Raw genomic sequence first — 57,671 nt, forward strand, 5'->3', positions numbered from 1 at the left:
ATTTGAAGATGCGAACATGGATGCAGCTGTCGACGGCTCCCTATTCGGTATTTTCTATAACACAGGACAATCCTGTGAAGCACGATCTCGTCTTTTCGTTCACGAAAACGTATATGACGAGTTCATGGAAAAGTTCATTGAAAAGACGAAGAAGCTTACGCTCGGCAATCCGCTTGATCAAGGAACACACATCGGGTCAATCATCAGCGAGAGCCAGGTTGAAGTGATCGATGGCTATGTGAAAGAGGCTGAAAAGCAAGGCGCCAAAGTACTTGTTGGTGGAGGCCGTGCAAAGGTCGAAGAATTTGAAAACGGACATTGGTACTTGCCGACAGTCATCACGAATGTGACGAATGACATGAAAATTGCACAAGAAGAAATCTTCGGACCAGTCGTTGTCGTCATGAAGTACAGCGATGAAAAAGAAGTGCTGAAGCTTGCGAACGATACGATTTTCGGTCTTGCAGCTGCAATCTGGACGACGGATCATGCTCGAGCAAACCGTGTCGCTTCTAAGTTGAAGGCTGGTACGGTAATGGTCAACTCTCCATTCTCAGCATTCCCTGGTACACCGTTCGGGGGTTACAAGCAATCTGGATTCGGAAGAGAGCTTTGTATCGAAACGCTTGATTTGTATACTGAAACGAAGAGTGTCATCTCTTATGTTGGAGGCAAGCCGTTGAATCCGTTCGGAGTGTAACCTAAGTGAATTAGTGGGCGAGCACCTTTCCAGGCTGCTCGCCTTCAACTGTATTGCATTTAATTGTTGAACTGTAAAGGAAATTCACGACACTCCAGCGGGAAAAGCGAGCCAGGGCGAGACCCCGCGCTTTAAAAGGATCTTCGACTAAAAAACACCACGTCCTATTGGTAAACGTCGAAGCCAGCATAAGGAAAGCTTCTAAGAATTCTCATCGCAGACACGAAAATGATTTCATTTTTGTGTTGAGATCCATGTGCAAGTGAGGGAGCTTGCGGATCGCCCACGGAAAGGGAGTGAATTTCGTGAAAAATCAACAGGAATGGTTAGCAAAGCATAAAAAAATCACGACAATCAGCAAAAACATACCCATTTTACAAGGGAGTGGAAGAGAGACATGATCAAACATATTACCGTCATAGGTTCTGGTGTCATGGGCAGAGGGATCGCTTATGTTGCCGCTGTAGGCGGGCATAAGACGACACTTGTTGATATTTCTGAAAAGGCATTGGAGAGTGCAAAGAATGAAATCAATGCGATTTTTGCCAAAGGGGTCCAACGGAACAAGCTAACTGAAGAAGCAGCGAATGAAGGCATGGAACGTATGTTTTACTCATCGGATCTTGAAGGAACAGTATCCGAAACAGATATGGTGATTGAGGCTGTTCCCGAGAATATTGAGATCAAGCGAAATGTGTTCGAGACGATTGATCAGCATGCACCTGAGCATTGCTATTTTGCGACCAATACATCCACGATGAGTCCTACCGAAATTGCTTCTTTTACAAGCCGACCTGGAAAAGTGATCGCGATGCATTTCTTCAACCCGGTTCATAAAATGCCTTTGATTGAAATCATCAAAGGACTTGATACTGCTGAGGATACAGTCAAAATTGCGAATGAAGTGGCTGTAAAAATGGGAAAAGAAACGGTTACAGTCAATGAATTCCCTGGTTTTGTGACAAGCCGGATCAGTGCGCTTGTCGGAAATGAAGCGTTCTATATGCTCCAAGAAGGCGTCGGATCTCCTGAAGAGATCGATAAGGCGATCAAACTCGGACTTAACTATCCGATGGGACCATTCGAACTAGGTGATCTCGTGGGTTTGGATACACGTCTTAATAATTTGAAGTACTTACATGAGACATTAGGCGAAAAATATCGCCCTTGCCCGCTGTTAGTCAAATACGTTAAAGCAGGCCGTATCGGAAGAAAAGCAGGCGTAGGTGTCTATGATTATCGTGAACAAGGAGGTGCTGACAATGCGTGAAGTCGTCATTGTGGATGCTGTGAGAACGCCGATTGGGCGCTATAAAGGGGCATTGAAGAATATCCGTCCGGATGACCTTGGTGCGGTTGTCATCAAATCGTTACTTGAACGGAACCCGGACATGCCGAAGGATCAGATTGAAGAAGTCGTATTCGGGAATGCGAACGGGGCCGGAGAGGAAAACCGTAATGTTGCGAGAATGTCGGCTTTGCTAGCTGATCTTCCGGTTGAGGTTGGCGGGACGACGATCAACCGATTATGCGGATCTGGTTTGGATGCAGTCTCCTATGCTGCGCGAGCGATCATGGCTGATGAAGGGGGTATCTTCATTGCAGGTGGAACGGAAAGCATGACTCGTGCACCGTATGTAATGGGGAAACCTGAGGTGGACTTCCCTCGTGGTAACAGGGAAATGTTCGATACGACCATCGGCTGGAGATTCGTGAACCCGGCATTGGAAGAAAAGTACGGAACCGACAGCATGCCTGAAACGGCAGAAAATGTTGCAAAAGACTATAACGTTGGACGTGAAGAGCAAGACCAGTTCGCGTTTGAAAGTCAAATGAAGGCGAAACGTGCCATGGAAGAAGGTCGATTGAAAGACGAAATCGTACCTGTCATTTATAAAGACCGTAAAGGGAACGAGATTGTCGTCGATACGGATGAACATCCCCGTCCGAACAGTTCACTCGAAAAACTCTCCACATTGAAACCGCTCTTTAAGGATGGCACGATAACTGCTGGGAACGCATCCGGGATCAATGATGGGGCATCTGCCGTATTGCTCATGAGTAAGGAAAAGGCTGATGAGCTTGGTCTTAAACCATTAGCACGGTACATCACATCTGCCACTGCCGGTCTGGAGCCTCGAGTTATGGGACTTGGACCGATCCATGCTTCACGAAAAGCAATGAAACGAGCAGGATTATCTGCTAATGACCTTGGCCTGATAGAGTTGAACGAAGCGTTTGCTTCCCAATCATTGGAATGTATCCGTCAGCTTGAATTGGATCCTTCACGCGTCAATGTGAATGGTGGAGCGATTGCTTATGGACATCCTCTCGGGGCGAGCGGAGCAAGGATTTTGACGACATTAGTCCATGAAATGCGTAAACAAAAGACACGTTATGGCCTTGCGACGATGTGTATCGGAGTCGGCCAAGGAATCGCTGCAATCGTCGAAGGTTACGATTACTAATTTTATATGGAGGAATCAGACATGTCATCGATCTTATACGAAGTAAAGAATCATATTGCCTACGTGACCCTGAACCGCCCGGATGTCCTGAATTGCTTTAATTATGATACATTGAAAAAGTTAGGAGAAGTCGTCGAAGAGATCCATCATAATCCTGAAGCGCGTGTGGTTATTTTCACTGGTGCAGGAGAGAAAGCGTTTAGTGCTGGAGCGGATCTGAAAGAGCGTAAAAACCTCACAGAAAATGAAGTGCGACGTAACGTCACGAAGATCAGAGACGTTTTTACTGCTGTCGATAAGCTGCCTCAGCCTACGATTGCTGCAATGAACGGGTATGCCTTCGGAGGCGGATTCGAACTTGCGCTGGCGTGTGACTTCCGGATTGCCGTTGATACGAAGATGGGCTTGACGGAGCTTGGCTGGGCGATTATCCCTGGTGCTGGCGGAACCCAGCGGCTTCCACGTCTAATTGGACAAGCGAAAGCGATGGAATTGATTTTAACCGCTAAAAAGCTATCTTCTGATGAAGCATTACAATACGGAATCGTTAATGAAGTGGTTTCTTCGGATAAATTGATTGAAACGGCTGAACAATGGGCAGAAAGAATGCTGAAGAATGGTCCAATTGCTTTGAAACAAGCGAAATATGCAATCAAGCAAGGCATGAATGTCGATTTGGAAACGGGCATTAATTTAGAAGCGAAAGCCTATGAAGTGACGATTCCGACTAAGGATCGTGTAGAAGCACTCGTTGCTTTCAGTGAAAAACGTCCCCCAGAGTTTAAAGGAGAATGACGAATAGAAGGCTGTCCATCCTTTTTACGGCATATTTAAAAAGAAATGCATTGAGTGCATAAATGCTTTTTAATATTTAAGAAAAATAGGCTTAATTTACGGCTTACGCTTGATTTCGCCAAGTTTTCTATATACCTCATGGCATAAGGGCAACTATGGCTCAATCTGCATTAAGTCTTGATTTCGCCAAGTTTTCTATATATGATTGGGAGTACTTTGAAAGATAGAATCGGAAAAGGATGAACACCATGCAAAACAGTCTTAATACAAGGTCAATGATTTTTACGTTATACGGAGATTATATCCGTCACTACGGTAACGATATATGGATTGGAAGCCTTATTCGCCTGTTGAAGGAGTTTGGACATAATGAACAATCAGTCCGTGCGGCTATTTCCAGGATGAACAAGCAGGGCTGGGTCACCGCAGAACGGAAAGGTAACAAAAGCTATTACCGGTTGACAGAGCAAGGCGTCGAACGGATTGAAGAAGCCGCAAACCGGATTTTCAAGCTTCAACCTGAAACGTGGGATGGAAAATGGAGAATGTTCACGTACACCATTCCGGAAGAAAAAAGGAGCATCCGTGATGAGCTGCGGAAAGAACTTGTGTGGAGCGGCTTCGGTCTGCTTTCCAACAGCTTCTGGATTTCACCGAATCAACAAGAAAAACAAGTGAATCAGATGATTGAGAAATACGGAATCCGCGATTATGTACATTTCTTCGTGTCTGAACATAGAGGGCCTCATAAGAATGAAAAACTTGTTGAGGAATGCTGGGATTTACAAGAAATCAACATGAGATACGAGGAATTCATCAAAACTTACAGCCAAAAATATGTAATCGATAAAAGCAAGATTGAAAAGGGCGAAAAGTCCGATGGTGAATGTTTTGTGGAACGGACGAAACTTGTTCATGAATATCGGAAGTTTCTATTTGTCGATCCTGGATTGCCTCAAGAATTGTTACCGAAAAAGTGGCTCGGTGACTATGCCGCAGATCTTTTCAGTGACTATTATAAAGCGTTGGCACAACCAGCCAGCCGTTTCTTCGAGGATGTGTTCAGCGAAGGAAATGAAGTGAAGAACCGGGATAAGAAATATGACGCTTTGAACCACCCGCTGATCATCGAATCGAATAATTAAGGGATGAAAGTGGATTTAGTGGACACGAGAGACCTTATTTGTACGAAAATGCGATGTTTTTACAAAAATAGAGGACAATAGAGGCCAAAATCATTGTACATCAGATGTTTTTTTCCAAAATAACGGAACACATGTCCTCTAAATTCTGGTACATTTCGGGTTTTCATAACGAATGATTCTTGATAGACCAATAATAAAATGGGGCTGTCCAAAGGCAAGTCTCAGACCCCTTCAACAATGCTCAAAGTGTTGTTAAATCGGAGAGAGACAGGTACTTATTGGACGGCCCAATGTTTGTTGCTATTTAACCATTGGTTAATCTACGCTGACGCTTGATTTCGCCAAGTTTTCTTTAAACTCTTTGGCTTTTTGCTCATAAGTGTTGATAGTCAATTGGATCAATTCAAGATCTTTCTCAGTGAGTTCGCGGACCACTTTACCAGGAGAGCCCATCACCATTGTCCGGGGTGGAATCTTTTTTCCAGGCGGGATCAGGGTATTTGCGCCGATAAAGGCAGATTCACCGATTTCTGCTCCATCGAGGATTGTGGTACCCATCCCGACCAAAGCCCTCTTACGGATCGTACAGCCGTGGAGGATGACATTATGGCCGATTGACACTTCGTCCTCGAGGATCAATGGGAACTCTTCATATAGGTGACATGTACAGTTATCCTGGATATTTGTACGTTCGCCTATACGGATTGGAGCTTCATCCCCACGAACGACAGTGTTGAACCAGACACTTGAATTTTTACCTATCGTAACGTCACCGATGATATGTACACCTGGTGCGATAAAAACAGACTCATCCACCTTAGGAGTTTTACCGTTGTATGGATATAGCATGCAAAAAACCTCCTTGAAAGCGTTTCCTAGAGTATATCATATTAGGAAAAGAAGAGCGCATTAAGAAGGTCTTTGGGAATTCCGGTGAGGCATCTGTAGCTTTCACAAGTGGATAGAAAAAGCCCAATGAGCTGGGGGCTAGTAAAGTTGCACGGCTCGCTCTAAAAGTTGCGCGACTCGGCCTAAAAGTTGCACGATCCAGCAGATCACTAGGATTAGTAAAAATTCTTACCTTCAAGAGAAAGGATCATCAATATGAACCCGTTATACCAATTACTCGACATCAAATACCCGATTATCCAGGGAGGAATGGGGAATGTCTCCAATGCTCCTTTGACGGTTGCCATTTCTGAAGCCGGGGGTTTGGGAACAATCGGGATCGGAACCTTTCAATCAGATAAAATCGAAGAACTGATCAAACAAACCAAAGAACTGACGGACAAACCATTTGCAGTCAATATTCCTCTAAGTGTATCGCCGGCCGTAAAAGAAGCAGCGATGTTCATGTTTCAGTATGAAGTTCCTGTAGCGGTGTTGTCTGCTGGGAATCCCGCACCATTCATCCCTAAATTCAAAGAACGAGGCGTAACGGTGATTTGCGTCGTCGCTTCAGTCAAACATGCCCGAAAGGCTGAAGAAGCTGGAGCGGATATCATCGTGGCAGAAGGTTATGAAGCAGCAGGAATCAATGCAACCGATGAATCGACGACAATGACGCTTATTCCACAGGTTGTGGATGCCGTCAATATCCCTGTCGTCGCCGCCGGAGGTATTGGGGATGGACGAGGACTTGCTGCTGCTATGGCTCTAGGTGCGTCCGGTGTTCAGATGGGTACGCGTTTCATCGCCACGCAAGAGGGCGTTTTCCATGAGAACTATAAGAAAAAGATGATTGAGGCTGGCGATACGGAAACCGTAATTGTTGGTAGAAGCTATGGTAAAATCCGCCGATTGATGAAAACGCCTTATGCCAAACAACTGCTTGAGGACGAAGCAGGAGGGGAAGACCTTCAGTCATTCATGGACAAAACGACGGAAGATTATCACCGTAAAGGGGCTGTAGAAGGGAATTTGGAAGAAGGCTTCATCAATTCCGGCCAGATCGCAGGATTGATCCATGACATACCGACGGTCTCAGAGTTAGTGGAACGGATGGTGACCGAAGCAAGGGATGTATTCAACACTCTTCCTGGCCGTTTTTAAGTTTTAGTATATGTGCCACACGTCAGTTGTTAGAATTGTTTGACTATTTATTGACAATTAAATACCCCCTTGATACTATTACGATAAATTCACGGATTGTAAGAAATATGAAATCTTCATCATGATACCCGCTTCATCCCTTGCTATTCGTGACAATGCCTACATTAAGGGGGAATAAGGTTGAAAAAGTTCTGGAAGTCAGTAGTTGGTGTCTCATTGGCAAGTGTCATGTTGATCAGTGGGTGTGGAACTACAGATGATGCTACAGGGAATGAGGGATCAGGGGAAAAGAAGGTGACTGTAGCGATCAATCAGTTTGTTGAACATCCTTCCCTTGATGAAGCTACCGAAGGGCTTAAGAAAGCTCTTGAAGAAAAAGGCTTTGTAGAAGGCGAAAATATCACGTATATCATGGACAGTGCACAAGCTGACATGAATAACATCCATACAATCGCCAAGAAACATGTTTCAGAAGGTGTAGATCTCATATTTGCAAATGCAACCCCAAGCGCACAAGCAAGTGTGCAAGCAATAACTAAAGAAAATGCTGAAATACCTGTCATCTTCACTTCGGTGACTGATCCTGTCGGGGCTGGACTGGTTGAAGCGATGGATAAGCCTTCTGAATGGGTGACTGGAACGAGTGATACTCACCCTGATGCGATCCCGAACACGGTCAAATTCATTGATGAGCAAACGGATGCAAAAAAAGTGGGCGTATTATATAACCCAGGAGAACAGAATTCGGTCGCCCAGCTTGAAACCGTGAAAAAAGCGATTGAAGGTACGGATTTACAGGTTGTCGAAAAGAGTGTTTCGACAACGGCTGATGTAAAGCAAGCGGCAGAAAGCCTTGTAGGTGAAGCGGATGTATTTTACATCAATACAGATAACACAGTCGTATCTGCTTTAGAGACTGTAATCAAGATCGCACAAGATGAAGGGATTCCTTTATTTTCAGGAGATTTGGACTCCGTTGAACGAGGCACCTTGGCCGCCTACGGATTCGATTATAGTGATCTTGGCTATGAAACAGGGCTTATTGCAGCTGAAATTTTAAAAGGTGACAAAAAACCTTCTGATTTTGAAGTGCAATACCCGCAAAACCTGAAATTGGTCATCAACAAAAAAGCAGCTGAAGCAATGGGTGTCGAATTGAAATCAGAATGGGAAGCAATGGCAGAATATATCGAATAATAATCAAATAGGAAGGAGATGGTTAAATGTTCTCGATTATGTTCCCAGCTGTGGAATCTGGTGTCATTTACGCAATCATGGCGCTAGGCGTTTACCTCTCCTTTCGTATTCTTGACTTCCCCGATCTAACAGTAGATGGGAGCTTCGTAACCGGAGCTGGTGTCGCTGCCATTATGCTTTTCAATGGGCAATCTCCTATTCTTGCAACGTTGGCGGGAATGGGTTCAGGCTTTATTGCTGGCTGTATCACAGGGGTTTTGCATACGAAAGGAAAAATCAATCCATTACTATCAGGAATTTTGATGATGATCGCCTTATATTCTATTAACCTACGGATCATGCAGGATCGTCCTAACATTCCCTTACTGAACCAGGGGACGATTTTTTCTCAATTCGAAGGGTATTGGGACAAGCTCGGGATTGATGAAGCACTGAGTTCTATGTTTGCTGGAATCGGTCTTAAGCCTTCCACATGGTCGATCATGTTTTTAATGATCATCATCACTTTGACTATAAAATTTTTCACGGACTGGTTCTTGAAGACAGAGATCGGTCTTGCCTTGCGGGCAACTGGTGATAACCAACAGATGATCCGAAGCTTCTCCGCAGATACGAATACATTGACAGTACTAGGATTAGGTGTTTCGAACGCATTCGTAGCCCTATCCGGTGCTTTGATTGCACAATATAATTCGTTTGCCGATATTGGAATGGGACTTGGAATGATCATCATTGGCTTAGCATCTGTTATCATTGGAGAGGCGTTGTTCGGAACGAAGACGATCATGAGGACTACCCTAGCTGTTATCGGTGGAGCGATCATTTATCGGATTGTCATTTCCATCGCCTTGAAATTCGGTTTCAACCCAGGAGATATGAAATTGATCACAGCTTCTCTAGTGGTGATCGCATTGATACTCCCTAAAATACTCGATAATCAAAAAGAGCGGAATCGAAAGAAAAGGAAGCGTCTTGACTTCGAAAAGATATATGCCATGGGACAGGAAAAGGAGGGGGAAAACGTTGCTTCGACTAAATCGGATTCACAAAGTTTTTAATGAAGGGACACTGGATGAGAAAATCGCCCTCTCCCACATAAACCTTTCCCTTGAGCCCGGTGATTTCGTAACTGTAATAGGAAGTAATGGTGCTGGAAAGTCCACATTGATGAACGTCATCGCAGGTGTATTGGACCCCGATGTGGGTGAAGTGATCATTAAAAATAAAGAAGTCACGAATCTTCCAGAACATAAACGGGCTGCTTATATAGGAAGAGTTTTCCAAAACCCTCTTGCCGGAACTGCTCCGTCTATGACGATAGAAGAAAACATGTCGATGGCATATGCGCGGAATAAAAAAAGAAGCTTTCGCATCGCAGTTTCGAAAAAATTACGAGGGTTCTTCCAAGAATCCCTAGAAACACTTCATTTGGGGTTGGAAAATCGTCTGACTGCAAAAGTAGGGCTTCTTTCAGGTGGAGAGCGTCAGGCGTTATCGCTATTGATGGCTACGTTCACTGAACCGAAGATTTTACTACTGGATGAACATACTGCTGCTCTTGATCCTTCAAGGGCAGAGCTCATCACTAAATTGACTAAAGAAATCGTCAAACAGCATCAATTGACGACATTGATGGTCACCCATAATATGCAGCAAGCATTGGATCTCGGAAATCGCTTGATCATGATGGACAAAGGACAGATCATCCTTGAAGTGAGTGGAGAAGACAAACAAAATCTCACAATCGAACAGCTTTTACAAGAGTTCCAACGTATACGTGGTACCAAAATGACAAGTGATCGTACATTGTTAAGTTGAATTTCGATGGATAGGTTCAACTGTCAGATATTAACGGTTGTCTATCGGTTTTATTTTTGTTACAACTAGTGAAAATAACAGAGAGAAAAGTGGAGGTATTTATGGCGCAGCAAGAGCAATGGGCATCAAAACTAACATTTATATTAGCAGCAGCTGGTTCTGCAATCGGGCTTGGCGCGATCTGGAAGTTTCCATACGTAGCCGGGAATAGCGGTGGCGGAGCATTTTTTCTTGTATTCCTGCTATTTACATTACTAGTAGGCTTACCGTTATTATTAGCTGAATTCGTTATTGGACGCAGTACCCAAAAAGAAGCTATTTCAGCCTATAGGTCGATCGCTCCAGGATGGGAATTCATCGGTCGGATCGGGGTATTCAGCGCCTTTGTTCTTTTATCTTTTTATAGTGTAATCGGTGGGTGGATCCTTCTATATTTCGGAGCAAGCATAACCGGGTACATGACTGGTATTGATAATTATGAACAGTTGTTTGGAACGATCATTTCCAATCCATGGACTGCGGTAGGCTCTCAGCTTGCCTTCATCTTGTTGACGATTATCGTGGTTGCACGTGGGATTAAGGAAGGAATTGAGAAGGCAAGTAAATGGATGATGCCTGCGTTATTCATCTTGTTTTTAATCTTGATCGCGCGTTCATTGACGTTGGACGGAGCGATGGAAGGGGTACGATTCTTCCTGGAGCCGGATTTCAGCAGATTGACATCTGAAGGTATCCTTTTTGCATTAGGACAGTCGTTCTTCTCCCTGAGCCTCGGTGTTTCCGTCATGGTAACGTACAGCTCTTATTTATCAAAAACAGAAAGCTTGACCAGATCGGCTGGTTCAATCGTAGTAATGAACATCTTCATTACGATCCTTTCAGGGTTGGCGATTTTCCCAGCAGTCTTCTCATTAGGCTTTGAGCCGACGGCAGGTCCAGGATTGTTGTTCATCGTTTTACCGTCCGTCTTTGCTCAAATGCCTGCAGGAACGTTCTTTTTCATCGCTTTCTTAGCGTTATTCCTGTTCGCAACATTGACATCAGCGTTCTCGATGCTCGAAATCATCGTCGCTTCTGTAGCTAAAAATTCCCGTCAGCGACGTTCCAAGGCTGCTTGGTGGATCGGAATCGCAATCTTTGTGGTAGGTGTTCCATCAGCTTTGTCATACGGCATTTTAGGGAATATCACCTTCTTTGACAAAATCATTTTTGATGTGATGGATTACTTAGTCAGTAACATCATGCTTCCGTTAGGTGCATTGTTGATTTCCATCTTTGTACCATGGAAAATGAAACGAGAAGTGCTTGTAGCAGAATTGACGGATGGCAGTAACTTTGGAAAAAGGATATTGGCGTTGTGGCTCCTTGTATTAAAATATTTTGTACCAATCGTCATTATCGTCGTATTTCTTGATGCACTTGGAATTATATAAAACTAGATGAGAAGAGCAGCCGATCAGGTTGCTCTTTTTCCGTTTTTGAGAATTTTTTTTAGAGTTTTTAAGATAATTTCCGAGATGTAGATAAACTCAAAGTTGTAGCGATAAGACCTACTTTTGTTGAGATAAATGAGAGGAAGTAACCATAACCAGGGTATCCAGTCTCATAAATCATATCGTAAGTCTATAAAATTGGGGATAAGAATAAAAATTCTCACCGTATGTCTAAAAATTTAACCGTTAGGGATAAAAGGAAGATTCGATTATGCGGAAAGTAGACTGACGACCAACAGTCGAACATCTAATAAAGCCCGTGTGTGGTTTAAAACTCGAAAGATTGGCGGAATATATAGTACAATGAGGTACGGACAACCCAGAATGAAACCATTGAAAGGGGAATCATTCCTATGCTAAATGAAAAAGTCGCTGTCATTACGGGCGCATCAAGAGGTGCTGGTAAAGCGATCGCAGCTCGCTTAGCGGCAGAGTGTACAAAATTAGCGATCATCGGCTCTTCAGAGTAAATTCATGAAACAGCAAAAGAATTAGAGGAAAAAGGCAGTGAGGTCTTGGGTCTCAAGGCGGATGTCACTGATGAGCAGCAAGTGAAAAAAAGCATTTAAACAAACTTTCGACCATTACGGCAAGGTTGATATCTTAGTCAATAACGCTGGTATCGGATTTTTCAAGGCAGTAGAAGAAACAACTTGGAGGAATGGGAAAAAGCCTTCGCAGTCAATACTCGCGGCGTGTTTCTGACGACAAGGGAAGTCCTTCCATTCATGAAGGACAAAAAAGCCGGGACGATCATTACGATTTCCTCTGATGTAGGACGGAGGACGATTGCCAACGGATCAGCTTATACCGCAACAAAATATGAGGTCCAGGGCTTCATCGGTTCTGTCGCTCAAGAGGTCCAAGAATACGGCATCCGGGTGGGAACAATCAACCCGGGTGCTATCGACACGTACTTTGCAGATTCCCAACAGGGTGAAAGAGCATAAAGAGGATTGGTTGAAGGTAGATGATATTGCAGAGGCGGTTTGCTATATGGCTTCCGCACCAAACTACATGGTCATTGATGAAATCATCCTCCACCCATTATCACAGGAATATCCAAGACATTGACCTAAAAACAAAAATACAAGTTGAAGATGACTCGGTAAGTATCGCTATTCACAAATTGACGTCTCCGTTAGTGAATACGGTATACGATTCGAGTCATCTTTTTTATGGTATAATTCGACGAAAAGAAAGTGGGGGAACCGGCACTTTAAAGCGTTAAAACCTTGATGTTTAGGGGAAAATTAAAGGTCCAGGAAGTGGTGATTCAAGGACATTCCATTGCTTTTTATTAAACAAAATGATATTATATCGTTAAATAAACGTCATATTTAATATGGATAATACCGTCCATTTACAAGAAAAGAACTCAGTTTTCTGTTGGAGGGACCAACGTGGTCAGTTCCATGTCGTTCCCCTATGGATGAATTTGTAAAGGCAAAGGAGGCAGAATTAATGAAGCCAGGTATGCAAGTTGGTCAACAGGCTACCATTACTGCAACAGTGACACCCGATATGTATGCACAATTCGAAGGGAATCTCGTACATCCAGCTTATTCGACTGTTTCAATGGTCTATCATATGGAATGGGCAGCACGACAAATCATTTTACCTTACCTTGAAGAGCATGAGGAAGGAATCGGCGGAGGAGTTTCAGCCAAACATCTGAATCCTACACCTGCTGGAAGTGAGATAACTGTAACAGCTACTCTTAGAGAGATAAAAGGAAAAGCTGTCATCTGTGATCTTGAAGTTCGGAATAGAAAAGAAAAAATAGGCGAGGGCGAAGTCACTCAATATATACTGCCGAAAGAGATGATCAAGCAAAAGATCGAGTCGATGAAGGCTTAATTTTTTGAATTTAAATGAAAGCGTTTACCTTTAATGGAATATTAGTTAATAAGATTAATAGAACTGGGGGATTACATCATGTTTGAACGCATCAATGGACACGAACAAGTTTTGTTTTGCAATGATCCAGATACAGGGTTGAAAGCAATTATAGCAATACATAATACGACTCTGGGACCAGCACTGGGCGGTTGTCGTATGAGACCATACAATTCTACGGAGGAAGCGATCGAGGATGTCCTTCGACTTTCCAAAGGCATGACATACAAATGTGCAGCTGCGGATGTAGACTTTGGCGGAGGGAAAGCGGTCATCATCGGAGATCCGCTGAAAGATCGTTCACCTGAATTGTTCCGTGCTTTCGGCCAATTCGTCGAGTCTTTAAGCGGCCGTTTCTACACAGGGACAGATATGGGGACGACACCGGAAGATTTCGTCCATGCCTTGAAAGAAACGAATTGCATTGTCGGTGTTCCTGAAGAATATGGCGGAAGCGGAGATTCATCGATTCCGACTGCAGAAGGAGTCCTTTATGGGCTGAAAGCGACGAACAACGTACTTTACGGTTCCGATGATTTAAGTGGAAAGACTTATTCGATCCAAGGTTTAGGGAAGGTCGGCTATAAGGTAGCTGAAAAACTTCTTGAGGAGGGTGCAGATCTTTACGTGACAGATATAAACCAATCCGCAATCCAAAGAATCATTGAGCAATCTGAGGATCTGAAAGGGAACGTCAAGGTTGTTGAGGGCCAAGAGATCTATAGTGTTCCAGCTGATGTATTCGTCCCATGTGCGCTTGGTGGGGTCATCAATGATGAAACGCTTGAGCAACTGAAGGTGAAGGCAGTCGTCGGATCGGCGAACAACCAGCTTTTAAGAGATGAACATGGCAAGTTCCTGCAGGAAAAAGGGATTTTATATGCGCCAGATTACATTGTGAACGCGGGCGGACTCATCCAGGTATCTGATGAGTTGTACAGCCCGAATAAAGCCCGTGTACTTGCTAAAACCAAAGCCATTTACGACACGTTGATGGAAATCTATCGAAAATCGAAAGAACAATCGATCTCGACAGCAGAGTCTGCAAATCAATTTTGTAATGATCGCTTGACGAAACGGATGAAGCGTAACAGCTTTTTCAGCCATAAAAAACGTCAAAAATGGAACGTACGTAACTAAGGAGGGTTCTTATGGCAGCGCAATTTCCAATGAAACAGATCTTGAATGAAGATGGTGTCGTCGTCAATCCGGAATATGAAAACGAGATGACCGAATCATTGACGAAAGAACTTTATATAAAAATGTTGAGAGCTCGCATGTTCGACCGTAAAAGCGTCAACCTACAGCGTCAAGGACGGATCGGTACGTATGTTCCATTTGAAGGGCAAGAAGCCGCCCAGGTTGGAAGTTCCCTGGTGCTTGAGGAAGGTGACTGGATGTTCCCGACATACCGGGATCATGCGGCCACTTTGACGTATGGCCACTCTGCACGGAACCTGTTTTTATATTGGAAGGGCTACCCGATGGGGTGTGTCCCGCCAGAAGGAAAGAACATTTTCCCTCCAGCAGTTCCGATTGCATCTCAGCTGTTACACGCGACAGGGACAGCATGGGCTGAAAAAATGAAAGGTACCGATCGCGGTTCCATCGCCTATTTCGGAGACGGTGCAACCTCAGAAGGCGATTTCCATGAAGGGCTTAATTTTGCAAGTGTATTCAATGCTCCTGTTGTCTTTTTTAATCAAAACAACGGGTTTGCCATCTCGGTGCCGATGGAAAAGCAAATGAAAACGAAGACGATCGCTCAGAAAGCGGTTGCTTATGATATTCCAGGCGTCCGTATTGACGGAAACGATATTTTCATCGTGTATTTTGAGACGAAGAAAGCCATGGAGCATGCACGTAGTGGAAACGGCCCGACATTGATCGAGGCTGTAACTTATCGATACGGTGCCCATACTACGGCAGACGACCCAAGCAAATACCGTGACCAGGAGGAAGCGAAACAACGCCGTGAAACGACCGATCCGCTATTGCGACTAGAACGTTATATGGCGAACCAGGGGTATTTCGAAGAATCTTGGAAAACCCAGGTCGAGGAAGAGATCACAAAGGAAATCGAGCAAGCTGTAGAAGATATGGAAGCATTCGGTGCCGCTGAAGCTACTGATATGTTTACGCATGTTTTCCAAACGCCAACATGGTCTGTACAAGAGCAGCTTGATGCATTCCAGTCACGTATGAAGGAGGGAGTATAAATGAGTACAGCAGTTAAAACCCAGAAACTGACGATGGTCCAAGCGATCACAGATGCAATGGACACAATGTTACGTGAACATGACGATGTACTCGTTTTAGGAGAAGACGTCGGGAAGAATGGTGGGGTATTCCGTGCAACCGACGGCCTCCAAGCTGAATTTGGCGAACAGCGTGTCATCGATACACCGTTGGCTGAATCAGGGATCATCGGTACATCGATCGGATTAGCGATGAACGGTTTCCGCCCCATTGCAGAAATGCAGTTTTTCGGTTTCATCTATCCAGCATTCAACCAGATCATGACGCATGCTTCCCGGATCCGTACACGTACCCTGGGCCATTTTACTGTACCGATTGTCATTCGAGCGCCATTTGGAGCTGGAGTGCGTGCACCGGAAATCCATTCCGACAGTGTAGAAGCCCTTTTTACACATATGCCTGGAATTAAGGTTGTTGTTCCGTCCAATGCTTATGATGCTAAAGGACTCTTGATCGCAAGCATCGAGGACCCTGATCCAGTGTTGTTTCTAGAGCCGATGCGCTGCTACCGGTCACATAAACTTGAAGTACCTGAAGAGAAATATACGGTCGAAATCGGAAAAGGAGCCCGCCTTCAAGAAGGTGAAGACATCACCCTCATTGCTTGGGGAGCGATGGTCGACGTTGTGAAGAAAGCTGCAAAGGAAATTGAACAAGCTGAAGGCATCACGTGTGACGTTCTCGACTTGCGTACTCTATACCCGCTTGATCGGGATCTGATTGCTGAATCTGTTCAGAAGACCGGGCGTGCGGTCATCGTGCATGAAGCCCCAGGAACAGGCGGGGTAGGGAACGATGTCGTTTCGTTGATCAATGATACATCATTCTTGCATTTGCGCTCACCGATCAAACGTGTGACTGGACATGATACACCGGTTCCGATGTTCGCAATCGAGGACCACTATCTGCCTGATGCTGAGCGTGTCAAGCAAGCTATTATCGATACAGTACGTTTCTAAAGGAGGAAGAAGATGATTGAAGTAAAGCTCCACGACATCGGTGAAGGAATTACAGAAGGGGAGATCACCCATTTTCATGTCTCTCCAGGAGACGTAGTCAAAATCGATCAACCACTTGTTGAAGTACAGACGGATAAGGTGACGGCTGAACTCCCATCCCCGGTTGCTGGTACTGTGAAAGAAATTAAAGCTTCAGAAGGTGAAGTCGTAACAGTCGGTACTACGATCATCCTGATTGAAAAAGAAGGCAGTGTCCCTACACAGGATAAACAGCCAGAAGAGACCGTACTGGAAAAGAAAAAAGAAACCCCATCAATAGCTCAAACAGGTCGGTCTACGAGTGCTGTCCAATCAATGACACGCTTGACGAGACGGGTGCTCGCTGCTCCATATACGCGGAAAATCGCTCGTGAAAACAATGTCGATATCGAGGAGGTCAACGGTTCTGGCCCAGGCGGTCGTGTCACAGAAGAGGATATCTATCGATTCATCAATGGCGGCCAGCAGGCAGAGACGCATCAGGAAGAGGTTGAGACACCAGAGGTTACAGTTATGAAACCCGCTGCAGAAGCAAAAGAAATCCCGTTCAAGGGCCGTCGAAAGCAGATCGCTCAAAAGATGACACAATCGCTTTATACCATCCCCCATGTATCCCATTTTGATGAAGTCGACCTTACGAATCTATTAGACTTGAAAAAATCCCTTAAAGCAGCTGATCCAGATGGGTCAAAAGGCATGAACGTTTCACTCGCAGCCTTTTTCGTAAAAGCATTACAGCTTGCACTTCGAGATTATCCGATCTTCAATGCGAAGCTTGATGAGGAAAATGAAGTGATCCGTCTAGAAGGTGAAGTGAACATGGGGATCGCAACGGATGCTGATGACGGATTGATCGTCCCTGTGGTGAAGAACGTCGAACAGAAGTCGATTTCAACGATTAACAGAGAAATGAAAGAGCTAATCAATAAAGCGAAAACGAATAAATTGAAGCCTTCAGAAATGAAGGGCGGCACGTTCACGATAAGTAATGTCGGGCCTTTAGGAAGCACTGGTGCGACCCCTATCATCAATCATCCTGAAGTCGGTTTGATGGCTTTCCATAAAACAAAGAAAATGCCGGTCGTCATCCATGATGAAATCGTCGTCCGTTCAATCATGAACGTATCGATGACATTTGATCATCGTGTAGCCGATGGAGCTACCGCAGTCGCATTTACAAATCGCTTCATGCACTATATCGAAAACCCGGCAGCAATGACATTGGAGCTGATATAACATGGTAGTAGGTGAAGTAATTCAAGAACGTGAACTGATCATCATCGGCGGCGGGCCGGGGGGATATAACGCAGCGATCCGGGCGGCACAGCTAGGAATCGAGGTCACCTTGATTGAAAAAGAAAAGCTAGGCGGCATCTGTCTGAGCAAAGGGTGCATTCCATCCAAGCTTTATGCGCACACAGCAGATAAATTAGGGGATTGGAAGCACCTACAGCAGCTAGGAATCGAAGCAGGTGAGCCGAAGTTCGACATTGAGCGGCACCACAACTACATGCAACAAACAGTTACCTCTTTACAAAAGGGTGTCGAAGTTTTATGTAAGGCAAATAAGATCGAGGTCATCACTGGGAGTGCCTCTTTCATGACAGGAAACCGGATCGGTGTCGAATCTGGTGACACATTCGAAATGTACAAATATGAAAAAGTGATTATCGCAACAGGAGCTTCTTCCTATATCCCTGAAGAAATCGATACTCGATTCAATCATGTATACAGCGCTCAAGACATTTATGGAATCCAGGAAGTACCTGAGCATCTTGTAATCTATGGATCTGACTATATTGCTCTTGAAGCGGCTACGAGCTTCAATGCAATGGGTTCGAAGGTTACGATTGTAATAGATGGAGGCACTGACTTCGGGTTTGACACAGATATCAACAAAGAATTGTCACGTGTTTTGAAAAAATCAAAGGTAAAAGTCATTAAGGATACTGTCATCGAAACAGTGGAGGAAAGTGATGAGCAAGTCACTCTGTACCTGATGAAACAGGATGAAAAACTGACGATTGAAGGATCTCATTTACTCGTATCCATAGGCTTCCGGCCGAATACGAAAGAACTTGGTCTTGAAGCATTATCAATCGAAACTGATGATAACGGATTTCTAGTAGTCAATGAATTCAGTGAAACGACTGAGAAGAACGTGTACGCAGTAGGCGATGTGACCATTGGACCTGTACTTGCGGTCAAAGCGATCAAGCAAGGAAAGGTTGCTGCTGACCACATCGCAGGGAAAACTCCTGAATTGAACCTTCGCTACATTCCGACGGTCGTCCATACATCGATACCGATTGCCTACGCTGGTCTTACTGAAGAGGAGGCGAGAGATGAAGGGTATCAAGTTACGACGGGTCAATTCGCAATGGCTGGAAATGGTTATGCAAGTATCGCTGGCAAAAAAGAAGGGCTTGTCAAACTCATCAAAGATGGTGAAACGGATCTATTGCTTGGTGTGCATATGATCGGGCAGGGCGCGATCGGTATGATTTCGTCAGGGATAACAGCTCTTGAAATGGCAGCAAGGGATGAAGATCTATCGTATCCCTTCTATCCTCATCCAAGCTTTAATGAGGGATGGCTGGAAGCGCTTGAATCAATGACAGGAGAAGCGATCCACGTCCCCCCGAACAAACAAAAGAAAGAAGCAGAACCAGTCGGATCTTAATAGGAAGAGGCTGACCCGAAGAAAGAGCAACAGGGACTTAGGTGAAGGGTTCCGTTTTGGGGTGCATAACTTATAAATGATATTAGAAATGTCCTGTGAATTGACACAGGACATTTTGCTTTAATATCAAGGTTTAAGCAACATTTATTTACCAAATCACAAGTCAAATGACATGATATTTTCATTAGACAATAGTTGTTGTACGGCCGAAGGATCTTGTCAAAATGAGTTCCGTTTATGATGACGTTTTGATGTCATTTTTTTCATTACTTTTTTGGTAAAATAAGGATGAATCAATGAATTTATTTGTTCCGTTAAAGGGCAGGATTCTGGAATAAGAGGTTCCTATATTTAATCCACAAAAGGGCAAAAGGGCCATATCGTGGAATAAGTGAATTGCCAAAATTGTGTTAATTATTTTCAACGTACCATAATACTCTTCCCGATTATCTCTTGTTTCGAAAATTGAAATTTGTGGGACGTGTCCTCAATGTTACTAAGCCGGTTTATTGAACCGGCTAGATTTTTAGGATTTTAATAAATCGTAATGATTACAATTTACAAATCGTAATCATTACGATATAATGTTTACCTATAAAAGGAGGAGTGAAATTGCTTAAAAAATTTGTAGGTGTACTTAGTTTATTTACTGTCATTTTTACGTTATCTGCGTGTGGAGGAGAAGCAACAAACAGTAGTGAAAGTGAAAAAGAACCACAAGGACCTAACGAAGAGTTGAAGATTTTTACAACGGTTTATCCTCTTCAGTTTTTTACTGAACAAATCACAGGGGATCAAGCTTCTGTGGAATCTATTCTGCCACCGGGATCAGATACGCATACTTATGAACCAACCACTAAAAAAATGCTTAAAATCGCTGAATCCAATGCTTTTATTTATAATGGAGCAGGTTTAGAATCATATGCAAACAAAATCTCCGAATCTATTCAATCTGAAAATGTCAAGATACTAGAAGCATCAAAAGGAATTAACTTGGAAGAGCATGTACATAACCATGAAGGAGAGGAAGGCAGCCACGAGGACGAACATGCTGGACATAATCATGGGGATCAAGATCCTCACGTTTGGCTGGATCCTATTCTTTCTATTCAGGTGGCCGAGCATATAAAAGATTTATTAGTTGAATTAAAACCTGAGCAAGAAGAAGTGTTTAACCAAAACTTTGAAGAGTTGAAAGGAAAACTTGAAAAACTAGATCAAGAGTTCCATCTACAGCTTGAAAGTTTACCAGAGAATAAAATTATTGTATCTCATGCTGCTTATGGCTATTGGGAGAAAACCTATGGGATCGAGCAAATCGCAGTGTCTGGCTTGAGCCCTTCTACCGAGCCTTCACAAAAAGAGGTACAAAGGATCATTGAGACTGCTGAAAAGCACGGTTTGAATCATGTGTTTTTTGAACAGAATGTAACTCCTAAAGTGGCGGACTTAGTTAGGAAAGAAATTGATGCAGAGGCTGTACGTATACACAATTTATCGGTTTTAACAGAAGAAGATATAAAGAATAATGAGGACTACTTTACACTCATGCAGCACAACTTAGAGGAACTAAAAAAAGCTTTATCTGAACCCTCATCAGAGGGATCTACTAAGACAAAAGAGGAGGGTAAACACGATCACGAGCACAGTCATGCACATGATGAAGAATCAGAGAAAATTTATGAAGGGTATTTTGAAGACAGTCAAGTGAAAGATCGATCTCTTTCCGATTGGGAAGGAGACTGGCAGTCTGTATACCCATATCTTCAAGATGGTACGCTTGACGAAGTATTTGCTTATAAAGCAGAACAAGAAGGTGACATGACAGCTAAAGAATATAAGGAGTATTATAATGGAGGGTACCAAACAGATGTTGGGCGTATTACGATACATGGAGACACTGTAACGTTCTTCAAAAATGGAGAAAAATATTCTGGGGAGTATATCTACGATGGGTACGAAATTCTGACATATGATGCAGGAAATAGAGGGGTAAGATACGTATTTAAACTAGAAAAAGAAGCTAAAGGACTTCCTCAATATATTCAGTTTAGTGATCATAGTATCTATCCGACTGAAGCTAGCCACTATCACCTGTATTGGGGTGACGACCGTGAAGCTTTATTGGATGAAGTTACGAACTGGCCTACCTACTACCCATCAGAAATGGATGGACATGACATTGCCCATGAAATGATGGAACATTAAATTAGAAGTAGCAAGGATTACTACTTTGCCAAGTATGTATGTAATGGACTTTGGTATCGAAAAAGATAACAAAGTCCATACTCTGGTGGAATTACAGCAAACCATATTGTTAAATCAATGCACAAAGATGAAACTGAAGATATATACTAGGATTTATCTCCTAACCTTATTCTTTTAAAGAGCAACGATACCCAAAAAGTTGGGATGAGTACAGAAGTAAGACTAGCACCATATTTACACAAAAAACAGGTGGAGTAGTAAAACAAGTCCCCAATACAACCCACATGCTACATTGGGGAGGGAAGGCAGATAATCAACGAATTATAGAATTACTGGAAAATAAGAAATAAAAAAGAGCAAGTCCTGGTATTCAATTTAAGGGGGCTTATCCGTAATAAGATAAGCTTCTTTTTTTATGAAATTAATGATCGAGTTAGGTCCATTAATTTGAAGTAATTGGTATTAAGCAAGAGGGGCAGTTTGAAGATTTTGAGGGGGATTGTTATGTCAAAGAAGACTTTTTCAGTTTTATCAGGAGTTTTTTTCATATTGGCTGTTTTCCCGCTAATAGCTGGTCTAACTAGATGGGGGAATAAAATATATGTTGCTGTACTAAGTATAAGCATCTTTTCACCTTTGATTTTTAGCTTATTAGGACTTACATTTGGTTTGGTTGGCAACAAGGGTAAAGCGAAATTAGTTCTTGTTATGTTAAATATTTTAGGCGTTGGGCTTTCGCTCTTCTTGATTTTTGTAGCAACATCAGGATTTCAGCAACCATAGTATTCAAAATATTTTTTCTTCTGTTATAGGGGGATTTAATGGAATATTCATTTGAAGCTCGAACAGTATACTAGACAAAAGACTCGTCATTAACGAGTCTTTTAACTTTTATATTAGTTGCCATTTACAATGTCAAAACGTGTATCATTAAGGCTGTGATTTTTGATTTTGCACCTCAACATGGAACCCTTTACACTTATGGGCCAGCCTTCTTTTTGAAAGCTTAGGTGGGAAATTTGGAGGACCAAGACCTTAATTGTGAACAAAATACCAATTCCAAAGGTTTAGAGGACGAGAGACCTTATTTGCATGCAATCATTGAAAAACACTCGAGTTTGTCACAGATAAAGGCCTATATGTCCGTAAAATTCAGGACTCACTATATTGTCATAGATATGGGCTTGTATGTCCGACAGGAAGGAATACAAACCGCCGATCCTCTTCAGTTGTAAGCCGTTGATACGGATAGGGCACGTCCTAACGCTTTACCGATAATGGATGATCAAGTACGATTCACAACGTTTTGAGGAAGTATTTTCGTAGGTATGTGCATAATCTGCGGAAAAGCGGAAGGCTTCCCCCGCTTTCAGTGAATGGGTCGAATCCTCTATCAAGACATTCAATTCACCCTTGTGAACGAAAAGATACTCCTCAACACCACTACCATGCGAGGGACTTGTGTAGGAACAACCGGGTTCTAATGCGATCGCATAAGCCTCGAAACTCCGATTCGGCTCAGTAGGGAAGAGAGTGTGTACCAAATAACGCCCATCGTCTTCCAATAAAGGCTCGACGTCATCTACCCTTACTTTTGAAAATTTCGGTGCTTCATCTTCCACAAAAGAGGAAAAAGAGACGCCGAGCCCTGAAGCGATTTTCCATAATGTACTCACGGTAGGGCTGGAGGTGCCACGTTCGATTTGTCCCAGCATCGCTTTGCTGACCTGTGTCAACTTGGACAGGTCATCCAGGCTTAATTTCCGTTCAGTACGGATCGTCTTTATTTTTTTTCCGATCAAATGATTGATTTCATATGACATTTCATTTTCTCCTTGACGAAAAATATGTTATAAAATACAATACGTACAATATAACATACAAATGAAGGGATTAACAAAGTTAGGGAAAGGAGAAAGCTTCATGAATGTTGCAATTGCCGGACGAATGTCATCATCACTTTTCAGGCGCGGGCTTCAGAAAGGAAGCAGTATAGCGATCGGGTATATGCCTGTCGCCTTTACATTCGGTCTTCTCGCTAAAAGCTCTGGGCTGAGTCTATTTGAAGCGGTCTGCATGAGTATCTTCGTATTTGCGGGGGCTGCACAATATATTTCCCTGACCTTATTCGCGGCAGGCATCAGTGGGTTTGAAATCATCCTCACAACATTCATCGTAAACATCCGCCATTTATTGATGAGTGCTTCCATTGGTGAAAAGTCAGCAGACGATCCAAAATGGAAAAAGGCATTATACAGCTTCTTCATTACCGATGAGACATTTTCGGTTGCTGCAGTACAAAAAGGAAACATTCAAGCAGCATACATGCTCGGTATAGGACTCATTGCTTGGAGCAGCTGGGTCGTGTTTTCCGGGGTCGGGTACCTGATCGGTTCAGGGTTGCCGACGATTTTACAGGAAAGCATGGGAATTGCTTTGTACGCTTTATTCATCGGACTCCTAGTACCTAGCGCTCGTAAATCATTGAAAGTCATTCTGTTAGCTTCGATTGCTGCAGTTGTTAATAGTATTTTAACCTTCAGTACACCGATGTCAACAGGGTGGACGATCATCATTTCAACCTTGTTTGCAGCTGTCCTGATCGAGTTGTTATGGAAAGGGGAGAAAGCGGATGCTTGATACCTATATCTGGATCATTTTGGGAATGGCAGCAGTTACGTATATTCCGAGGATGTTACCGCTGGTCGCGTTTCAAACTGAATCAATCCCACCGATTATACGAGGAGTGCTGAAAAATGTTCCGTATGCTATACTGGGGGCATTGATTTTTCCAGGCATCATTACGTTCAATGGTGATTTATGGATGGGGATCGTCGGTGCACTTACGGCTTTCATAGCAGCTTATTTCGGAGCGAGCCTAATCGTGATCGTCATCAGCTCGATAGGGGTTTTGAGCATTTGCAGTCTGTTGTTTACTTAACAAATACTTTACTTTTCAGTCTATAAAATTAGTGGTATAGTGAATCTACTCCAAAAAGATGAGGTGGGAAAACATGATGTTTTTGCTTCGTTATCTTATGATAGGATTTTTCTCTGTAACAGCAGTATCATTGATCGCCTTTCAATCAATCGAGATTTTCCAAGCATTCATAGAGACATTTTTTACGGATATGAAACATAAATAAAGCGTTTACATGGGAGCTGGATTTAAAGCTCTTTTTCTTTTTAGTTCTTTTAAGTTCATTGTTGATATATGCAAAACTCACTCCCTTTCCACGGGCGATCCGCAAACCTCCTCAATCGCTTTTCCCGCTGGAGTTTCGCGATTTACGCTTTAGAAAAATTCCAGCGGAAAATAGTTTTCTTATTGCGATAATGGGAAAACTAGGTAAGAAACTATTAAAAAGGAAATGATAATGTGAAACTTATTGCTATTGATATGGACGGTACTCTTATTAACAACAATACAACGATCAATGAAGCGAACGTCAAAGCAATCCAAAAAGCACAGGAAGCTGGAGTCCACGTTGTTGTGGCGACTGGACGATCTTATGAGGAAGCGGTCACGCCAATCCGGGAGGTTGGACTAAGCCTCCCGATCATTGCGATAAACGGCGCTCAAATGAGGACTGAAGAAGGCAAGATCAAGCAAAGTATTACGTTGTCAAAAGACACCTATTATAAGGCAGCAGAATTATTGAATAACTACTCGATTTATTTTGAACTTTATACGAATAAAGGGACATATAGTGACAACCCTGAGATGGCGATTGACATCATTGTCGATATCATCAAAAGTGCCAATCCTGAAGTCAGCCATAAGCGTGCACATGAATTGGCAGATTATCGCATTAACAATGGAAGAATTCATACACTTGAAGATTATAAGGAAGTCGTCGAGGAACCAGATGTAGAGATTTATAAGCTGCTTGCCTTTTCAAAGAATGAAAAGGATCGTAAAAATGCTTTGAATGATTTTCTAACATTCAATGATTTGGCAGTAAGTAAATCCGCTGAGGCGAATATTGAAATTACGCACCGTGATGCCCAAAAAGGAATCGCTGTGCAAAAGTATGCTGATGAGCTCGGCATTCCGATGAAAGAGGTCATGGCAATCGGCGATAACTACAACGATGTGTCGATGTTCGAATTAGTGGGTTACAGTGTCGCGATGGGAAATGCTGAGGAAGATATTAAAAAGCTATGCACCTTCGTAACGAAAACAAATGATGAGAGCGGTGTCGCATTCGCCATCCAGACATTCATGAAAAAGAATCGCGTAAGTTGATCTGGATATTTGTAAAATAGCATGCCCAAAGAAAAGCGGCTGGCCAAATATGGCCAGCCGTTAGTTTTTTTGACGTTTACGATTTTAACAAGTCATGATCCACATATCGTTCACCATTGAGTTTGCTGAGTACATTCACAGCAACTTTAGCTCCATCTCCAGCAGTGATGATCGTGTGTACGCTTACCCCAGCTACCGTTCCTGCAGCCCAGATTCCTTCAATGTTTGTTTTACCGTCTGCATCCACATCAAGTATCGTTTTTATTCTAGGTTCTTTACCTTCTATGGTCTTAAGGCCTACCTTATTAGCCAGATCAACTACAAGCCCTGTTGCTAAAATGACTTGATCAGCTTCATAATTTCCTTTGTCCGTTTCAATGGTAAAACCTTCATCTGACTTAGAAATATGCTGGACGCTTGTGGGGACGATTTCCGCTCCGAATTTACCTGCCTGTTTTTTTCCGGTTTCTACAAGGTCAGGACCAGTAGCTTCCATGACACCATAATGATTTTCAATCCATGCTTTTTTAGTAATACTCTTATCATTATCGAGGACGAGGGTGTTTTTTCCTGATTTGGCAGCAAACAGGGCAGCACTTGCTCCTGCAGGGCCAGCACCGACGATAGCGATATCGTACATTACCAACAACTCCTTATTTAAGATGTTTTTGGTCTAAGCTGTTTGATCTCATGGATGTCAAATATATCGTAACATGATAACCTTCAAGCGCCTACTAATTGGCACAGTTGTGTTAAACGATTCTTTTCCGTATGAAGGTACTGATATAGTCGATGATACTGACAAAGATGATGATGACGAGCAAAATCATACCGACTTCATCCCAGTTACGATTTCGGGATGAAATGACAAGAAGGGTTCCGATACCACCCGCACCGATGATTCCAAGGACTGTCGAAGCCCGGACATCGATTTCAAAACGATAGATGGCATAGGATAAAAACTCAGGAATGACCTGCGGCATGATCCCGTAAAAAAAGACCTGGATCTTGTTCGCCCCGTTTGCTTCCATTGCTTCGACCACATTCATATCGATCGATTCAACCACCTCCGAATAAAGCTTTCCGAGCATCCCGACTGAGTGGATGGCGATTGCAAGTACACCTGCAAATGCACCAGGTCCGATGGCCACCACGAAGATCAACGCTAGCAATATCTCCGGGAATGTACGGTCCGCATTCAGGATCCATTTCCCCAACGTATTCAGAAATGGATTACGGTTGATGTTCGAAGCTGCAAAAAAGCCGAATGGTACAGCTAGGATTGCAGCCATGAAGGATCCAGTGAATGCGATGAACAGCGTCTCCATCATAAAATTCAAAACTTTTTCAGCGAATGTAAAATCCGGGCTGAACAATTTCGGAATGATACGGTCGAAGTTTGCAACCGTCCGCTCACTGAAAATTCTGCCCCATGGTATTTCAATGGTAGCGAATGTCCAAATATAGAGGGCGAGCATACCGATCCCAATGACAATGTTCCGAATGGTTTTGACGCCACTTTTAGGTGGTTTAGGAGGTACAGTGATGTTCATTACACGAGACGCCCCCTTAATTTATTACTGATATAGTCGATGATGACAACGACTATGAATGTTATGACGATGATCGTGCTTACATTCTGATAGCTCAAAAAGTTAAGTTGTTGCTGAAGGATCAAGCCGATTCCACCGGCACCTACGAAACCAAGGACAACCGAAGCACGTACATTGATTTCAAAAACATAAAGGGTAAACGATACGAATTGAGGCAATACCTGAGGTACAACAGCATACCAGATGACCTGGAGTGTATTCCCGCCAGATGCACGGATCGCTTCAAGTGGATTCATATCAATCGCTTCAATCGTCTCACTGATCAACTTCGCGAGAATTCCGAGAGAGAAGATAATCAGAGCAAGGATACCGCCGAAAACTCCGATTCCGAACAAGCCCACGAATACGACAGCTAAAATCAGTTCAGGAATCGTACGCATGATGTTCAAAAACATTTTGATGAAGTTATAAAGAAATTTATTTTGCACGATATTGCTTGCAGCCAAAAGGCTGAATGGTATACAAAGGATTCCTGCGATTGTGGTAGCAATCAGTGCCATTTTAATCGTTTCCAGAAGTTTATCGACTACCACTCCAGCATAACTCCAGTTAGGAGGGAACAACTGGACGATCATGTTCCAGACGTTGGCAAAGAAATCCGCATCGAATCGGAGTATTGACGAATTCGTCATCACAGAGCTGAGGATATAAAACCCAAGCACAACAAGCATGATGATGTTCATTCGTAATTTCGCATCTTTTGAAACAAGACTAGTAGGTACTTGATTCGTATGAACGGGATTTGGAGGTGTTGGATTCGTATTAAGGGGTTTCGACATTCTCTTCGGTGCCCCCTCGAATATCATCTTCCTTGATTGGTCTGCCGTAGATTTCTTCGAATGTTTTTTCATTTACTTCACTAGCAGGCCCATCAAATACAATTTCTCCGCCACGCATACCGATGATCCGATCAGCATATTCCATCGCCATATCAATGAAGTGGAGGTTGACGATTGTAGTGATGTTGTCCTCCCGATTGATCTTCTTCAAGTATTTCATCACTTGATGGGAAGTAGGAGGATCCAGACTCGCGACAGGCTCATCAGCCAGTACGACAGATGGTTGTTGTGTCAGTACACGTGCGATGGATACACGTTGTTGTTGGCCACCACTTAATTGATCGGCCCGTGAGTAAAGCTTTTCTTCAATATTCACACGTTTAAGGCTTTCATAAGCTAGAGTCATATCCTCTTTGGAATAAAGATTAAGGATACTCTTTAAGGTGCCAGTGTGACCAAGGCGTCCTGAAATGACATTTTTCATGACAGTCGAACGCTTGACCAAATTGTAGTTCTGGAAGATCATCCCGACTTTCGTACGGAGCTTCCGCAGGTCTTTTCCTTTATACTTCAAAATATCTTCATCATCGACGATCAATTGGCCTCTTGTCGGGGTGACGAGTCTATTGACGCTTCGAATGAATGTTGATTTACCAGCCCCGGATAAACCGACAATGACGACGAACTCCCCTTCATTGATTTTCACATTGATATCTTTCAAACCCTGGGTTCCGTTTGGATACACAAGGGACAAATCTTTCATTTCAATCATACTAACTCCCCTTATTTTGAATAGAGTCTGATTGTTTCATAGTAAACGAGGAAGAATCAATACTCTTTTATGGTTTTAGCTGTGTTATACTTCATTGTTGATTTTTACGAAATTCACTGCCTTTTAGCGGGCAAAAGAAAAGCGGAAGCGACCTGCTTAGTCACGTAGGTCACTGGAAAACTGACGAGGAGGCTCGAACCAAACAAAGTTCGGTTCTGCGAGGCTCACCCATAAGATGTAAATCAATGTGTCGGCCGCCGCAGGAAGTTTGAAGTGATCCAAGTGACTGGTCGCTGAGCTAGACATCACTCCTCTGTACCTAACACTTTTTACAGGCTTAGCTTAATTCCGCAAGCCTCCTCGCTTACGGGGTCTTGCCGGCTCGCTTTTCCTGCAGGAGTGTCGCGAATTTCGCTAGAAAGTCATTTTAAAAGATACAGTACAGTTGCTATGTATTGTAGGAAAATGTGTGTGAGTAAGGTCTGGATGGACTTACGTGAAAAAAAGGGAGAAGGCAAGCTTCCCCCGCAAGAACTGGACTTACATATCATCTACAGAAATGGATTCCTTGAACTTCTCATATGTGCTGCGGACAACATCGTACTCACTGTCTTCAGCCTCTATGATTGCATCCCAGCTGTATACTTCGTTCATGATTTTGATCATTTCTTCATCATCATTGAATGATAGGAATGTATCTTTAATTTTCTTTTTCCATTCATCAGAAAGTTCTTTTGTCAATGAGATTGTATCGTTCGGAATTTCATCTGTGTATTCAACGACTTTAAGCTTGTCCATCACATCTGGATAATCTTCTTCAACTGCAGTACGAGCATCATCGAAGGTAGTCGCTACATCAGCATCCCCTTCGTAAACTGAGATGATCGCATTGTCATGTCCGCCAGCTTCAACCGTGTTGCTAAAGAAACCTGATTGAACATCTTCAACACCGAATTCGTCCATGATTTGTGCTGCTGGGAACAAGAAACCGCTAGTAGATGTCAAGTCCGGAATCGCCCATGTCTTTCCTTCCATGTCTTCAAGGGATTCGATGCCGGAATCAGCTCGAACCACGTATTGTGCTTTGTATGTACCGCTGCCGTAACGCTCTGACTTGAGGATGACTTCAACACCATGTTTTTCATTTGCTAATACATAACCAAAAGCAGGTAAGAAACCGATTTGAACTTGATTGCTTCCCATTGCTTCTACAAGTGCAGAGTAACTAGTCATGACTTTACCTTCAACTTCTACGCCAAGCTCTTCTCCAAGTTTATCAGCAAGAGGCTCTACTGTATCTGCGATTTCATCAGAATCTTGTGATGGAACGAAGCCCATGACTAATTTTTTGACTTCGCCGTCCTTACTACCGCCGCCAGAATTAGAATCACTACTTGTTCCGCATGCCGTCAGCCCGATCGCTAAAATTGCAGCGAACAAAAGTGCAACAACCTTTTTCATTCCTATTTCCCCCTAAATATGTTTTAATTGACAACAAGTCAATTATGCTATAATCCTGTAATTTTTTCCATACAATTTTACAAATTTTTCCCTATCTTTACATAATATTTTTGCGATAGATTAAGCGAACCATTATAATAACAACAGTTGCGAGATTGAATAATCTTTTTTGTGAGGGATGTAAAATGAAACAGTTTTATCCAGGTTGCAAGCTGATAATTTTTGATCTAGATGGCACGTTATATGAAGATACTGATCACTTCGATTACTACGCATCTCTTTTGAAAGAAAAGGTCGCAATCGACGACCAAGAGCGTTTTATGAAAAATTATGAGGATATGAAGAAGGGTGATCACCCTATAACGATTGGGAAAGCATATGATGTTGAAAGGGACGCCATCCTGACATTGGACCCGCTAACGCTAAAAGTGACCCACGTGCAGAAATGGGATGGCTCAGAGTGGGATAGCGAGGACGTCAAAAATACATATCGTGAATTGACTTTTGATTTTGAAAAAATGATCGCCATAGGTGACGGATGGTGGCTTCCTTATTCAGCAGCTAGGCATTACGGGGTTTCAATCGAAGAAACTTACCATTGTTATACGAAGACGAAGGAATTCATGGTGACAGATGAGTTTCAATTGACGATGACACCTGGCCTGAAAGAAGGGTTGCATAAGCTGAAGGAAGAGGCAGAAATCGTCCTGGTAACGAACAGCGAAAAGGATGATGTGGAGCGACTGCTCAATGAGTTGGAGCTTGGCGACCTTTTCCCTGAGATTGTTCCATTAGCCCAGAAGCCAGTCCAAACGAAGAAAATCTTTCTGGATTTGATGAAAAAATATGGAGTTAAAGCTGATGAGACAGTGTCGATCGGAGACAATCTGATCAATGAAATTGCTCCAGCATTGCTGCTAGGTTTGAAGACGATTTATATACAGCCGACCGGTATCGAGCTTGAGCATGCGAATTTGAAGGTTGTCACCAGTTTAGCAGACGTTTTCAATCAAGCCGATGAAACTGAATAATAGAAGATCGAATGCTCATACGAATGATCGTTCACTTAAATGTCGAACCAATTTCGGTGGGCGTTTTTCATGTTTAATATTGATAATGATTCTCAAATTCATTGACAAAGGTTCTCATTTAAAATAGAATTAACATTAGTTAAATGTACGGACTGATTATTTATGAGAAGGGGAGAAGCATATGTACTCTCTTGAAACCAAAAAGGTTACATTGTCCTATCAAGATACTCCAATCATTGAAAACCTTGACTTTAAAGTGCCCAAAGGAAAAATCACAGTTTTGATCGGCAGTAACGGATCTGGGAAATCCACTTTACTTAAAGCGCTAGCAAGATTATTGAAACCGAAGTCAGGAAACATCATCATTAATGGGAGAGACATACATCGTTCCTCTACTAAAAAAGTCGCAAGACAGCTTGCGATTCTTCCTCAGTCCCCGGTGACGCCTGAAGGACTGACGGTCATCCAGCTTGTCAAACAGGGAAGATATCCTTATCAAAACTGGCTTCAACAATGGACGAAAAAGGATGAAGAGGCTGTGAATACTGCCCTTGAGGCAACACATCTGTTGGAACTACAAGACCGCCCAGTCGACTCATTATCCGGCGGCCAGCGCCAGCGCGCATGGATTGCGATGTCACTGGCGCAAAACACGGAGACGATTTTACTCGATGAACCAACGACATATCTAGACCTTGCACATCAAATCGAGGTTCTGGACTTGTTATATGATTTGAACCAGACGGAGAAACGTACGATTGTGATGGTCCTTCATGACTTGAACCTTGCCTGTCGTTATGCGGACCACATCGTAGCAGTCCATAACAAAGGAATTTATGATGAAGGAGCACCGGAACAGATTGTAACGACCAAGATGGTGCACGATGTGTTTGGCTTACAAGCCCAAATATCATGCGATCCGATGTTCGGATCACCTTTATGCATTCCTTGCGGGAAGGGTAGGAAGGTAGTTAATGATCTCCGATACGCTAACGCATGACCAACTGCTTTTCCTTGAAGAGAATTACCGACTGGCAACTGAATTTTCCTCTGATGATTTATCGATTTCATCAGGGGATTTATTAAAACAAGCAAAAATGGAACGGTACATAGATCGCCTTACGTCGATGCTGAATTCACCGAACAGCCTGGTGACTGCTTCACAATTTTCCAAAAGGTATGCATTCCTGTTGACGGCTCCCTTTTTTTCAAGTGTGACGCTGTTCAGCCGAATTCTTGATGCAAGCCCTGGGAACTGCCGGGTCCAGCCAGATTCCCAGTATGGTTTGATGCGTCCGTCACTTTATCTTCACAACACAAATACGAGAGAAACAAGCATAAATTGGAAGCAGGAGCTGTACATCGGACTTGAAATAATCTTCCGAGACCACATTACTCCTGTTTGGGATCGAATATCGACGCTGACTTCTGTACCGTCCCCGATTTTATGGGAAAATACTGCAGTTTATTTCTTTTGGCTGTATGAGACTAATTTTCATGACCATACTGAACTAGCTTCATCGGAACGGATTAAAGAAGATTTTCAAATGATTTTAGAGGCGCCTGCCGAGTGCTTCGGCTTAAATGAAAACCCTTTGAAAAAATATAAACACCCAAGGCAGACGTTGCTGAAGAGTGAACCACCTGTACGTGTCCGCAAAACCTGCTGCCTGTATTATGAGGTCAACCCAGAACGGGTTTTCTGCAAAAACTGCCCAAGGTGTTTGTCCGGGTATACAAAAGACTCGAAACCAACTGATTGAAAATGAAGAAGGTCCAGTCCTGGATGCAGGACTGGTTTTGTTGTATTTAGGAAGTCTTTTATAGGTAAGGATGGGTTTATTTTACTGTTTGGCATGATCATAGTGGAATCCGTCATGATTAATGGTGAAATCAGTGTGGTTATCTGATAAACGGGTTTATTTTTACATTAATTACCAGTCACGCTCGCTCTTCAAGAGTTCTAAACAGGGACAACATCTATTACACTAATAGTGGACAGACTTAGGGAGAGGGTGGAGGAATGAAAAAGACAATCTGGATTGCAGCAGGCTTCATAGTGTATGCCACATTCATATCGTGGTATCTATTCATAGGGGCAGATACATCCATTCCAGTTCAATATCAGGGGACGGAAGCAGATCCATCTGTGTTCATGAGTGAGCGGCAATTGGAATTAAGCCATGATTTTTCACGGATCAAACAATGGTTGTATTTCCTATCTGTGCCGTTTGAGTGGATGATCTATCTTGCCGTTTTGGGTATCGGATTATCCAAGTGGTTCCGCAATCGGGCGATAGAAATAACAAGATTCTCAATCATCCATAATGCGGTTTATGTTGTGCTCTTATCTTTGATTGCTTTTATCTTAAGCTTTCCAATCGATTATTACAGTTACACAGTATCACTGGATTATGAGATTTCGGTACAGCCATTTTCCGGCTGGATGAAGGATAACATCATTTCTTTTTGGATCAATGCACTTTTCTTGTTCGTGATCGTGCAGGCACTTTATTGGCTTATGAAAAAGTCTGAAAAACGTTGGTGGTTTTATGGTTGGCTGCTGTCGATCCCGTTCACATTATTCATCTACTTCATTCAACCGATTTGGATCGATCCATTATATAACGATTTCTACCGCCTGGAAGACAAGGCGCTTGAAGAGAAGATCCTTGCGCTGGCTGATCGGGCAGACATTTCAGCAGACCGTGTCTATGAGGTGAACATGTCTGAAAAAACGAATGCCCTGAATGCTTATGTTAACGGCATCGGTTCCAATCTCAGGATCGTCCTTTGGGATACAACTCTTAAAAATTTGAGCGATAAAGAAGTACTTTTCGTCATGGCTCATGAGATGGGGCATTTCGTAAAAAATCATCTCTTTTGGAATCTGATCGGATCGATTGCTGCCACCTTCTTCGGATTATGGATCGGGTCGAAGTTGTACGCAGCTATGATCAAACGATGGGGAGAGCGTTGGGGGGTCAAAAAGCAGACAGATATTGCAGCGCTGCCAGCGTTATTGCTTATCTTTTCGTTGTTATCATTTGCAGCGAGCCCGGTGGAAAATGCAATATCAAGGCAAGCGGAGCGCTCAGCCGATCAATATGCGATCGAGATGACTCAAGATCCTGAAGCGGCAGTAGGCTCATTCCAGCAGTTAGCTGTTTCCGGTCTAAGTGAAGTCCACCCGCCATTACTCGTGAAGCTTTTCTTATATGGACATCCGACAATGCTTGAGCGGATATCCTTCCTTGATAAATGGGAGCGGACGGATCCGATCAATAGTGAAACTGAAAAAGAAAAAGAGTAAAGACGTCCATAACTTGCCATGTTTTCAATGAAAAGAAGAAGGGAATACACTCCATAACAACTTGAATAAATTTTTAAATGTGAGTCAAAATGTTGAGAGGAGTGATCCTATGGACCGTCATGATGATCTGGATGTACGTGAGCGAAAAGTGGAAAAGAGAAAGGATTCCAGCTTGGTAGCGTCAACCTTCATCAAATACGCAGCATACCTCATCATCTTCTTCGGAATCTTATACTTTCTCATTAATTATATTTTACCGATGTTTTAAAGAAAACAGAGGTAAAGGCACTCCTGAATGGGTGCCTTTTTTGTCTTTTAACATATTTGGTGCAATTTTAGAATACTTCGGTACAAACTTAAATTAATTCGATGATTTTAGCTTTTTCGGTAAAATCAATAGGCTTTCGCCCAGTACACCATGTGCTTTGCGTCTTTCCCACAGCAGAAGCAGTTCTCCGACAATTTTTCCTGTTCGAAAGGGATACAGCGTGAGGTTGCACCTGTTTTTTCCTTGATCTTTTCTTCACAGGATGTATCGCCACACCACATCGCTTTGATGAATCCAGGCTTCTCCGTCAGTCCGGTTTGGAACTCATCGAATGTCACGGCAATCGACGTTTTTTCGGCTTGTAGTTCCTTCGCTTTTTTAAACAGGTTCCTCTGGATATCTGCAAGCAGGTTTTCAATCCTCACATCCAGGTCCTTCAGAGGAACGAACTGCTTTTCCCCAGTATCCCGTCTCACTAATACGACCTGTTCTTTTTCAATATCTTTAGGTCCGACTTCCAAGCGGACTGGTATGCCTTTCATCTCATATTCATTGAATTTCCAGCCAGGTTTTTTATCACTAGCATCGATATCCACACGGGCAGTCCTGGAAAGGTGCTTTTTCAGCTCATAAGCAAAATCAAGCACACCTTCTTTATGCTGAGCGATCGGCACGACTATCACTTGGGTAGGTGCCACTTTTGGCGGAACCACAAGTCCGCGGTCGTCACCATGGACCATGATCATTGCCCCGATCACACGCGTTGTAAGTCCCCAGGATGTTTGATGGACATGCTGAAGTTCACCGTTCTGATCGGAGTATTGGATTCCGAATGCCTTCGCAAATCCATCTCCGAGGTAATGGGATGTGCCTGATTGGAGTGCCTTCCCATCATGCATGAGGCTTTCAATCGTGTAAGTGAAATCAGCACCAGTGAACTTTTCTTTCTCTGTCTTTTTCCCTTTTAAAACAGGGATGGCCAGGATGTCTTCACAAAGCTCTGCGTACACATCCAGCATTTTTGTCGTTTCCTCTTGCGCATCCTCAGCAGTTGCGTGACACGTATGACCTTCCTGCCATAAAAACTCCAAAGTACGCAGGAATGGCCTTGTCGTTTTCTCCCAGCGGACGACATTCGCCCATTGGTTATAAAGCTTCGGCAGGTCACGATAGGAATGGATGATGTTTTTATAATGCTCGCAAAAGAGAATCTCAGAGGTCGGTCTGACACAAAGGCGTTCCGTCAATTCCTCTTCACCCCCATGGGTGACCCATGCCACTTCAGGTGCAAATCCCTCGATATGGTCCTTTTCCTTATTAAGAAGACTTTCAGGGATGAACAATGGCATATAAACGTTTTCATGTCCTGTTTCTTTGATCATACGGTCAAGCTCGTTCTTGATATTTTCCCACAACGCATACCCATATGGACGAATGATCATGGATCCCCGTACACTCGAATAGTCGATCAGGTCAGCTTTCTTGACAACATCGGTATACCACTGTGCAAAATCCTCTTCCATTGCAGTAACATCTTGGACAAATCCTTTTCCCATCTTGATCACCTCTTGATTTTTCTGAATTCTTAAATGTTGATTGCGCGAAATTCACTCCCTTTCCGCGGGATAAAGAAAAGCGGAAGCGACCTGCTTAGTCACGTAGGTCACTGGAAGACTGACGAGGAGGCTCGAACCAAACAAAGTTCGGTTCTGCGTGGGCTCACCCATAAGATGTAAATCAATGTGTCGGCCGCCGCAGGAAGTTTGAAGTGATCCAAGTGACTGGTCGCTGAGCTAGACATTACATCTCATAGCCTAATTACGGAAGCCTCCTCGTTCGTTCCTAGCTGCGGGGTCTCGCTTTTCCCGCCGGAGTGTCGTGCATTTCGCTTAAATCAACGATTAAGTTAAAAAAGACTACATAATAAAAAGCCTTGACCCCAGAAGGGACCAAGACTTGGCGGTACCACCCTATTTTCATACAGCATTCTTTCGTGCCATATACACTCGAAGTTGATAACGGATAACGATCCGCTGTATCTTAGTCGATTTCGATACAGAACTCGGAGGTAGGTTCAAATACCGGTCTATGGAAACCTTTCAGCAGATAGTTTCCTCTCTAGGAAAGACACGATTCATTTTACTGATCCTCGTCATTGTTTCAGGTTGTTTGAAAGTAATATAATCCGACTGACTTTAATTGTCAAGAATTAATATACAGGATTGCCACAATTTCAAAAAAATATAAGAATATCAAATGCTTGTTCATTTTTTTGCTTATTCCTACTTATATTATAGTAAGGTCATTTGTCGAGGTGAGAAAATGCAACGTCGAATACAATTTACCATTTTAGTAAGCTTGTTCATATGTCTTGGCTTCCTTTCTTGGAGAATTCCAAGTACAACCGAGCAATCGAAACTAACCATCGATAACATGAAAGCTACCCCATCGATATATAGCTCGGGTAAAGCAGTAGAAGCTGCAAATGTGCGGACAGCAATTGCAGAAATCGGAAAAGAAGCCCCTGATTTCACGTTACAAAACCTTGGAGGGGAAAAAATCTCTTTATCAGACTATCGTGGAAAGACAGTCATCCTCAATTTCTGGACGACCTGGTGTACGTACTGTAAAAAGGAAATTCCTGAATTGATCAACTTCCATCATCTGCACCAGAAGGAGGATGTCGCCATCCTTGCTGTAAATCTCAGTTCGGAGGAAGAAAACATTGAGCAAGTATCAATGTTTTCAAAGGAGTTTGAAATTCCTTTTGAGGTTCCGCTCGATAAAGAAGGGACAGTTGGCCAGGACTACCAGATCATCGTGATTCCGACCACCTACATCATCGACCCGGATGGTATCGTTAAAAACAAAATCATGGGTCCTGTAAAATTGGATCAGTTGGAGCAGCAGTTAGCAAAATAAACAAACTTGGCTGTTCAGATCTTTCTCTTTACAGTGCATAAGAAAAGGCTGCCTCCAATGTTTCAGGGCAGCCAATTTTACATTTAAAGAAAGTATAAAATACTTTCTTCAATATAAGCACAACTAAGGCTGAGCCTGCGCTAAAGGCTTGTCAAAGCCCGAGTTTTCTTTATTTGATAGCATCACTTTTCCACAATGAATATTCCATCGGCAATAGGACGTTCGTTCGTTTTGTCAGAGGGTACATTAACGATCCGATCATTTGCAAACATGGTTGTAGAACCGCCACCGTCAAGGTTCATACCGTCGACAGCTCCAAGAGACTTGAGTAATTCTGCGCTTTCATGGAAATTGATGCCGATGCTTCTATCGGGATTACGACCGTCAACTGTGACGAGCAAAATGTTTCCATTTTCTTTGACGCCGACAAGAGTTCTCGGATGCCGATACAGTCCAAAATGATAAAAGAAGTCAGCACTCCAATGGAAGCCTTCCTTATCTGAAGGGATGGTTTTCATCCCATTTTTCAAAAGTCTAGGGGCACCGTTAATCATAGATACATCAGGAGTCAAATCTATTTCTTCTCCATCGACAGAAACATTATTGTTTAAAGAAAGCTTCTCTCCAATAACAGCATTTTTCTTCAACCATTCTGCTTTCTCGCCTGTTGCTGATAGTACGGTTCCCTGTCCCGGTATCTCGCTTCCTCTGTTGTTTTTTGTGGCGATGACAATGTCAGATTCATTCAATATAACTTCGAATCCTTTTCCGGCAGGGGTAATGTTACTGAAAGAACGATTAAATTGAATTAATTCATTATCGTCAAAACATGTTACATCATGCATAGGGTTTATTGTAGGCTCATCACCGATTCCGCCGCAACTGCGGATCAAACCAGGTTTTCTGTTGATGCCATCAACGGAAATGTTTTCGCCTTTACCAGACATTATTGTCGCATTGGTTTTTACATTTCCAATTTGAATATCCTTTCCAGAAAGAATCAAACTTGTACGCTCGCCTACTGATTCACTGATCAACTGACCATTCATGACTGAAATACCTGCTGGGTCTCCCGGAACACCATCCTGTTGACCTACCACAAAATAACCCCCATTTATGGCAGCTAAAGCGTTTTTTCGTTTAGACATAGAGGACAATGTTTCTCGGCCAGCGATTTGATCATTTGCCAATCCGTTTGTAAGTCTGCCTTCAAATTTTTGAGGATTTATCTCAATTACATCGATTTCCCAAGGCCCTGTTGTTTTTATCGTTCCATCATACTCGGAATAGGTGACTCGTGCTTTTTCATAACCGTCATTTTTCACTTTTTCCAATAGTTTTACAGCTTCATCTTCGCCATCACTTTTCCCGGTACGAACAACATGACCCGTTACCTTGTCAGGAACATCCGTCGCTTTATAATGTTGGCCTTTAATAGAGTGGATCCAAGCTTTATAACCATCTTCTCGCAGCTTTTTGACTGTCGATCTTGTCTCATCTTTCGTTTCATAGAAACCAACATCAATCGTAAAGTAGGATGAAGGAGAACGCTCTCCTCTTTTTATTTCTGTATGGGTTACGCCATTTGCCAGTCGGTTCGTTTCACGTTTTTCAGATAAATCACCCTGGCCGAGGGAAACCTTTTCTGTTGTTACTCCTGAAGATGTCTCTCTAGCTTTTGCAATATCGATCCTCTCCAATGGCATACAAGCTATCATCACTGCTGCCATTAAAGTAAGCAATCCAGTTTTTACTACTGAATTATACATAAAACATACCCTCCTTACGTTTTGGACAATACCATCTTATAAGGAGAATAATAATGCCGGATTAAATAATTGTGTACGTTTGATTAAGAATGACTGTAGTATAGACCAGGCTAAAGCAGATGCTTTTCCTTCTGGTGTCCGGTGAAGCGTGCCAATTCATCCAGTTTATAGTTCAAGTACTGGAAGTCAAGATGGATGAGTGCAGTACGATCGATCCCTTCAACGATCGCTTTTGCAAACTTCCAAATCGAATCCTTGATAGGATGAGCGCTTTTTTCTGCGATCAACGTCAACGCTTCAAAGATTGCTCCAATGACGGAAACATCCTGTTTTCCATAATGGCGTATCTGATAAAAGCTTTTGTACAACACCTGTGAAAATTCACCTGTGTTGAGGATGATCCTCAGGTTTTTTTCATTGTCATAAATATAAGGTTCCTCCAACGATGTTTGTGCTAATCGTGACAAAATTTTACCAAGCCTCTGAATACAGGTTATTGCTGTATAAGGGTCATTTACGGCTGGTGAAATGGCCCGTAGCGCGATCTCTGTCAGTTTCTGAATCCCATATTCGATATCCTGCTCTGTGGTCCTGTGAGCTCCGACACGGATATTTTGCAAATAATCTTCTATTTCAAAAGTATGGTCATCTAAAGACCAATAAGAAAAGAGGGCCGTGCCTTCATCAACATAATCGCCAATGTTCTTTTCAAAACGTATGATCAAATCATCCCGTGTTGCAAGCTGGACGATCCTGTCTAAATCAATGAATTGAAGATAGCCTGAGAACTTAGATGTGGCTTTACGGCATTCTTTCAGCTGATATTCTTCATTTTCCCAACTAGACCATGGAGAAGTAGCAGAAGTATCCAAATTTGAGCGATCCACTTTATGGGAGGACAGGATGGAAAGGCAATTATCCGTGATATCCTGGATGAGGTTGTTGACTTGGATCCATGTTCCGACATGGTGGATGAAATAGACAAAAAATCCGATGCATATTGCAGAAAACAATACAGTTAAACTGGGAATCACTAAAAAGCTATGTTGATCGGAAATGTTCATCCATACTAGGACAAGGACAAAATATAGGAATGAACCGATAAAAATACCTAAAACCCTTCTAGTCACCATATCACTCAAAAAATTATCGAGCGTACGAGGCGAGTATTGAGATAAATAGGTTGATAAAAGCACCATGATAGATGAAAAAGTGATTGCTGTCATGGTCAGGATTGATGTTGCTAATGCACCTAAAACTAACTGTATCGTATTGCGATCGGTCATCAGGAAACTTGGGAAGCGCATGTGCAACTGGTGAAAATCCATCCAAAAGTCTACTTCTACTGAAACATAAGCAAGGATTGTTGCAATTAAACTATAGAAAGCAGGAAGATACCAGAAACTTTGATGGATCTTATGGAAGGAATTCTTCAAAAACATAAAATAAACACCTCGCAGTTCATCTGTCCTATTTTCCCTCCTTTACGGTATTTTATGAAAAAAGGAACTTAGCCATCGGCTCAGTTCCCTTACAATTTCACTTGCTTGTATTCTTTTTCACGTCCTATTGTCTTGGCAAGACGTATGATTTTTTCATTTATGAATTGTTTATCCCATTCCAACAATACATCGGTTTCGATTCCCTCGATAAAATAGATGGCAAAATCCCATACAATTTTATGGATGGAGCGATCAAGATTGTTCCGTTCAACGATTCCATGCAAAACGGAAATCGTGGAAGCGCATACCGAGACATCTTCTTTTGCATAGTGACGGAGCTGATAGAAAGCTTTATAAAGCAATTCTCGATATGATTGGATATCGAGAATCACCCTTAGATTATTATCCTCATCGTAATAGTAAGGCTGAGGAAACATGATTTCGCCTAACTCAGCTAAAATCGTTCCAATCCGATTGATGCAATTGATCGCCGTATGCGGATCATTGATACCAGGGGAAATGGCACGCAAAGCAATTTCCACGAGTTTTTGGATGCCGAATTCGACATCCTGGACCGTATTTCTTTCTGGACCGATCGCAAAGCATTCCTCGTACATATTTTTATCTTCTTTCGATAAAGAAGTAGTATCGAGATAGGAATATAATGGTGTTTCTTTCAGGACATAATCACCAATTCTTCGTTCTACTTTGATGACATGATCGTTGTCCGTAGCTTTTTTCAGAATTGGTCCTAATTTGATCATTTGTAAATAGCCGGAGGTCGGTGCATTGATCGTAATTTGTTCCTTTTTCTCGAGCTCATTGATATTTTCTTTTACAGAAAGCTGCTTTGATTTCGTCTGGTCGATCCCCAAGTGGAAGCTGTTCTGGATCGTCTCTTGTGTCCTAGTGGTGATTTTATCAATCAAACTATTTACCTGTGTCCATGTTGCTACATGATGGATGAAGAAGACGAAGAATCCAAGACAGACTATCGCCCAGATGACAGCAATGCCAGGCCCGAGAAATAATTTCTTATCACTCAGATCCTTTAAAAAAAGCAATAAGAGTAATGAGTAGACGAATCCACCAGTAAATACACCTAAAACGCGCTGGGTGACGACATCACTGATGAAGTCCTGTAAAGTCCGCGGCGAAAACTGGGACGAGTATGTAGTCAGAACCACCATGATGGATGAAAACGTGATGGTGGTCATCGTCAAGACAGAAACCGCAATCGCATTTAAAATGGTTTGGCCGATTTTCACGTCAGTCATCAGTGCGTTTGGCACATAATCTGCGATTTTCTTAGTAGGGATGGCTTCTTCCAGATACATGCTCAAAATAGCCATGATGAGGGCCAGGGCTCCATAAAAAATGGGTAAAAACCAAAAGCTATGCCTGAATTTAAGCCAAAAATCATTCAATTTCATCTGCTTCATCCCTCTTTCCCTATTCCTATTTATACCCAAAAAGAAGAAGCACCAACCGATTGGGTTGATGCTTCCTTAAAATCTTTATTAACCAGTGAATTCTTGAGAGAACATTTTACCATATGGTCCACCGTCAACGATTCCGATACCAATCTTAGTATATTGGCTGCCAAGAATGTTTTTGCGGTGGCCGTCAGAGTTCATTAGAGAAGTATGTGCACCTTCTACTGAACTGTTTCCAGCAATGTTTTCACCAGCTGTGTTGTATTCGATACCGAATTGTTTCATCATATCGAATGGAGATCCGTATGTTGGTGAATTATGGCTGAAATAGTTGTTGTCGATCATATCTTTTGATTTTGCACGCGCCATCTTCGTCAATGCAGGATCAACTTCCAATGGAGCTAGTCCAGCTTTTTGACGTTCTTGGTTCACAAGGTCAACCATCTGCTGCTCATCAGCAGTTAGTTGGAATTCACCTTCTGAAGCTGGTTGTTCTGATTTTTGTTGTTCTGTATTAGGCTGCTCTTGTGGAGTTGCCTTTTGTTCAGGTGCTGGAGCTGGAGCTGCTTCCTTTTCTGGAGCAGGCTGTTCAGCTTTTGGTTGCTCAGCTTTTGGCTGCTCAGCTTTTGGCTGCTCAGCTTTTGGCTGCTCAGCTGGAGCTGGAGCTTCTTCTTTTTTCTCACCTTGCTGGTTTTGAGCCTCTTTTAAAGCTTCCAAGATTTTTTCTTTAATTGCAGGGTCAAGTTCATTACCCTTCAAGCAATTTTGGACATAATCTTGAACCTTGTTTTGGTCGATTTGGACCTGAGCGACTTGCTTATATACATGTACTTGAGGCTGCTCTTGGCCAGTAGAAGCTTGACCGATACCAGCGTTAACCCCAAAAATGGATGCGGATAGTAAAGAAGTAATAAGAATTTTCTTGAACAATTTTTCCTACCTCCTAAGTTTTTATAGTTACATAGACACATTTCGGCTATGAAACTATTTGCTGGGGGTTAGGAATTAATTGGAAACGATAATAAGCTTTAGGGTGTTTGAACGCTATCTATAGTACTTATTTATATTAAACTTTTAATATGCGAAAATTTCGATTTGTTTTCGAATACTATAAGGGATGAGCGGAATTTAAGGAGGAATCTGTTTTGTATCCAGAATTGGAGAAATATAAACAAATAAAGAAGCAGTATGAAGAACAATTACAACGCTTAAAAATAGAACAAGAAGATTTAGATGAAGAAAAAGAAAAGCTCCTGAGGCGATATGAAGATTTGTTTGAAAAGAAGCATACAGCCGAACGATCCAATCAGGAAAACCTTTCATCGGTGCGATCAGAACTGAACGGATTGACAGAAGAGCTAGGAAAGGTGTTAGAGGAAAGTTCACACCTTACAAGAGAACAAAAGGATCGATTGAACGAGTGGGTGCAGCCCTTGAAGAAAGGATTGGATCGTGAAGTGATGGCAGCAAAGCGGCATCTGAAAATCAAAAAGAATGAATTCCGCCGTTATCGTATCGAAATGTTGTTACTACTTCAACAGGTTTATGAAATTGAAGAGTATATCCACGAGGTTCACCTTTCTTATACAGAAGCTTGCAGGGATTATTTGACTAAACAAGATCGCCAAACCCTGCAGCTGCAAGCGATCGATGTACGCCAAGATGTGAAATTCATGCTGGAGGAGCTACAGGAAGACCTTGAGTATGTAAATAAGTATGGAAAAATGCCTAAGTGGTTCCAGGATGAAGTAAAAGCTAAGGTTTAATGGCCGCTTATTGTTCAAGATGAAAGGGATGGAGTTCATAAAAAAATAAGCCACAACAGGGGGGATGTTGTGACTTTCACTCCGTACAAGATTGGAAGGGTAATAGTAATTACAGTGAAGCGTTTATAATTAACTATTTAGGATTAGGGGAAGTACAAAAAGGTTTAATATACAAACGCTGTACCTACAATTATTAGCAAGATAAACAATACTACGATCAAGGAAAACCCAGCACCGTAAGAGTAACTCATGCTAACACCCCCTTTGAACACTGCCTCCAGTGAGAGATTCCTCACACTAATACAATATGCTCTTTGATTCACTTTGTATGGACAAGTGAATTAGGACAAATATGGAATTTTATGATTTATAAAGATTTTTTTGAAATAAAAAAGCTTTTTTTAGTAGGCGTTTGATTATGGTTATAAATTTTTCACTGTAAAATGATTTAATACTTTCTTCAGTATAAGCATACAACACAAGCTGGTCACTTCGGTAGCAAACATTCCGCACGAAGTAAATAGTATTTACTTTTTGGAGGGACTAGGGCTTAATCTATACTAGAGCTTGATTTCCCAAGTTTTCTTCATAGATAGTTGTTTTTTTAAAGCGAAATCCGCGACACTCCTCGGATAAGCGAGCCAGGCGAGAGCCCGCGCAGAATCGAACTTTGTTTGGTTCGAGCCTCCTCGTCAGTCTTCCAGTGACCAACGTGACTAAGCAGGTTGCTTCCGCTTTTCTTTATCCCGCTGAAAGGGAGTGGATTTCATAAATTGAGCAGAAAAAATTATACCTGGATAATAATTTCTAGGACTTTTACCCCCTTTCGACAAAAAAGGTTTCGTTGTGAATTAAAAAGGAAATAGTAGTTTACAACAACATATACTTCAAAGGGGAGCTCAACAAATTAAACAAATTGTAAGTGGTATCGTACTGATTTTAGTCAGCGTGGTCGGTTTCAACTGGTGGGATACGCTTCTAAGTTCAACGAAGATCCATGAAGCTCAATCCTCACTCTTTCTATACTCAATGCCATACATTCTTTCATTCATACTCGGTCTGATCGGTGTAAGTTCAATTACATTCGGAATGACTTCATATAAAAAAGATGAATCAGAATATGAAAAAACAGTCTAATCAGTGGCTGTTTTTATTTTTTACAAAAATAAGCAAGATATTCAAACGGATTGATATATATGTTGGTCGAATTACCAATAAGTCATATGTTTTTCGTTCCAATAAGCTGGTGAACCTAATCATACATCCCAAAAAAATGGGGTATGATAATGAGGAAAATTTCTACTGCTATCGTCTGTGCAATGCTCGTTGCAGGCTGCAGCAATTCCGTTACGATTTCCAAGCAACCGGAAAAGATATCTTCCTCATTCAAGGAAATTCAAACTGTTGAAACCATAGAAAAACAAAAGGTCCTGTTACAGGTTCCTTTAATCAAACAGTTACCTGAATTACCAAGAGGGTGTGAAGTCACCAGCCTTGCAATGTTGTTGCGGCATGCAGGATTGAATGTCGATAAAATGACTCTGGCTAAAGAGGTCAGAAAAGACACGACTCCTTACCAAAGAAAAAATGGCATTACCTATTTCGGAAATCCGAATCAGGGATTTGTCGGAAATATGTATGATATAAACAAGCCAGGCTTAGGAGTTTACTCGAATCCGATTGCTGATTTAGCTGAGCAGTACCTTCCAGGGCGAATTGTCAATCTTACCGGGGCAGATTTTGAAGACGTCATGCAGCATGTGGAAAATGAGAAGCCTGTGTGGGTCATCAATAATATTCTATTCTCCCATGTACCTGACAAGTACTGGGTTGAATGGCAGACACCGCAAGGGAAGATGATGATCACTTATAAGGAACATTCAGTTTTGATCACCGGGTACGATGAACAAAATATCTACTTCAATGATCCTCTAGCTGGCATGAAGAACCGCAAAATTCCTAAATCCCAATTTCAGAAAGGCTGGGAGCAGATGGGACGTCATGCCATTACGTATAAATAATAAAGAGTGACCGAAAAGGATATCTACCTTGAGGTCACTCTCTCCATAAAGAAAATCTCCTATTTGGGATAATTCTTGAGTTGTAAAGTTTGTACCTTGGTTTGGAAAGATAAGTCGATTGATTTAACTGTTCTGAGCTAATTTCATTCAATTGAACCATAACCAGCTACTTTCCATAAAAAAATGGCCACAAACGAAGGTGTAGGCCATTTTTTCATAGTTAATTTTTATTTACTGGTTTGTCCACTATAACGGCTTAATTTTTCCCTGATCGACTGTCTAAGTTCTTCCGAATCTGCGGCAGCATATGAATCAAGCAATTCGTTGATTTGATCCTGCCGCATACCGTTACTCCACATTACATAAGAACGGTATTCCGTACTTTTCAAATATTTCTTCAACATGTTATATTCAGGACCGAAGTAATAGGTGAGATCACAATGGAATTCAATCATGTCATCCAAATCGACTGCCAGGATCGTATCATCGAGCAAATACAAGGATGCTTCTTTCTTTCTCATTAAAACCGGAACAGCATAAAGTTCATGATCTTCAAGCACACCATGAGAAGTAGGTAAGAATAAGTACGGTGTATTTTCACTATCAAAGCCTACAAAAAAATCGGCTGCAGATTCATGTAAAGTCGGTTGACGTAACATCGAACATTGGACGATCAAGCGTTGAGTTTCGATCATTCCCATTTCCCCCTCGATTTTTTTCGATTAAGTACTAACAGAATGTCCACACTACAAGCTTTTTATACACACGATTGGAAGATTGATAGAATTGAAAAACAACTTGTCCAGTTTTGAGTTGTCATTGACAAATGAATGAAAAACCGTTTACACTAAAAATGTTATTATAGAATTAGGAAAATTATGAAAGAAGTTGACCAAAATGCGAGATTTATTTTTGCATAAGCTTCATACTCCAATAAACTCAATAGAAAGCCGACAGCCGTTGACCGATTGAAATATCGGGTCAGCGGCTTTTTTGATGGGATTTTATCTCGCTAAATTGGTAGTGCATTAGGAAGGGGGATTTAATGTGATCACGCTTACGGGGAACACATTGACGTTAAAAGAAATCTATCACGTTTTATTTGAAAGTGAACCTGTTCAAGCATCAGCCGAAAGCCTTGAAAATGTAAAAGTGAGCCGTAAATCCGTTGAAAAGATCGTTTCCAACCATGAAGTTGTCTACGGTATTACGACTGGATTTGGGAAAATGAGTGATGTATGGATCGAGCCATCACAAGTAGAAGAATTGCAGCTCAACCTGATTAGGAGCCATGCGTGCGGGGTGGGGAAACCCTTTCCAGAGGTTGTGAGCAGAGCGATGCTGTTATTAAGGACGAACGCTTTGTTGAAGGGATTTTCCGGGGTCCGGGAGGAAGTCATTGATTTATTGATCGAATGTATCAATAGAGGAATCCATCCCATCATCCCGCAGCAAGGTTCTTTAGGAGCAAGCGGAGATTTAGCCCCTCTATCACATCTAGCACTAGTACTCATCGGTGAAGGTGAAGCTTACTATAGAGGAAATCGGGTTACTGGGGAAGAAGCATTAAAAAGTGAAAATTTATCTCCGCTCGTATTAAGTGCCAAGGAAGGGCTCGCCTTGATCAACGGCACTCAAGCGATGACAGCGAGGGGTAGTAGCCTATCTCGAAGCCGAAAAGTTCGCCTATCAAAGTGAACTGATCGGTGCGATGACAATAGAGGGATTGAGAGGTATAACGGATGCGTTTGAAGAGGAAATCCACCAGGCGAGAGGATATCCCGAGCAGGTTGGTGTCGCTCAGCGAATCAGGATGTATTTAAAGCAAAGCAAGCTTTCGACCCGCCAAGGAGAAGTGAGAGTCCAGGATGCTTATTCTTTGAGATGTATTCCACAAGTTCATGGGGCGACCTGGCAGGCGTTGAATTACGTGAAAGAAAAGCTCGAGATTGAAATCAACGCTGCAACGGATAATCCACTCATTTTCGATTTTGGGAAAAAGGTGATTTCCGGTGGCAACTTCCATGGACAGCCGATTGCGTTCGCCATGGATTTCTTGAGCATTGCAATCGCTGAACTGGCGAACATTTCAGAACGCCGGATCGAAAGGATGGTCAATCCACAATTGAGTGACCTACCAGCGTTTTTATCTGCAAACCCTGGAGTGGAATCTGGTGCCATGATTCTGCAATATTCAGCCGCTTCCCTCGTTTCTGAAAATAAAACATTAGCTCATCCATCAAGTGTCGATTCAATCCCATCGTCAGCGAACCAGGAAGACCATGTGAGCATGGGTACGATCGGATCACGGCATGCGTATCAAGTGATTCAGAATACCCGGAATGTTCTTGCCATCGAATGGTTCTGTGCTATGCAGGCCGTCGAATACAGGGGAATTGATTTAATGGCACAGCGGACTCGGAAAGTACTGGACCGGAAGAGGGATTGCTTCAAGCATCACAGGCGACCGTGTCTTCGCCAAAGATATTGAAAGATTGTCACAGGATTTGAAAGAAACTAATTGGGTAGACATTTTGATCGAACAATAAATTCCAAAATGGAGGAATTATAATGAAAAAAATTCAAGCGCCTAGAGGAACAACGTTGAATACGAAGGGTTGGGTTCAGGAAGCAGCTTTACGGATGCTGATGAACAACTTGGATCCAGAAGTGGCAGAAAAACCTGAAGAGCTGGTTGTATACGGGGGAATCGGGAAAGCTGCACGGAATTGGGAAAGCTTTGATGCAATCGTAGAATCATTGAAAGACCTTGAGAACAATGAAACGTTGATGGTCCAATCCGGAAAGCCGGTCGCAATTTTTAAATCCCATGAGAACGCCCCGCGGGTATTGATCGCTAATTCGAATCTTGTTCCAGCCTGGTCCAATTGGGAGACCTTCAGAGACCTGGAGCAAAAAGGTTTGATGATGTATGGGCAAATGACAGCAGGAAGCTGGATCTATATCGGAACGCAGGGCATTTTACAAGGGACTTATGAAACTTTTGCAGAAGCGGCAAGAAAGCATTTCGAGGGTACGCTTGCCGGAACATTGACCGTAACTGCAGGTCTTGGTGGAATGGGTGGTGCTCAACCGCTTGCTGTCACGATGAATGATGGGGTCGTCATCGCGATAGAATGCGATCCTCATCGGATCCAGCGCCGGATTGAAACGAGGTATTGCGATACGAAAGCCGAGACGATCGACGAAGCATTGAAACTAGCAAAAGAAGCAATGTCGAAAAAAGAGCCGCTTTCAATCGCTCTACTAGGAAATGCAGCAGACATTTTACCTGAACTCGTTAAACGTGGTGAAATTCCGGATCTTGTAACAGACCAGACGTCTGCGCATGATGTATTGAACGGGTATCTGTCGGTCGGATTCACGCTCGAAGAGGGCGAAGAATTACGGAAGAGAGACCCGGAAACCTATATTCAAAAATCGAAAGAGAGCATCCGGAAGCATGTTGAATCGATGGTTGATTTACAAAAAGCTGGCGCGATCGTTTTTGATTATGGAAACAATATTCGTCAAGTTGCAAAAGATGAAGGTTTCCAGAGTGCCTTTGACTTTCCAGGATTTGTACCAGCCTTCATCCGGCCTATGTTCTGTGAAGGAAAAGGGCCATTCAGATGGGCAGCCCTTTCTGGGGACCCTGAAGATATTTATGCGATCGACGAAGTGATTTTGAAAGAATTCGCCGATGACGAGCATTTATGCAAATGGATCAGCATGGCACAGGAAAAAGTGGCATTCCAGGGGCTGCCGTCACGAATCTGCTGGTTAGGGTACGGAGATCGGGCAAAGCTTGGCAAAATCATCAACGACATGGTTGAAAGCGGTAAAGTGAGCGCACCGATCGTGATCGGACGTGACCACCTCGATTGTGGTTCTGTAGCTTCTCCAAACAGGGAAACAGAATCGATGAAAGATGGCAGTGATGCCATCAGTGACTGGCCGATCCTGAACGCGTTGATCAATGGAGTCAACGGGGCAAGCTGGGTTTCTGTCCATCATGGCGGTGGTGTGGGAATGGGATACTCACAGCATGCAGGCATGGTCATCGTTGCAGATGGCACGAAGGAAGCAGCAGAGAGACTTGAACGTGTGCTTGCCTCTGACCCTGGTATGGGCGTGGTAAGACATGCTGATGCAGGCTATGAGCTTGCCATCCAAACTGCCAGAGAGAAGGGTGTCCGAATCCCGATGTTGGATAAAAGCAACGTGAGCGGAAGGAGCGAAGTATAACATGACAGTTAAAGCAGATCTACTTTTGAAAAATATCGGTCAGTTACTGACGATGCAAGGATCAGAAGGAATCCGTAAAGGTGAAGCAATGAAAGAAGTCGGATTGGTAGAAAAAGCTGTGGTAGCCATCAAGGATGGGAAAGTCGCCTATGCAGGTCCTGCTGATCAGGCCCCAATCATTGAAACAGCAGATGAGATCGATTGCGAAGGGAAGCTGGTTACACCTGGTTTAGTGGACCCGCATACGCACCTCGTTTTCGGAGGATCACGCGAACACGAATTGGCCCTTAAACAACAAGGGGTCCCTTACCTGGAGATCCTGAAACAGGGAGGCGGAATTTTATCGACTGTTAAGGCGACCCGTGAAGCGGACGAAGACACTCTCTATGAAAGAGCAGTGTTTCATTTGGAACGGATGCAAAGCTATGGAATCACTACGTTGGAAGCGAAAAGCGGTTATGGGTTGGATGCAGATACAGAGCTCAAACAGCTTCGTGTCATCAAGCGGCTTCAAGAAAACCAAAAGAATGATATCGTTTCAACGTATTTAGGTGCTCATGCCATTCCTCACGAATACAAAGGAAAGTCTGAAGCCTTCCTTAAAGAAATGGTCAAAGTCATGGAGACTATCAAAGAACAAGAGCTCGCAAGCTTCATCGATATCTTTTGTGAAACAGGCGTTTTTACTGTGGAGGAATCACGCAAGTATTTGAGTAAAGCGAAGGAATTGGGCTTTGACGTTAAAATACATGCGGATGAAATCGATCCTCTAGGAGGAACTGAAATGGCATGTGAAGTCGGGGCGATTTCAGCCGATCACTTAGTCGGAGCCTCTGACGAAGGAATCAGGAAATTGGGGGAAACAAACACGATTGCGGTTCTTTTACCAGGAACGACCTTCTATCTGAATAAAAACGAGTTCGCGAAAGCTCGTGAGATGATTGAAGGGAATGCGGCAGTGGCGCTGGCTACGGACTTCAATCCAGGAAGCTCTCCTACTGAAAACCTCCAGTTCATCATGAATCTGGCGGCATTAAAATTGAGGATGACTCCTGAAGAGATTTGGAATGCGGTCACGGTAAATGCTGCATATTCGATCGGATGCGGGGAGCAAGCAGGGAAAATACAAGAAGGACGAAACGCTGACCTTGTCATCTGGGATGCACCGAACTATCTGTATATTCCATACCATTACGGCGTCAATCATGTGAAAACAGTACTGAAAAATGGTGAAACTCTCTTTGAAAGGGGAGAGCGTATTGGCAAAGTTTCCATATCTTAAAAAAGCAGGGGAAGCAGGTTTCAAAGATTCCCAAGTCATAAAAGCCCATGAAATCATTCATCCATGGGACGGGGAAAGCCAGGTAACCGGCATTGGTCTAATAGGGGCACCATTATCAAAGCCTTCGATCAGTCTCTCTGGAGCATCCCAAACACCGGGTGTCGTCCGGCAAATGTTTTCGACACTCTCGACCTATGCAATCGAACAAGAAAAAGATCTTGAGTCGGAGACGATCACTGATTTCGGTGATGTCGAAATGCACCTGACTGATATTCCGGCATCACATGATCGAATCTATCAAACTCTTACCAATGTATTGAAAGAGCAGCCAGATTTGGTTCCGATTATCCTGGGTGGAGATCATTCTATTAGTTATCCGAGCATCAGTGCTTTTTCGGAAAATAGAAAGAAAGTCGGAGTCATCCAATTTGATGCCCACCATGATCTCCGCAATCGGGAAGATGGAGGGACTGGAAACGGCACGCCATTCCGAGCGCTTATAGAAGAAGGGGTCATAAATGGCGCTCAATTGATACAAATCGGGATCCGTAACTTTTCAAACAGCCAGCCTTATCATCAGTATGGTAAGGAACATGGCGTGACGGTTTACACAATGAAAGATGTAAGAGAGCAGAGCCTGACCGATGTCCTGCACCATTCCATTCAGCAACTAAAGGCACATGTCGATGTCATCTATATTTCTTTAGATATGGATGTTCTGGATCAAGCTTTCGCCCCAGGATGTCCTGCTATCGGACCAGGCGGAATGACAAGTGATGATCTAATAGAGGGTATCGAAATGCTTGCAAAAGAGCCGATGGTCAAAGGTATGGACATTGTGGAAATCGACCCAGCTGTGGATTTCAGAAACATGACCAGTAAACTGGCAGCCTTCATCATCTTGACATTCATGCTACATCGAGGATAAAAAAACCTGTCGAAGGCTGGCTTATACTGAAGAAGAGGGAGTGATCATTGATTATTAGATGATCACTCCCTTTGTGATTTTGAAATTAAAGATGATTTCTCGATTTTAAAGATAACCCTGAAATTTTAAAGATAATCCTGAAATTTTAAAGATAATTTCACTTTTTTCACGTTAGCACCTGCTTTTTTAAAGATCGCTTTCTTTTCTTCACTTATCAATACAATTTTCCTTGTCGGAACAGTACTGTAGAAAGCTTCATGACGGCATGGATATAACAATTTTGCCTCAAAGGGAATGGATCTCCGAAAAACTGCGGTAAAATCGTATCCAGGGTGTTTTGCATCTTATCAAATAACAGCTTGAATACCTGTTCTTCACTGTAAAATTGCGTTTCCCGACCTTGTACCCATTCAAAATAGGAAACAATAACCCCGCCGGCATTCGCAAGGATATCCGGAACGATGATGACGCCTTTGTCAGCTAAATATTCATCGGCCTCCGTAGTCACTGGGGCATTCGCTCCTTCGACGATGATTTTCGCTTTTATCCGTTCCATATTATCTTTATGGACTTGATCTTCAAGAGCCGCCAGGAACAACACATCGACATCGAGGTATAGAACCTCTTCACGATTAAGAAGTTCTACCTTCATTTCCAATCCTTTAAGTTCTTCTTCTGTGGTAGGAAGTTCCCCGTTATTATTAGCAGTAAAATCTACAAGGGCCGGAATATCTAATCCGTCTTCGTTATATAACGTGACATTACGGTCACTGACAGCAACAACTCGATTTTTCAAGTGTGCACATTGGTAAGCTTCAAGCGCGGCAACAGAACCTACATTACCAAAGCCTTGGACAGCCATTTTCAATTGTCGATCACTATTATTTAATGCGGTCTGCGCAAAAGGGTTCTCTTGTGCACCGAGCCATTCCTTATGGTCCTGTAAGAAATCTGACATCATGTAACGGTAGGTGAAATATACCCCTTTACCTGTCGCTTCTCTTCTTCCCAATGAACCTCCATTAATTATACTTTTACCTGTGAAACTTCCACGGTATGGGGTTCCGGGGCGTATGCTTTTGTACTCGGCCATCATCCAGTCCATTTCACGGTCCCCAGTTCCCATGTCAGGTGCCGGAATATCTTTATCTGGGCCCAAAATGTCACTGAAATAGTGGACATATTTTTTACAAATTTGATGTAATTCATTGACGGTAAAGTCTCTCGGATCGATGATGACCCCGCCTTTACCTCCTCCGAAAGGGACTTCATGAAGAGCATTTTTCAATGTCATGAGTGAAGCGAGGTTCGTGACCTCATCTTCATTTACAGATTCATGGAACCGGATCCCGCCTTTATAGGGACCAAGTGTATTGTTGTGTTGAACACGGAATGCTGGAATCCGTACAACTTTTCCATTCTCTAAAGCAATCCGTAAAAACGATTTATGTATATGGTTCGGTGTTGATAGGATCGCAGTAAGAGAAGTAAAAGCTTGCTTTCTATCCTGTTCTCTCAAATCTGGTAAAAAGGACTCGTCTTCTAATAGTGCATCTAGTGAATGTTGGACAATCGCACCGTTTTGGCCTGCCATAACTGATACCTCCCAATGAATATTTGTGTATTTAAAGTATATCAATCATTTCCCATCAACTAAAAAGATAAAACACTTCATTAGATAGGATGGTCGAACTGGCCCTAAAAAACACATATAGAAATAAATCCTACATTTTACATAGTTTAGTAAATCGGTTATTACATCCTTTTCCCTCATTATATCCTAGGTCAAATGTAATACGATTTAATTACAGAAAAATCAAAATACTTCTAAAAAGTAACAAAATTTGAGGGAGGAAAAGGAATGAAAAAGAAACATGTTGTCGCATCAGCAGTATTAGCAACAAGTATGTTATTGACATCCTTAGGAGGAGTCAGCGGTGCTGAGCCAGGAAAAAAGCTGCAACAAGCGAAAAATCCCGATTTTGCACCTGCTATGGTTAACGAAGACAATAACAAATTATTCGATAATCTTGAATCGATACTTAGTGAAAAGCAGGCATCAGATAAGATTGAGGTTATCGTCCGTTTCGATGACTCGATGGCAAATCAAAAAGCGCATGAAGCGATCATGAACAAAGTCGGAAAGTTCGAGACGAAATTCACATTCGATAAGGCGATCAATGGTGTAGCTGCATCGATGTCGAAAAAGCAAATTCAACAATTAGAAAAGCTGCCATTCGTCAAATCAGTTGAATATGATGCACCAGTCAAAGTGTTCAATGGGACAGCAAATACATGGTTCGGTACTGAAAAAGCTAGAGCTGATTATGGATTGACCGGGAATGGCGATGGAAATGTCTCTTCTTATTCGAAAGATGACCAGGTCGTAGCTGTCATCGATACAGGAATCGACGCCAGCCATGTTGATCTGGATGAAGGGAAAGTCATCGGTTGGAAGGACCTTGTCAATAATCGTACCACTCCTTATGACGATCAAGGGCATGGGACGCACGTAGCGAGTACTGTGGCTGGTGATGGAGACGGTAATCCGACACACAAAGGTGTTGCTCCAGGGGCAGCATTAGTCGGTGTCAAAGTGTTGGACAGCCAGGGAAGCGGGAGTATGAGTACCGTTACAGCGGGTATTGAATGGGCTGTGGAAAATAAGGATGTGTACGGTATTGAAGTGTTGAGCTTAAGTTTAGGAACACCAGCCAGCTCTGATGGAACGGACTCAACCTCCCAAGCAGTCAATAACGCAGTTGACGCTGGCCTTGTCGCAATAGTGGCAGCTGGTAATTCTGGTCCGAGCAAGAAAACGGTTGGATCCCCGGGTGCAGCTGAAAAGGCGATTACTGTAGGGGCAGGAGCAGATGTTGGTGAAGGTGGCTTTTTCCTAGCTTATTTCTCAAGCAGAGGAGAAACAGCTGATGGACGCATCAAGCCTGATATCATCGCACCAGGTTATAATCTGACTGCAGCTCAAGCAAACAGCGGTAATGGATATGTACCTATTCGGGCACCAGCATGGCGACCCCTTTCACTGCAGGTACGATCGCATTGATGCTTGAAGCGAATTCCGCTCTCACCCCGAACCAGGTGAGAAATATCCTAGCGGATACAGCTGAAGACTGGGGTCCAGCAGGTAAGGATGTCGATTATGGACATGGCCGTTTGGACGGTTTTGCAGCAATCAGTGATGCTGGTAACTTATCAGGTACAAACATCGCTACTCCTAACCATTTCGCAGAGCAAAACTCTCTAGGTGGATCCGGAACAGCTGATACTTATCAATTCAATATCGACAACACGAACTATCCTCCGGCAGTAACATTGATCATCCCTGATTGGCAGCCTGGATTCTTATGGTGGGGAAGCACTCCTGATTTTGATGTCTATCTCTACAATCCATCAGGCCAACAGGTTGCAAAGGCAGAAGGCACGGAACGTCAGGAAACGATCACGTTCAAACCGACAACAACAGGAACTTACACCCTTAAAGTTTCTTCTTATTCCGGAAGCGGCTCCTATTATCTAGACCTGAGCGCAGGTACTCATACGTTGAACCTTACTTCAAATCAATAAGATAGATCAGTAATATGAAAGATGACTTGCTCAGGCAGGTCATCTTCTATCAATTATGGAGACTAACCTTTTCAAGGGGTAGTCTCTTTTTGCTATTTTATCGGATAACAAATAAAATATTGAATAAGGTTTATTAAAACTTTTGGTTTAAAGAAATAATCTTCCTCTCGAATATTTATGAAAAAATAAATAATCTATGCAAAAATGGGTAAAAATTCACTTTCTGTAATCCGAATTGTCCGAATAAAACAAAAATGATACTTTGGCATGAAACTTGCATTTATAGAAGGTAGCGGGCTGGTGAAATATTTCAGCCCAAATACGTTGAATGTGAGGGGATTCATTTTGAAAGAAAACAAGAAGGTAGTTAAAAGACCGTCATTAAAGGTAGCTATGATCCCGATTGTGTTCATGATCGTATCCTTATATTTTGGGATATCGATTTTTGAACTCGATCCGCACATTCCGTTGTTATTAAGCGGGTTCGTCGCTACAATCATTGCAATTTGGTTAGGATATTCCTGGAATGAAATTGAAACCTCTTTCCTTAATACCATTCGTTTATCATTACAGGCGATCATGATTTTGCTGATTATCGGAGCCATCATCGGTTCGTGGATTGCAGCAGGGATTGTACCGACAATGATTTTTTATGGTTTGGATCTGTTGTCACCTCAATATTTCCTGGTGTCTGCGTGTGCTATTTCATGTGTCGTAGCATTGGCTTCAGGTAACGCCTGGACTGCAGCAGGAACGATCGGTATTGCAATAATGGGGATCGGACAAGGACTTGGGGTAGATTTAGCTATGGTGGCTGGTGCGGTTATCTCAGGTGTTTACTTTGGCGATAAGGTTTCCCCATTATCGGAAACGACAAACATGGCTCCTGGTATTACTGGCGCCGAGCTTTTTGAACATATCAAGCATATGATGTATACGACGATACCGGCTCTGATCATTTCGTTGATCATTTACACCTTCATCGGTCTACGGTTCACTGGAGAAGGGTCCAGTATCGCAGAGGTACAAGCCCTGCAAAACCAATTGGGTGATATATTCATCATTTCACCT

The 57,671-nt window shown here is 42.7% G+C and carries 53 protein-coding genes, 2 pseudogenes and 1 other annotated feature (2 of these 56 cut by a window edge); of the genes and pseudogenes, 40 read left to right on the forward strand and 15 right to left on the reverse strand.

Annotated elements, in window-relative coordinates:
- The 5 genes from ACJROX_RS04550 to paaX form a co-directional block, all read left to right on the forward strand.
- Positions 1-700: the end of an aldehyde dehydrogenase family protein gene (locus ACJROX_RS04550; RefSeq protein ID WP_408009578.1), read on the forward strand. It extends 818 nt beyond the left edge of the window; 700 of the gene's 1,518 nt are visible here — the last part of the coding sequence; its start codon lies off the left edge, out of view; it ends in the stop codon at positions 698-700.
- 397 nt (positions 701-1,097) lie between these two features.
- Complete coding sequence (locus tag ACJROX_RS04555; RefSeq protein WP_408009579.1) at positions 1,098-1,970, forward strand: 3-hydroxyacyl-CoA dehydrogenase; 873 nt, start codon at positions 1,098-1,100, stop codon at positions 1,968-1,970.
- Complete coding sequence (locus ACJROX_RS04560) at positions 1,963-3,168, forward strand: thiolase family protein (RefSeq protein ID WP_408009580.1); 1,206 nt, start codon at positions 1,963-1,965, stop codon at positions 3,166-3,168. Before ACJROX_RS04555 ends, ACJROX_RS04560 begins: the two co-directional genes overlap by 8 nt.
- Before the next feature lie 21 nt (positions 3,169-3,189).
- Positions 3,190-3,963 carry an enoyl-CoA hydratase-related protein gene (locus ACJROX_RS04565; RefSeq protein ID WP_408009581.1) on the forward strand — a complete coding sequence of 258 codons (774 nt, stop codon included), beginning with the start codon at positions 3,190-3,192 and terminating at the stop codon, positions 3,961-3,963.
- A gap of 248 nt (positions 3,964-4,211) precedes the next feature.
- Entirely contained in the window at positions 4,212-5,108 is an 897-nt protein-coding gene (paaX, locus tag ACJROX_RS04570; RefSeq protein ID WP_408011576.1) for a phenylacetic acid degradation operon negative regulatory protein PaaX, read from the forward strand.
- A gap of 315 nt (positions 5,109-5,423) precedes the next feature.
- On the opposite strand, the gene ACJROX_RS04575 is transcribed toward paaX, so the two are convergent.
- A complete protein-coding gene (locus ACJROX_RS04575) occupies positions 5,424-5,957 on the reverse strand; it encodes a gamma carbonic anhydrase family protein (RefSeq protein ID WP_408009582.1) in 534 nt (177 codons plus the stop codon).
- A gap of 255 nt (positions 5,958-6,212) precedes the next feature.
- Here ACJROX_RS04575 and ACJROX_RS04580 point away from each other — a divergent pair, with 255 nt between their 5' ends.
- The 15 genes and pseudogenes from ACJROX_RS04580 (at position 6,213) to ACJROX_RS04650 (ending at position 22,498) form a co-directional block, all read left to right on the forward strand.
- Positions 6,213-7,160, forward strand: coding sequence for an NAD(P)H-dependent flavin oxidoreductase (locus ACJROX_RS04580; protein WP_408009583.1), 948 nt, complete (start codon positions 6,213-6,215; stop codon positions 7,158-7,160).
- A 228-nt stretch (positions 7,161-7,388) separates the two neighbouring features.
- Positions 7,389-8,357, forward strand: a complete 969-nt coding sequence (locus ACJROX_RS04585) for an ABC transporter substrate-binding protein (RefSeq protein ID WP_408011577.1) — start codon at positions 7,389-7,391, stop codon at positions 8,355-8,357.
- 26 nt (positions 8,358-8,383) lie between these two features.
- Complete coding sequence (locus tag ACJROX_RS04590) at positions 8,384-9,415, forward strand: ABC transporter permease (RefSeq protein ID WP_408009584.1); 1,032 nt, start codon at positions 8,384-8,386, stop codon at positions 9,413-9,415.
- The gene (locus tag ACJROX_RS04595) at positions 9,381-10,175 is read left to right on the forward strand and encodes an ABC transporter ATP-binding protein (RefSeq protein WP_408009585.1); all 795 of its coding nucleotides are present in this window, start codon (positions 9,381-9,383) and stop codon (positions 10,173-10,175) included. The genes ACJROX_RS04590 and ACJROX_RS04595 overlap by 35 nt, the downstream gene beginning before the upstream one ends.
- Before the next feature lie 101 nt (positions 10,176-10,276).
- Positions 10,277-11,608 carry a sodium-dependent transporter gene (locus ACJROX_RS04600; RefSeq protein ID WP_408009586.1) on the forward strand — a complete coding sequence of 444 codons (1,332 nt, stop codon included), beginning with the start codon at positions 10,277-10,279 and terminating at the stop codon, positions 11,606-11,608.
- Positions 11,609-12,259: 651 nt separating this feature from the next.
- A pseudogene (locus tag ACJROX_RS04605) lies at positions 12,260-12,373 on the forward strand (SDR family NAD(P)-dependent oxidoreductase); the annotation flags it as partial.
- Positions 12,322-12,618 (forward strand): SDR family oxidoreductase, encoded by a 297-nt coding sequence (locus tag ACJROX_RS04610; RefSeq protein ID WP_408009587.1) that lies wholly within the window; start codon positions 12,322-12,324, stop codon positions 12,616-12,618. The pseudogene ACJROX_RS04605 and the gene ACJROX_RS04610, both read left to right, overlap by 52 nt.
- Before the next feature lie 514 nt (positions 12,619-13,132).
- Positions 13,133-13,528 carry a thioesterase family protein gene (locus tag ACJROX_RS04615; protein ID WP_408009588.1) on the forward strand — a complete coding sequence of 132 codons (396 nt, stop codon included), beginning with the start codon at positions 13,133-13,135 and terminating at the stop codon, positions 13,526-13,528.
- A 78-nt stretch (positions 13,529-13,606) separates the two neighbouring features.
- On the forward strand, positions 13,607-14,707 hold the full coding sequence (locus ACJROX_RS04620) for a Glu/Leu/Phe/Val dehydrogenase dimerization domain-containing protein (protein ID WP_408009589.1): 1,101 nt from the start codon (positions 13,607-13,609) through the stop codon (positions 14,705-14,707).
- An 11-nt stretch (positions 14,708-14,718) separates the two neighbouring features.
- On the forward strand, positions 14,719-15,786 hold the full coding sequence (gene pdhA / locus ACJROX_RS04625; protein ID WP_408009590.1) for a pyruvate dehydrogenase (acetyl-transferring) E1 component subunit alpha: 1,068 nt from the start codon (positions 14,719-14,721) through the stop codon (positions 15,784-15,786).
- Complete coding sequence (locus ACJROX_RS04630; RefSeq protein ID WP_408009591.1) at positions 15,787-16,785, forward strand: alpha-ketoacid dehydrogenase subunit beta; 999 nt, start codon at positions 15,787-15,789, stop codon at positions 16,783-16,785.
- 12 nt (positions 16,786-16,797) lie between these two features.
- The gene (locus ACJROX_RS04635) at positions 16,798-18,060 is read left to right on the forward strand and encodes a dihydrolipoamide acetyltransferase family protein (protein ID WP_408009592.1); all 1,263 of its coding nucleotides are present in this window, start codon (positions 16,798-16,800) and stop codon (positions 18,058-18,060) included.
- Between the two features lies 1 nt (position 18,061).
- Entirely contained in the window at positions 18,062-19,507 is a 1,446-nt protein-coding gene (gene lpdA, locus ACJROX_RS04640; RefSeq protein ID WP_408009593.1) for a dihydrolipoyl dehydrogenase, read from the forward strand.
- Positions 19,508-20,119: 612 nt separating this feature from the next.
- Positions 20,120-21,715: a metal ABC transporter solute-binding protein, Zn/Mn family gene (locus tag ACJROX_RS04645; RefSeq protein ID WP_408009594.1), complete on the forward strand. Its 1,596-nt coding sequence runs from the start codon at positions 20,120-20,122 to the stop codon at positions 21,713-21,715.
- Between the two features lie 504 nt (positions 21,716-22,219).
- Positions 22,220-22,498 (forward strand): hypothetical protein, encoded by a 279-nt coding sequence (locus ACJROX_RS04650; protein WP_408009595.1) that lies wholly within the window; start codon positions 22,220-22,222, stop codon positions 22,496-22,498.
- A gap of 485 nt (positions 22,499-22,983) precedes the next feature.
- On the opposite strand, the gene ACJROX_RS04655 is transcribed toward ACJROX_RS04650, so the two are convergent.
- Positions 22,984-23,538 carry a helix-turn-helix domain-containing protein gene (locus tag ACJROX_RS04655; protein ID WP_408009596.1) on the reverse strand — a complete coding sequence of 185 codons (555 nt, stop codon included), beginning with the start codon at positions 23,536-23,538 and terminating at the stop codon, positions 22,984-22,986.
- A 100-nt stretch (positions 23,539-23,638) separates the two neighbouring features.
- On the opposite strand from ACJROX_RS04655, the gene ACJROX_RS04660 reads away from it, so the two are divergent.
- The 4 genes from ACJROX_RS04660 to ACJROX_RS04675 all read left to right on the forward strand — a co-directional run bounded on the left by ACJROX_RS04660 (position 23,639) and on the right by ACJROX_RS04675 (position 25,964).
- A complete protein-coding gene (locus tag ACJROX_RS04660) occupies positions 23,639-24,355 on the forward strand; it encodes an AzlC family ABC transporter permease (protein ID WP_408009597.1) in 717 nt (238 codons plus the stop codon).
- A complete protein-coding gene (locus ACJROX_RS04665; protein ID WP_408009598.1) occupies positions 24,348-24,656 on the forward strand; it encodes an AzlD domain-containing protein in 309 nt (102 codons plus the stop codon). The genes ACJROX_RS04660 and ACJROX_RS04665 overlap by 8 nt, the downstream gene beginning before the upstream one ends.
- A 73-nt stretch (positions 24,657-24,729) precedes the next feature.
- Positions 24,730-24,861: a hypothetical protein gene (locus ACJROX_RS04670; RefSeq protein ID WP_408011848.1), complete on the forward strand. Its 132-nt coding sequence runs from the start codon at positions 24,730-24,732 to the stop codon at positions 24,859-24,861.
- 233 nt (positions 24,862-25,094) lie between these two features.
- Positions 25,095-25,964: a Cof-type HAD-IIB family hydrolase gene (locus ACJROX_RS04675; protein ID WP_408009599.1), complete on the forward strand. Its 870-nt coding sequence runs from the start codon at positions 25,095-25,097 to the stop codon at positions 25,962-25,964.
- Between the two features lie 76 nt (positions 25,965-26,040).
- On the opposite strand, the gene ACJROX_RS04680 is transcribed toward ACJROX_RS04675, so the two are convergent.
- The 5 genes from ACJROX_RS04680 to ACJROX_RS04700 form a co-directional block, all read right to left on the reverse strand.
- Positions 26,041-26,604 (reverse strand): FAD-dependent oxidoreductase, encoded by a 564-nt coding sequence (locus tag ACJROX_RS04680; protein ID WP_408009600.1) that lies wholly within the window; start codon positions 26,602-26,604, stop codon positions 26,041-26,043.
- 112 nt (positions 26,605-26,716) lie between these two features.
- Complete coding sequence (gene phnE / locus ACJROX_RS04685) at positions 26,717-27,517, reverse strand: phosphonate ABC transporter, permease protein PhnE (RefSeq protein ID WP_408009601.1); 801 nt, start codon at positions 27,515-27,517, stop codon at positions 26,717-26,719.
- Positions 27,517-28,356 carry a phosphonate ABC transporter, permease protein PhnE gene (gene phnE / locus ACJROX_RS04690; RefSeq protein WP_408009602.1) on the reverse strand — a complete coding sequence of 280 codons (840 nt, stop codon included), beginning with the start codon at positions 28,354-28,356 and terminating at the stop codon, positions 27,517-27,519. The genes phnE (ACJROX_RS04685) and phnE (ACJROX_RS04690) overlap by 1 nt, the downstream gene beginning before the upstream one ends.
- On the reverse strand, positions 28,340-29,128 hold the full coding sequence (phnC, locus tag ACJROX_RS04695; protein WP_408009603.1) for a phosphonate ABC transporter ATP-binding protein: 789 nt from the start codon (positions 29,126-29,128) through the stop codon (positions 28,340-28,342). Before phnC ends, phnE (ACJROX_RS04690) begins: the two co-directional genes overlap by 17 nt.
- A gap of 540 nt (positions 29,129-29,668) precedes the next feature.
- On the reverse strand, positions 29,669-30,589 hold the full coding sequence (locus tag ACJROX_RS04700; protein ID WP_408009604.1) for a phosphate/phosphite/phosphonate ABC transporter substrate-binding protein: 921 nt from the start codon (positions 30,587-30,589) through the stop codon (positions 29,669-29,671).
- 185 nt (positions 30,590-30,774) lie between these two features.
- Here ACJROX_RS04700 and ACJROX_RS04705 point away from each other — a divergent pair, with 185 nt between their 5' ends.
- The 5 genes from ACJROX_RS04705 to ACJROX_RS04725 all read left to right on the forward strand — a co-directional run bounded on the left by ACJROX_RS04705 (position 30,775) and on the right by ACJROX_RS04725 (position 35,201).
- Complete coding sequence (locus ACJROX_RS04705) at positions 30,775-31,620, forward strand: HAD family hydrolase (RefSeq protein ID WP_408009605.1); 846 nt, start codon at positions 30,775-30,777, stop codon at positions 31,618-31,620.
- Between the two features lie 181 nt (positions 31,621-31,801).
- Complete coding sequence (locus ACJROX_RS04710; RefSeq protein ID WP_408009606.1) at positions 31,802-32,620, forward strand: ABC transporter ATP-binding protein; 819 nt, start codon at positions 31,802-31,804, stop codon at positions 32,618-32,620.
- Positions 32,595-33,383 carry an IucA/IucC family C-terminal-domain containing protein gene (locus ACJROX_RS04715; RefSeq protein ID WP_408009607.1) on the forward strand — a complete coding sequence of 263 codons (789 nt, stop codon included), beginning with the start codon at positions 32,595-32,597 and terminating at the stop codon, positions 33,381-33,383. The genes ACJROX_RS04710 and ACJROX_RS04715 overlap by 26 nt, the downstream gene beginning before the upstream one ends.
- 260 nt (positions 33,384-33,643) lie before the next feature.
- Complete coding sequence (locus tag ACJROX_RS04720; RefSeq protein WP_408009608.1) at positions 33,644-34,933, forward strand: M48 family metallopeptidase; 1,290 nt, start codon at positions 33,644-33,646, stop codon at positions 34,931-34,933.
- A gap of 109 nt (positions 34,934-35,042) precedes the next feature.
- Positions 35,043-35,201, forward strand: coding sequence for a hypothetical protein (locus ACJROX_RS04725; RefSeq protein WP_408009609.1), 159 nt, complete (start codon positions 35,043-35,045; stop codon positions 35,199-35,201).
- A 125-nt stretch (positions 35,202-35,326) separates the two neighbouring features.
- Here ACJROX_RS04725 and proS read toward each other — a convergent pair whose 3' ends face one another.
- Positions 35,327-36,757, reverse strand: coding sequence for a proline--tRNA ligase (gene proS / locus ACJROX_RS04730; RefSeq protein WP_408009611.1), 1,431 nt, complete (start codon positions 36,755-36,757; stop codon positions 35,327-35,329).
- Positions 36,758-37,142: 385 nt separating this feature from the next.
- Positions 37,143-37,366: a binding site (T-box leader), on the reverse strand.
- A 157-nt stretch (positions 37,367-37,523) separates the two neighbouring features.
- On the opposite strand from proS, the gene ACJROX_RS04735 reads away from it, so the two are divergent.
- Positions 37,524-38,123: a peroxiredoxin family protein gene (locus ACJROX_RS04735; protein WP_408009612.1), complete on the forward strand. Its 600-nt coding sequence runs from the start codon at positions 37,524-37,526 to the stop codon at positions 38,121-38,123.
- A 182-nt stretch (positions 38,124-38,305) separates the two neighbouring features.
- Here the strand turns inward: ACJROX_RS04735 and ACJROX_RS04740 are convergent, their stop codons facing one another.
- The 4 genes from ACJROX_RS04740 to ACJROX_RS04755 all read right to left on the reverse strand — a co-directional run bounded on the left by ACJROX_RS04740 (position 38,306) and on the right by ACJROX_RS04755 (position 43,700).
- Positions 38,306-39,892 carry a phosphodiester glycosidase family protein gene (locus ACJROX_RS04740; RefSeq protein ID WP_408009613.1) on the reverse strand — a complete coding sequence of 529 codons (1,587 nt, stop codon included), beginning with the start codon at positions 39,890-39,892 and terminating at the stop codon, positions 38,306-38,308.
- A gap of 110 nt (positions 39,893-40,002) precedes the next feature.
- On the reverse strand, positions 40,003-41,334 hold the full coding sequence (locus tag ACJROX_RS04745) for a DUF2254 domain-containing protein (protein ID WP_408009614.1): 1,332 nt from the start codon (positions 41,332-41,334) through the stop codon (positions 40,003-40,005).
- Positions 41,335-41,423: 89 nt separating this feature from the next.
- Positions 41,424-42,776: a DUF2254 domain-containing protein gene (locus ACJROX_RS04750; RefSeq protein WP_408009615.1), complete on the reverse strand. Its 1,353-nt coding sequence runs from the start codon at positions 42,774-42,776 to the stop codon at positions 41,424-41,426.
- Between the two features lie 78 nt (positions 42,777-42,854).
- Positions 42,855-43,700, reverse strand: a complete 846-nt coding sequence (locus tag ACJROX_RS04755; protein WP_408009616.1) for a CAP domain-containing protein — start codon at positions 43,698-43,700, stop codon at positions 42,855-42,857.
- Positions 43,701-43,915: 215 nt separating this feature from the next.
- On the opposite strand from ACJROX_RS04755, the gene ACJROX_RS04760 reads away from it, so the two are divergent.
- Positions 43,916-44,536 carry a hypothetical protein gene (locus ACJROX_RS04760; RefSeq protein ID WP_408009617.1) on the forward strand — a complete coding sequence of 207 codons (621 nt, stop codon included), beginning with the start codon at positions 43,916-43,918 and terminating at the stop codon, positions 44,534-44,536.
- Positions 44,537-44,700: 164 nt separating this feature from the next.
- Here ACJROX_RS04760 and ACJROX_RS04765 read toward each other — a convergent pair whose 3' ends face one another.
- The gene (locus ACJROX_RS04765) at positions 44,701-44,787 is read right to left on the reverse strand and encodes a YjcZ family sporulation protein (protein ID WP_236314729.1); all 87 of its coding nucleotides are present in this window, start codon (positions 44,785-44,787) and stop codon (positions 44,701-44,703) included.
- A gap of 697 nt (positions 44,788-45,484) precedes the next feature.
- Here ACJROX_RS04765 and ACJROX_RS04770 point away from each other — a divergent pair.
- Positions 45,485-45,673 (forward strand): hypothetical protein, encoded by a 189-nt coding sequence (locus ACJROX_RS04770; protein ID WP_408009618.1) that lies wholly within the window; start codon positions 45,485-45,487, stop codon positions 45,671-45,673.
- Positions 45,674-45,822: 149 nt separating this feature from the next.
- Positions 45,823-46,557, forward strand: a complete 735-nt coding sequence (locus ACJROX_RS04775; protein WP_408009619.1) for a C39 family peptidase — start codon at positions 45,823-45,825, stop codon at positions 46,555-46,557.
- A 227-nt stretch (positions 46,558-46,784) separates the two neighbouring features.
- On the opposite strand, the gene ACJROX_RS04780 is transcribed toward ACJROX_RS04775, so the two are convergent.
- Positions 46,785-47,252, reverse strand: a complete 468-nt coding sequence (locus ACJROX_RS04780; RefSeq protein WP_408009620.1) for a hypothetical protein — start codon at positions 47,250-47,252, stop codon at positions 46,785-46,787.
- A gap of 352 nt (positions 47,253-47,604) precedes the next feature.
- On the opposite strand from ACJROX_RS04780, the pseudogene hutH reads away from it, so the two are divergent.
- The 4 genes and pseudogenes from hutH to hutG all read left to right on the forward strand — a co-directional run bounded on the left by hutH (position 47,605) and on the right by hutG (position 53,015).
- Positions 47,605-49,106: pseudogene (gene hutH / locus ACJROX_RS04785) on the forward strand (histidine ammonia-lyase).
- A gap of 22 nt (positions 49,107-49,128) precedes the next feature.
- Complete coding sequence (gene hutU, locus ACJROX_RS04790; protein WP_408009621.1) at positions 49,129-50,805, forward strand: urocanate hydratase; 1,677 nt, start codon at positions 49,129-49,131, stop codon at positions 50,803-50,805.
- A 1-nt stretch (position 50,806) separates the two neighbouring features.
- Positions 50,807-52,087: an imidazolonepropionase gene (hutI, locus tag ACJROX_RS04795; protein ID WP_408009622.1), complete on the forward strand. Its 1,281-nt coding sequence runs from the start codon at positions 50,807-50,809 to the stop codon at positions 52,085-52,087.
- Complete coding sequence (hutG, locus tag ACJROX_RS04800; protein WP_408009623.1) at positions 52,032-53,015, forward strand: formimidoylglutamase; 984 nt, start codon at positions 52,032-52,034, stop codon at positions 53,013-53,015. The genes hutI and hutG overlap by 56 nt, the downstream gene beginning before the upstream one ends.
- Before the next feature lie 214 nt (positions 53,016-53,229).
- On the opposite strand, the gene ACJROX_RS04805 is transcribed toward hutG, so the two are convergent.
- Entirely contained in the window at positions 53,230-54,609 is a 1,380-nt protein-coding gene (locus ACJROX_RS04805) for a Glu/Leu/Phe/Val family dehydrogenase (protein ID WP_408009624.1), read from the reverse strand.
- A 267-nt stretch (positions 54,610-54,876) separates the two neighbouring features.
- Here ACJROX_RS04805 and ACJROX_RS04810 point away from each other — a divergent pair, with 267 nt between their 5' ends.
- From ACJROX_RS04810 to nhaC, 3 genes are all read left to right on the forward strand, one after another.
- Positions 54,877-56,079 (forward strand): S8 family serine peptidase, encoded by a 1,203-nt coding sequence (locus tag ACJROX_RS04810; RefSeq protein WP_408009625.1) that lies wholly within the window; start codon positions 54,877-54,879, stop codon positions 56,077-56,079.
- Positions 56,043-56,600: a pre-peptidase C-terminal domain-containing protein gene (locus tag ACJROX_RS04815; RefSeq protein WP_408009626.1), complete on the forward strand. Its 558-nt coding sequence runs from the start codon at positions 56,043-56,045 to the stop codon at positions 56,598-56,600. The genes ACJROX_RS04810 and ACJROX_RS04815 overlap by 37 nt, the downstream gene beginning before the upstream one ends.
- Before the next feature lie 267 nt (positions 56,601-56,867).
- Positions 56,868-57,671 carry the 5' portion of a Na+/H+ antiporter NhaC gene (nhaC, locus tag ACJROX_RS04820; protein ID WP_408009627.1) on the forward strand. 723 nt of this gene lie beyond the right edge of the window, so only the first 804 of its 1,527 coding nucleotides appear in the window; it begins with the start codon at positions 56,868-56,870; the stop codon falls past the right edge of the window.

Source organism: Pseudalkalibacillus sp. A8, from assembly GCF_045920555.1.
In the GTDB taxonomy this organism is placed as follows: Bacteria; Bacillota; Bacilli; order Bacillales; family Fictibacillaceae; genus Pseudalkalibacillus.

What these genes read in the sequence shown, in the direction of transcription:
- ACJROX_RS04555 (WP_408009579.1), top strand. Translation starts at nt 1,098, where the DNA reads ATGATCAAACATATTACCGTCATAGGTTCTGGTGTCATGGGCAGAGGG.
- ACJROX_RS04560 (WP_408009580.1), top strand. Translation starts at nt 1,963, where the DNA reads ATGCGTGAAGTCGTCATTGTGGATGCTGTGAGAACGCCGATTGGGCGC.
- ACJROX_RS04565 (WP_408009581.1), top strand. Translation starts at nt 3,190, where the DNA reads ATGTCATCGATCTTATACGAAGTAAAGAATCATATTGCCTACGTGACC.
- paaX (WP_408011576.1), top strand. Translation starts at nt 4,212, where the DNA reads ATGCAAAACAGTCTTAATACAAGGTCAATGATTTTTACGTTATACGGA.
- ACJROX_RS04575 (WP_408009582.1), bottom strand. Translation starts at nt 5,957, where the DNA reads ATGCTATATCCATACAACGGTAAAACTCCTAAGGTGGATGAGTCTGTT.
- ACJROX_RS04580 (WP_408009583.1), top strand. Translation starts at nt 6,213, where the DNA reads ATGAACCCGTTATACCAATTACTCGACATCAAATACCCGATTATCCAG.
- ACJROX_RS04585 (WP_408011577.1), top strand. Translation starts at nt 7,389, where the DNA reads ATGTTGATCAGTGGGTGTGGAACTACAGATGATGCTACAGGGAATGAG.
- ACJROX_RS04590 (WP_408009584.1), top strand. Translation starts at nt 8,384, where the DNA reads ATGTTCTCGATTATGTTCCCAGCTGTGGAATCTGGTGTCATTTACGCA.
- ACJROX_RS04600 (WP_408009586.1), top strand. Translation starts at nt 10,277, where the DNA reads ATGGCGCAGCAAGAGCAATGGGCATCAAAACTAACATTTATATTAGCA.
- ACJROX_RS04615 (WP_408009588.1), top strand. Translation starts at nt 13,133, where the DNA reads ATGAAGCCAGGTATGCAAGTTGGTCAACAGGCTACCATTACTGCAACA.
- ACJROX_RS04620 (WP_408009589.1), top strand. Translation starts at nt 13,607, where the DNA reads ATGTTTGAACGCATCAATGGACACGAACAAGTTTTGTTTTGCAATGAT.
- pdhA (WP_408009590.1), top strand. Translation starts at nt 14,719, where the DNA reads ATGGCAGCGCAATTTCCAATGAAACAGATCTTGAATGAAGATGGTGTC.
- ACJROX_RS04630 (WP_408009591.1), top strand. Translation starts at nt 15,787, where the DNA reads ATGAGTACAGCAGTTAAAACCCAGAAACTGACGATGGTCCAAGCGATC.
- ACJROX_RS04635 (WP_408009592.1), top strand. Translation starts at nt 16,798, where the DNA reads ATGATTGAAGTAAAGCTCCACGACATCGGTGAAGGAATTACAGAAGGG.
- lpdA (WP_408009593.1), top strand. Translation starts at nt 18,062, where the DNA reads ATGGTAGTAGGTGAAGTAATTCAAGAACGTGAACTGATCATCATCGGC.
- ACJROX_RS04650 (WP_408009595.1), top strand. Translation starts at nt 22,220, where the DNA reads ATGTCAAAGAAGACTTTTTCAGTTTTATCAGGAGTTTTTTTCATATTG.
- ACJROX_RS04655 (WP_408009596.1), bottom strand. Translation starts at nt 23,538, where the DNA reads ATGTCATATGAAATCAATCATTTGATCGGAAAAAAAATAAAGACGATC.
- ACJROX_RS04660 (WP_408009597.1), top strand. Translation starts at nt 23,639, where the DNA reads ATGAATGTTGCAATTGCCGGACGAATGTCATCATCACTTTTCAGGCGC.
- ACJROX_RS04665 (WP_408009598.1), top strand. Translation starts at nt 24,348, where the DNA reads ATGCTTGATACCTATATCTGGATCATTTTGGGAATGGCAGCAGTTACG.
- ACJROX_RS04670 (WP_408011848.1), top strand. Translation starts at nt 24,730, where the DNA reads ATGATGTTTTTGCTTCGTTATCTTATGATAGGATTTTTCTCTGTAACA.
- ACJROX_RS04680 (WP_408009600.1), bottom strand. Translation starts at nt 26,604, where the DNA reads ATGTACGATATCGCTATCGTCGGTGCTGGCCCTGCAGGAGCAAGTGCT.
- phnE (WP_408009601.1), bottom strand. Translation starts at nt 27,517, where the DNA reads ATGAACATCACTGTACCTCCTAAACCACCTAAAAGTGGCGTCAAAACC.
- phnE (WP_408009602.1), bottom strand. Translation starts at nt 28,356, where the DNA reads ATGTCGAAACCCCTTAATACGAATCCAACACCTCCAAATCCCGTTCAT.
- phnC (WP_408009603.1), bottom strand. Translation starts at nt 29,128, where the DNA reads ATGATTGAAATGAAAGATTTGTCCCTTGTGTATCCAAACGGAACCCAG.
- ACJROX_RS04700 (WP_408009604.1), bottom strand. Translation starts at nt 30,589, where the DNA reads ATGAAAAAGGTTGTTGCACTTTTGTTCGCTGCAATTTTAGCGATCGGG.
- ACJROX_RS04705 (WP_408009605.1), top strand. Translation starts at nt 30,775, where the DNA reads ATGAAACAGTTTTATCCAGGTTGCAAGCTGATAATTTTTGATCTAGAT.
- ACJROX_RS04710 (WP_408009606.1), top strand. Translation starts at nt 31,802, where the DNA reads ATGTACTCTCTTGAAACCAAAAAGGTTACATTGTCCTATCAAGATACT.
- ACJROX_RS04715 (WP_408009607.1), top strand. Translation starts at nt 32,595, where the DNA reads ATGATCTCCGATACGCTAACGCATGACCAACTGCTTTTCCTTGAAGAG.
- ACJROX_RS04720 (WP_408009608.1), top strand. Translation starts at nt 33,644, where the DNA reads ATGAAAAAGACAATCTGGATTGCAGCAGGCTTCATAGTGTATGCCACA.
- ACJROX_RS04725 (WP_408009609.1), top strand. Translation starts at nt 35,043, where the DNA reads ATGGACCGTCATGATGATCTGGATGTACGTGAGCGAAAAGTGGAAAAG.
- proS (WP_408009611.1), bottom strand. Translation starts at nt 36,757, where the DNA reads ATGGGAAAAGGATTTGTCCAAGATGTTACTGCAATGGAAGAGGATTTT.
- ACJROX_RS04735 (WP_408009612.1), top strand. Translation starts at nt 37,524, where the DNA reads ATGCAACGTCGAATACAATTTACCATTTTAGTAAGCTTGTTCATATGT.
- ACJROX_RS04740 (WP_408009613.1), bottom strand. Translation starts at nt 39,892, where the DNA reads ATGTATAATTCAGTAGTAAAAACTGGATTGCTTACTTTAATGGCAGCA.
- ACJROX_RS04745 (WP_408009614.1), bottom strand. Translation starts at nt 41,334, where the DNA reads ATGTTTTTGAAGAATTCCTTCCATAAGATCCATCAAAGTTTCTGGTAT.
- ACJROX_RS04750 (WP_408009615.1), bottom strand. Translation starts at nt 42,776, where the DNA reads ATGAAGCAGATGAAATTGAATGATTTTTGGCTTAAATTCAGGCATAGC.
- ACJROX_RS04765 (WP_236314729.1), bottom strand. Translation starts at nt 44,787, where the DNA reads ATGAGTTACTCTTACGGTGCTGGGTTTTCCTTGATCGTAGTATTGTTT.
- ACJROX_RS04775 (WP_408009619.1), top strand. Translation starts at nt 45,823, where the DNA reads ATGAGGAAAATTTCTACTGCTATCGTCTGTGCAATGCTCGTTGCAGGC.
- ACJROX_RS04780 (WP_408009620.1), bottom strand. Translation starts at nt 47,252, where the DNA reads ATGATCGAAACTCAACGCTTGATCGTCCAATGTTCGATGTTACGTCAA.
- hutU (WP_408009621.1), top strand. Translation starts at nt 49,129, where the DNA reads ATGAAAAAAATTCAAGCGCCTAGAGGAACAACGTTGAATACGAAGGGT.
- hutI (WP_408009622.1), top strand. Translation starts at nt 50,807, where the DNA reads ATGACAGTTAAAGCAGATCTACTTTTGAAAAATATCGGTCAGTTACTG.
- hutG (WP_408009623.1), top strand. Translation starts at nt 52,032, where the DNA reads ATGGTGAAACTCTCTTTGAAAGGGGAGAGCGTATTGGCAAAGTTTCCA.
- ACJROX_RS04805 (WP_408009624.1), bottom strand. Translation starts at nt 54,609, where the DNA reads ATGGCAGGCCAAAACGGTGCGATTGTCCAACATTCACTAGATGCACTA.
- ACJROX_RS04810 (WP_408009625.1), top strand. Translation starts at nt 54,877, where the DNA reads ATGAAAAAGAAACATGTTGTCGCATCAGCAGTATTAGCAACAAGTATG.
- ACJROX_RS04815 (WP_408009626.1), top strand. Translation starts at nt 56,043, where the DNA reads ATGGCGACCCCTTTCACTGCAGGTACGATCGCATTGATGCTTGAAGCG.